The 41,882-nt window shown below is 65.0% G+C and carries 38 protein-coding genes and 3 pseudogenes; 28 read left to right on the top strand and 13 right to left on the bottom strand.

Features of this window, described 5'->3' with window-relative positions:
• The 3 genes from J1902_RS14020 to J1902_RS14030 form a co-directional block, all read left to right on the top strand.
• Positions 1 to 180: hypothetical protein (locus J1902_RS14020; RefSeq protein WP_207616935.1), on the top strand; the 180-nt coding region annotated here is incomplete at its 5' end.
• An 83-nt stretch (positions 181 to 263) separates the two neighbouring features.
• Entirely contained in the window at positions 264 to 1,568 is a 1,305-nt protein-coding gene (locus J1902_RS14025; RefSeq protein WP_207616936.1) for a M20/M25/M40 family metallo-hydrolase, read from the top strand.
• A gap of 13 nt (positions 1,569 to 1,581) precedes the next feature.
• On the top strand, positions 1,582 to 2,742 hold the full coding sequence (locus tag J1902_RS14030; protein ID WP_207616937.1) for an acyl-CoA dehydrogenase family protein: 1,161 nt from the start codon (positions 1,582 to 1,584) through the stop codon (positions 2,740 to 2,742).
• An 81-nt stretch (positions 2,743 to 2,823) separates the two neighbouring features.
• Here the strand turns inward: J1902_RS14030 and J1902_RS14035 are convergent, their stop codons facing one another.
• Positions 2,824 to 3,057 carry a DUF5703 family protein gene (locus tag J1902_RS14035; protein WP_207616938.1) on the bottom strand — a complete coding sequence of 78 codons (234 nt, stop codon included), beginning with the start codon at positions 3,055 to 3,057 and terminating at the stop codon, positions 2,824 to 2,826.
• A gap of 39 nt (positions 3,058 to 3,096) precedes the next feature.
• Between J1902_RS14035 and J1902_RS14040 the strand changes: the two genes are divergently transcribed.
• A complete protein-coding gene (locus tag J1902_RS14040; protein ID WP_207616939.1) occupies positions 3,097 to 3,372 on the top strand; it encodes a hypothetical protein in 276 nt (91 codons plus the stop codon).
• A gap of 1 nt (position 3,373) precedes the next feature.
• On the opposite strand, the gene J1902_RS14045 is transcribed toward J1902_RS14040, so the two are convergent.
• A complete protein-coding gene (locus J1902_RS14045) occupies positions 3,374 to 4,306 on the bottom strand; it encodes an aldo/keto reductase (protein WP_207616940.1) in 933 nt (310 codons plus the stop codon).
• Between the two features lie 52 nt (positions 4,307 to 4,358).
• On the opposite strand from J1902_RS14045, the gene J1902_RS14050 reads away from it, so the two are divergent.
• Positions 4,359 to 5,192: an undecaprenyl-diphosphate phosphatase gene (locus J1902_RS14050; RefSeq protein WP_207616941.1), complete on the top strand. Its 834-nt coding sequence runs from the start codon at positions 4,359 to 4,361 to the stop codon at positions 5,190 to 5,192.
• 15 nt (positions 5,193 to 5,207) lie between these two features.
• Positions 5,208 to 6,485: a cysteine--1-D-myo-inosityl 2-amino-2-deoxy-alpha-D-glucopyranoside ligase gene (gene mshC / locus J1902_RS14055; protein WP_207616942.1), complete on the top strand. Its 1,278-nt coding sequence runs from the start codon at positions 5,208 to 5,210 to the stop codon at positions 6,483 to 6,485.
• A gap of 55 nt (positions 6,486 to 6,540) precedes the next feature.
• On the opposite strand, the gene J1902_RS14060 is transcribed toward mshC, so the two are convergent.
• Positions 6,541 to 7,446 carry a PAC2 family protein gene (locus J1902_RS14060; RefSeq protein WP_207616943.1) on the bottom strand — a complete coding sequence of 302 codons (906 nt, stop codon included), beginning with the start codon at positions 7,444 to 7,446 and terminating at the stop codon, positions 6,541 to 6,543.
• A gap of 119 nt (positions 7,447 to 7,565) precedes the next feature.
• Between J1902_RS14060 and J1902_RS14065 the strand changes: the two genes are divergently transcribed.
• The 18 genes from J1902_RS14065 (at position 7,566) to J1902_RS14150 (ending at position 28,508) form a co-directional block, all read left to right on the top strand.
• Entirely contained in the window at positions 7,566 to 8,309 is a 744-nt protein-coding gene (locus J1902_RS14065; RefSeq protein WP_207616944.1) for an HAD family hydrolase, read from the top strand.
• A 60-nt stretch (positions 8,310 to 8,369) separates the two neighbouring features.
• On the top strand, positions 8,370 to 9,479 hold the full coding sequence (locus J1902_RS14070; RefSeq protein ID WP_207616968.1) for a site-2 protease family protein: 1,110 nt from the start codon (positions 8,370 to 8,372) through the stop codon (positions 9,477 to 9,479).
• Between the two features lie 112 nt (positions 9,480 to 9,591).
• Entirely contained in the window at positions 9,592 to 10,659 is a 1,068-nt protein-coding gene (locus J1902_RS14075) for a tRNA (adenine-N1)-methyltransferase (RefSeq protein ID WP_207616945.1), read from the top strand.
• A gap of 98 nt (positions 10,660 to 10,757) precedes the next feature.
• Positions 10,758 to 12,566, top strand: a complete 1,809-nt coding sequence (gene arc, locus J1902_RS14080) for a proteasome ATPase (RefSeq protein WP_207616946.1) — start codon at positions 10,758 to 10,760, stop codon at positions 12,564 to 12,566.
• A gap of 50 nt (positions 12,567 to 12,616) precedes the next feature.
• Complete coding sequence (gene dop, locus J1902_RS14085; protein WP_207616969.1) at positions 12,617 to 14,236, top strand: depupylase/deamidase Dop; 1,620 nt, start codon at positions 12,617 to 12,619, stop codon at positions 14,234 to 14,236.
• Between the two features lie 98 nt (positions 14,237 to 14,334).
• Entirely contained in the window at positions 14,335 to 14,538 is a 204-nt protein-coding gene (locus J1902_RS14090) for a ubiquitin-like protein Pup (RefSeq protein WP_207616947.1), read from the top strand.
• Between the two features lie 79 nt (positions 14,539 to 14,617).
• Positions 14,618 to 15,427, top strand: a complete 810-nt coding sequence (gene prcB, locus J1902_RS14095; RefSeq protein WP_207616948.1) for a proteasome subunit beta — start codon at positions 14,618 to 14,620, stop codon at positions 15,425 to 15,427.
• Position 15,428: 1 nt separating this feature from the next.
• Complete coding sequence (gene prcA / locus J1902_RS14100; RefSeq protein WP_207616949.1) at positions 15,429 to 16,136, top strand: proteasome subunit alpha; 708 nt, start codon at positions 15,429 to 15,431, stop codon at positions 16,134 to 16,136.
• A gap of 1 nt (position 16,137) precedes the next feature.
• Entirely contained in the window at positions 16,138 to 17,502 is a 1,365-nt protein-coding gene (pafA, locus tag J1902_RS14105) for a Pup--protein ligase (protein ID WP_207616950.1), read from the top strand.
• Positions 17,503 to 17,613: 111 nt separating this feature from the next.
• A complete protein-coding gene (locus tag J1902_RS14110) occupies positions 17,614 to 18,537 on the top strand; it encodes an FKBP-type peptidyl-prolyl cis-trans isomerase (RefSeq protein ID WP_207616951.1) in 924 nt (307 codons plus the stop codon).
• 49 nt (positions 18,538 to 18,586) lie between these two features.
• Positions 18,587 to 18,982 (top strand): FKBP-type peptidyl-prolyl cis-trans isomerase, encoded by a 396-nt coding sequence (locus tag J1902_RS14115; RefSeq protein ID WP_207616952.1) that lies wholly within the window; start codon positions 18,587 to 18,589, stop codon positions 18,980 to 18,982.
• A 120-nt stretch (positions 18,983 to 19,102) separates the two neighbouring features.
• Complete coding sequence (locus tag J1902_RS14120) at positions 19,103 to 21,088, top strand: helix-turn-helix transcriptional regulator (protein WP_207616953.1); 1,986 nt, start codon at positions 19,103 to 19,105, stop codon at positions 21,086 to 21,088.
• 25 nt (positions 21,089 to 21,113) lie between these two features.
• The gene (locus tag J1902_RS14125) at positions 21,114 to 21,464 is read left to right on the top strand and encodes a hypothetical protein (protein WP_207616954.1); all 351 of its coding nucleotides are present in this window, start codon (positions 21,114 to 21,116) and stop codon (positions 21,462 to 21,464) included.
• A 36-nt stretch (positions 21,465 to 21,500) separates the two neighbouring features.
• Complete coding sequence (gene tatA / locus J1902_RS14130; protein ID WP_207616955.1) at positions 21,501 to 21,761, top strand: Sec-independent protein translocase subunit TatA; 261 nt, start codon at positions 21,501 to 21,503, stop codon at positions 21,759 to 21,761.
• A gap of 48 nt (positions 21,762 to 21,809) precedes the next feature.
• Complete coding sequence (gene tatC, locus J1902_RS14135; protein ID WP_242702022.1) at positions 21,810 to 22,604, top strand: twin-arginine translocase subunit TatC; 795 nt, start codon at positions 21,810 to 21,812, stop codon at positions 22,602 to 22,604.
• A gap of 24 nt (positions 22,605 to 22,628) precedes the next feature.
• Entirely contained in the window at positions 22,629 to 25,589 is a 2,961-nt protein-coding gene (locus J1902_RS14140; protein ID WP_207616957.1) for a DEAD/DEAH box helicase, read from the top strand.
• Between the two features lie 37 nt (positions 25,590 to 25,626).
• Positions 25,627 to 27,294, top strand: a complete 1,668-nt coding sequence (locus tag J1902_RS14145; protein WP_207616958.1) for an amidohydrolase — start codon at positions 25,627 to 25,629, stop codon at positions 27,292 to 27,294.
• Positions 27,295 to 27,764: 470 nt separating this feature from the next.
• The gene (locus J1902_RS14150; RefSeq protein WP_207616959.1) at positions 27,765 to 28,508 is read left to right on the top strand and encodes a polyprenol monophosphomannose synthase; all 744 of its coding nucleotides are present in this window, start codon (positions 27,765 to 27,767) and stop codon (positions 28,506 to 28,508) included.
• A gap of 115 nt (positions 28,509 to 28,623) precedes the next feature.
• On the opposite strand, the gene J1902_RS14155 is transcribed toward J1902_RS14150, so the two are convergent.
• The 5 genes from J1902_RS14155 to J1902_RS14175 all read right to left on the bottom strand — a co-directional run bounded on the left by J1902_RS14155 (position 28,624) and on the right by J1902_RS14175 (position 32,450).
• Positions 28,624 to 28,971, bottom strand: coding sequence for an RNA polymerase-binding protein RbpA (locus tag J1902_RS14155; protein WP_207616960.1), 348 nt, complete (start codon positions 28,969 to 28,971; stop codon positions 28,624 to 28,626).
• 282 nt (positions 28,972 to 29,253) lie between these two features.
• Positions 29,254 to 30,216, bottom strand: a complete 963-nt coding sequence (locus J1902_RS14160; RefSeq protein WP_207616961.1) for an SPFH domain-containing protein — start codon at positions 30,214 to 30,216, stop codon at positions 29,254 to 29,256.
• 114 nt (positions 30,217 to 30,330) lie between these two features.
• The gene (locus J1902_RS14165) at positions 30,331 to 30,792 is read right to left on the bottom strand and encodes an NfeD family protein (protein WP_207616962.1); all 462 of its coding nucleotides are present in this window, start codon (positions 30,790 to 30,792) and stop codon (positions 30,331 to 30,333) included.
• A gap of 80 nt (positions 30,793 to 30,872) precedes the next feature.
• On the bottom strand, positions 30,873 to 31,727 hold the full coding sequence (locus tag J1902_RS14170; RefSeq protein WP_207616963.1) for a methyltransferase domain-containing protein: 855 nt from the start codon (positions 31,725 to 31,727) through the stop codon (positions 30,873 to 30,875).
• A gap of 45 nt (positions 31,728 to 31,772) precedes the next feature.
• The gene (locus J1902_RS14175; RefSeq protein WP_207616964.1) at positions 31,773 to 32,450 is read right to left on the bottom strand and encodes a peptide deformylase; all 678 of its coding nucleotides are present in this window, start codon (positions 32,448 to 32,450) and stop codon (positions 31,773 to 31,775) included.
• Positions 32,451 to 32,878: 428 nt separating this feature from the next.
• On the opposite strand from J1902_RS14175, the gene J1902_RS14180 reads away from it, so the two are divergent.
• Both J1902_RS14180 and J1902_RS14185 read left to right on the top strand, forming a co-directional pair.
• Positions 32,879 to 33,076 (top strand): hypothetical protein, encoded by a 198-nt coding sequence (locus J1902_RS14180; protein WP_242702023.1) that lies wholly within the window; start codon positions 32,879 to 32,881, stop codon positions 33,074 to 33,076.
• 647 nt (positions 33,077 to 33,723) lie between these two features.
• Complete coding sequence (locus tag J1902_RS14185) at positions 33,724 to 34,080, top strand: hypothetical protein (RefSeq protein WP_207616965.1); 357 nt, start codon at positions 33,724 to 33,726, stop codon at positions 34,078 to 34,080.
• Between the two features lie 642 nt (positions 34,081 to 34,722).
• Here J1902_RS14185 and istB read toward each other — a convergent pair.
• Together istB and istA are read right to left on the bottom strand one after the other, a co-directional pair.
• Positions 34,723 to 35,541, bottom strand: a pseudogene (gene istB, locus J1902_RS14190) (IS21-like element helper ATPase IstB).
• Positions 35,538 to 37,217, bottom strand: a pseudogene (gene istA / locus J1902_RS14195) (IS21 family transposase). Before istA ends, istB begins: the two co-directional pseudogenes overlap by 4 nt.
• Before the next feature lie 150 nt (positions 37,218 to 37,367).
• Between istA and J1902_RS19710 the strand changes: the two are divergent.
• Positions 37,368 to 37,565, top strand: coding sequence for a nuclear transport factor 2 family protein (locus J1902_RS19710; protein ID WP_307794457.1), 198 nt, complete (start codon positions 37,368 to 37,370; stop codon positions 37,563 to 37,565).
• A gap of 68 nt (positions 37,566 to 37,633) precedes the next feature.
• On the opposite strand, the gene J1902_RS14205 is transcribed toward J1902_RS19710, so the two are convergent.
• From J1902_RS14205 to J1902_RS14215, 3 genes are read right to left on the bottom strand one after another with little or no spacing between them, the layout of a single operon-like run.
• A complete protein-coding gene (locus J1902_RS14205; protein WP_207616966.1) occupies positions 37,634 to 38,770 on the bottom strand; it encodes an FAD-dependent oxidoreductase in 1,137 nt (378 codons plus the stop codon).
• Positions 38,763 to 39,479: a class I SAM-dependent methyltransferase gene (locus J1902_RS14210; RefSeq protein ID WP_207616970.1), complete on the bottom strand. Its 717-nt coding sequence runs from the start codon at positions 39,477 to 39,479 to the stop codon at positions 38,763 to 38,765. Before J1902_RS14210 ends, J1902_RS14205 begins: the two co-directional genes overlap by 8 nt.
• A complete protein-coding gene (locus tag J1902_RS14215) occupies positions 39,476 to 40,612 on the bottom strand; it encodes a type III polyketide synthase (RefSeq protein ID WP_207616967.1) in 1,137 nt (378 codons plus the stop codon). Before J1902_RS14215 ends, J1902_RS14210 begins: the two co-directional genes overlap by 4 nt.
• A 209-nt stretch (positions 40,613 to 40,821) precedes the next feature.
• Here J1902_RS14215 and J1902_RS14220 point away from each other — a divergent pair.
• A pseudogene (locus tag J1902_RS14220) lies at positions 40,822 to 41,882 on the top strand (hypothetical protein); the annotation flags it as partial.

Raw genomic sequence — 41,882 nt, forward strand, 5'->3', positions numbered from 1 at the left:
TGGTATTCGGAGCGTTCGCTCTGCGCCTTCCGGCGCTTCTCTTTCCTCCGAAGCAGCGAGAAAAACTCTAACACGGATTCCGGCCATGAAAAAATCGGTGCTGGTCAGGGCCCTGTTGCCCGTATTTCCGCGCCGGGAATCGCCGGAATCCAGTCCCTTGACCCGGCTGCCGGTGGGTAGGCTGAAGGGACGTGGGGCAGCCTGCGGGCGGGGAACCGTCCGGCGTCCCCGGACCAGTAGCCCAGCCAAGCAAGGAGAGTTCCATGTCTGCCATCCGCCCCGAGGACGAAGTAGTCCGGATCTGCCAGGAACTCATCCGGATCGATACCTCGAACTTCGGCGATGACTCAGGCCCGGGTGAGCGTGCTGCCGCCGAATACACGGCCGCGCTGATCAGCGAAGTCGGTCTTGACGTCGAAATCTTCGAATCTGCCCCCGGACGCGCCAGTGTGGTGAGCCGGCTGGCCGGCGAGGACCCCTCTGCTGATGCGCTGGTGGTCCATGGCCACCTGGACGTCGTGCCGGCGCTGAAGGACCAGTGGAGCGTCGATCCCTTTGCCGGTGAACTGAAGGACGGACTCATCTGGGGCCGCGGGGCCGTGGACATGAAGGACATGGACGCCATGATCCTCTCCGTCATGCGCGATTTCGCCCGGACCGGCCGCAAGCCCAAACGCGACATCATCTTTGCCTTCTTCGCCGACGAGGAAGCCGGCGGCACGTACGGCGCCCGTTACGCCATTGAACACCGCCGTGAACTGTTCGACGGCGCCACCGAGGCAATCTCCGAGGTCGGCGGCTTCTCGGCAACCATCGGCGGCCAGCGCACCTATCTTCTCCAGACTGCGGAGAAGGGCATCTCCTGGCTGCGTCTCATGGCCCACGGCCGTGCAGGCCACGGCTCCCAGATCAACACGGACAACGCCATCACCCGCCTGGCCGGAGCAGTGACGCGGATCGGCGAATTCCAGTGGCCCATTGAACTGACGCCCACCACCCGCCAGTTCTTGGACGGCGTGACCGAACTGACCGGCGTCGAGTTCGACGCCGACAATCCGGACATCCTGCTCAAGGAACTCGGCACCGTGGCCCGCTTTGTCGGCGCCACCCTGCAGAACACCTCCAACCCCACGCTGCTGCGCTCGGGATACAAGCACAACGTCATTCCGGAGTCGGCCGAGGCCCTGGTGGACTGCCGCACCCTGCCAGGGCAGCAGGAACTCGTGTTCGAAACCATCAAGCAACTGGCCGGGGAAGGCGTGGACGTCAGCTACGTCAACAAGGACGTGTCCCTGGAAGTCCCGTTCGCCGGCAACCTCGTGGACGCCATGATTGATGCACTGCACTCGGAGGACCCCGGGGCCAAGGTGCTGCCCTACACCTTGTCAGGTGGCACGGACAACAAATCGCTCAGCAAGATCGGAATCACCGGCTACGGCTTCGCGCCCCTCATGCTCCCCGACGACCTCGACTTCACGGGCATGTTCCACGGCGTGGACGAACGCGTCCCGGCGGACTCCCTGAAGTTCGGCAGCCGCGTGCTGAACACCTTGCTCAGCAACTACTAAGGGAAGCCGTAGGATGACCCCCGAGGAGATCCTGCCCGACGACCTCATGGAACGCATCCGCGGCCGCGCCGCGGGCTATGACCAGGACAATTCCTTCTTCCATGAGGATCTGGCCGAGCTTGCCGCCGCCGGGTACCTCAAGGTCTTTGTCCCCGTGCCCGACGGCGGGCTGGGCCTTGGGCTGGAGGCGGCGGCTGCGCTGCAGCGCAGACTGGCGACGGCGGCACCGGCCACGGCGCTCGCCGTCAACATGCACCTGGTGTGGACCGGCGTCGCGCATGTCCTTGCGGCGCGCGGCGACGACTCGCTGGGTTTCGTCCTCAAGGAGGCAGGGCAGGGGGAAGTGTTCGCCTTCGGCATCTCCGAAGCCGGCAACGACTCCATGCTCTTCGACTCCGGGACCACCGCCACGCCGGAGGGCGACGGAAGCTACAGCTTCACCGGCCGGAAGATCTTCACGAGCCTGTCCCTCGGCTGGACCCGGCTCGGGATTTTCGGCAAGGACGCCGCCGCGCGGAACGGCGACGGCGAGCTGGTCTTCGGTTTCATCGGGCGGGAGACCCCGGGCCATGAGACCCTCACCGACTGGAACACGCTGGGCATGCGGGCCAGCCAGTCCAACACCACGCTCCTGCAGGGGGCCGTGGTACCGCCGGAGCGGATCTTCCGGAAGCTGCCGGTGGGGCCCAACCAGGATCCTCTGGTCTTTGCCATTTTTGCCTGCTTCGAAACACTCCTGGCCGCCGTCTACACGGGCATCGGTGAACGTGCCTTCACCCTGGCCCTGGAGGCCGCCAAGCACAGGACCTCGGCCAAATACGGCGGCCGCAGCTACGCCCAGGACCCGGACATCCGCTGGAAGATTGCCGAGGCGGCCATGGCCATGGACGGAATCCAGCCGCAGCTCGCATCCGTCGCCCGTGATGTGGACGCGCTGGTGGACCACGGTCCGCAGTGGTTTCCCAAACTGGTGGGGCTCAAGGTCCGCGCCACGGAGAACGCCCGGGCCGTGGTGGATATTGCCGTCCGCGTCTCCGGAGGCTCCAGCTACTTCCGCGGTTCCGAGCTCGAACGGCTCTACCGCGACGTGCTGGCAGGGATCTTCCATCCATCGAACGAGGAATCGGCGCACAGCACGGTGGCCAACGCCTGGCTGGGACCGCTCGAGATGTGAACGGCAGCGCGGGCGGTGCAGGGTGCCTGGAGGGCTGCGCTGCACCGTAACGATGCACCGTAACGATGCACCGTAATGAAGCTAGACGGTGCGCTGCACCGTGATCACCTTGCGGCGCAGCCAGAAGCGACGTCCGCCGCCCACGTAGAGGATGCTGCGCTCCAGCTCCCACTTGCCGTACTCGGCGTGTTCCACGATCCTGCGGCGGGCATCCGGCAAGGAATCGTCAGGACTGACGGACACTACGAGGTACTCGTACTGCTTGGCATAGTCCCGTTGGCGCTCAACCGAGCTGCTCAGAAATTGTTCTCTCATCCCTCTCCATTTTCGTCTTTTTCGGGCTAACGTGAAGTCATGAGCATCGATCCGCGTGTCGCGCTTCAGTCCTTGACCGCAGCCCTGGAAGAACACCTGGTGGCCGCATCCGCCCGCAGAGGCGAGGGTGATCCTGCCGTGGAGGCAGCATTTTTCGCCGTCGCGGATGCCTTCGAGGTGTATGAAGACGCGCTGTACGAGGCTTACTCAGAAGTAACGCCGCTGCAGGTCTTCGACGATGAGGAAGACGACGGCGACGACGACGATGATGAACTGATCGACGAGGACGACCTCGAAATCGTCGACCAGCAGTAGCCTAATCCGCTGAAACGTCCTCGAGGGCGCGGGCGATCTCCGTCGGCAAAGGCGTCAGTTGCGAATCCATGAGTTCCTTGAGCTGGACCGTGTTGCGTGCCCCCACAATGGCCGTGGCAACACCCGGTCGTGACAACAGCCAGCTTAGGGATACATCCAAAGGCGTGCGTCCCAGGCCCCGTGCCGCCATGGCCACGGCCTCCACCACACGGGAGCCCCTGGCTTCCAGATACGGTTCAACGTAGGCCGACAAGCGCCCCTGCGCTGCGCGGGAATCACCGGGGATCTGGCCCCTGTACTTGCCGCTCAGCACGCCGCGGCCCAGCGGCGCCCACGCCATGAGTCCCAGCCCTGCGTCCTCAATGGCCGGAACAAGCTCCTCCTCGGGCTTGCGCTGCAGCAGCGAATACTCGGACTGGTTGGCCACGAGCGTAAAGCCGGCGACGGCGGCCGCCTTGGCCGTCTGCCAGCCGTTGTAGTTGGAAATCCCCACATAGCGGGCCCGGCCGCTGCGCTGCGCCAGTTCCAGCGCCGACAGCGTTTCGTCCAGCGGGACGTTGTCGTCCCAGGCATGGGCGAACCAGATATCCACGTAATCGGTTCCCAGCCGTGCAAGGCTCGCATCGAGCGAGGAGAGCATCGCCCCGCGCGAGGCATCGACGCTGCGCCGTGCGTCCGACGTCGAGACTCCCGCCTTCGTGGAGATCACCACTTCCGAGCGGGCCACCACGTCGCCCAGCATGGCGCCCAGCATGGCCTCGGCCTGGCCCTGCGCATACGAGGCCGCGGTGTCGATCAGGGTGCCGCCGGCGGCGATGAAAGTGTGGAGCAACTCGGCGGCTTCCTGCTCATCCGTTTCCTGCGCCCAGGACATGGTCCCCAGGGACACCGAAGAGACTCGAAAACCGCTGTTGCCGACGTAACGCTGCTGCATGACTGCAAGCTTACGGGCAGTTCCCGGACTTCATGACGTAGGGTCTATTCACGTGAACTGGATAGAAGCAGCCTTGCTTGGCCTGGTGCAGGGCCTCACCGAATTTCTCCCGATTTCCTCGAGTGCGCATCTGCGCATAGTCGGCTCGTTCCTTCCGACAGCGGCCGATCCGGGCGCCGCATTCACGGCCATCACGCAGCTGGGCACGGAAACCGCCGTCGTTGTCTTTTTCTGGCGTGATATCGTGCGGATTGTCCGGGCCTGGTTCGGCTCGCTCCGCGGCACCGTGGCCCGCAACCACCCTGACGCCCGCATGGGTTGGCTGGTGATTCTGGGAAGCCTGCCGATCATCGTCCTCGGCTTGTTGTTCCAGGACCAGATCGAATCCGTACTGCGAAGCATGTGGCTCGTAGCGACCATGCTGATCGTCTTTGGCATGATCCTCGCCGTGGCCGACGCCGTCGGCAGGCAGCAGCGCGAGCTCAGCGAACTGAGCTACAAGCACGGCATCCTCTTCGGCCTGGCTCAGGCCTTGGCCCTGATCCCCGGTGTTTCCCGTTCCGGCGGAACCATCACGGCCGGGCTGCTCATGGGCTACACCCGCGAGGCAGCCGCCCGGTACTCGTTCCTGCTGGCCATTCCCGCGGTCTTCGGCAGCGGGCTGTACCAGCTGTACAAAACGGTATCGAAAGAGGGAATCACCGGCCCTTATGGACTCCCGGAAACCGCCATGGCCACCGTTATCGCCTTCGTTGTGGGATACATCATCATCGGCTGGTTCCTGAAGTTCGTTTCCACCCGCAGCTACCGGCTTTTTGTCTGGTACCGGATACTCCTCGGCCTCGCCCTGTATGTACTGCTCGGTTTCAATGTCATCAGCGCCTAGCACTAAGGTTGAGCTGTGAAATCGTGGATCTCCCGCCCTGTGCCTGAACTGCCCGGCAGCATGCCGCAACTCCGACTCTTTGACACGGCCCTTGGCCGGATCACGGACGTCGAACGTCGCAACGAGCAGTCCATGTATGTCTGCGGCATCACCCCTTATGACGCCACCCACATGGGCCATGCGGCCAGCTACGTCGCATTTGACATCCTCAACCGCGTGTGGCGGGACGGCGGCCAGCGCGTCTTGTACGTCCAGAACGTCACCGACGTCGACGATCCCCTGCTGGAGCGCGCCACGGCCACCGGCGTGGACTGGCGTGAACTCGCTGAGAGCCAGATCGAGCTCTTCCACACGGACATGGATGCGCTGAACGTCCTGGCGCCCAACCACTACATCGGTGCCGTGGAAGCGATCCCGGGGATTGTTCCCGCCATTGAGAAACTCATCGAGGACGGGCTTGCGTACCGGGTCGCGGGCACCGGGGGAGAGCCCGACGGCGATGTGTACTATGACGTCGAGGCCGCCGGCAAGCAGTCCGATGCCCCTGACGCCTGGACGCTGGGTAACGTTTCCCACTTCAGCGAGGCAGAAATGCTGGAACTCTTCGCCGAACGCGGCGGTGACCCCGGCCGCGCCGGGAAGCGCCAGGCACTGGATCCGCTGCTGTGGCGGGTAGCCCGCGACGGCGAACCCAGCTGGCCCGGGAGCACGCTGGGCGACGGCCGTCCCGGCTGGCACATCGAATGTACCGTCATCGCCCAGAAGTACCTGCCCGCCCCGTTCACGGTGCAGGGCGGCGGCTCGGACCTGATCTTCCCGCACCACGAAATGGGTGCAGGCCACGCCTACTCCCTGGCTGGCGTCCCGCTGGCACGCCACTATGCGCACGCCGGGATGGTGGGCCTCGACGGCGAAAAGATGAGCAAGTCCAAGGGAAACCTGGTCCTCGTCTCCAAGCTGCGTGCGGCCGGCGAAGAACCGGCGGCCATCCGCCTGGCCATCCTGGCCAACCACTACCGTTCGGACTGGTCCTGGACCAGCGAAGGGTTCGACGCCGCCAAGGAGCGCCTCAGTACCTGGCGGGCCGCCCGCGACAACGCACCGGAAGGTTCGGCCGCGGAGCTGCTGGGCCTCATGCGCGGCGAACTGGCCAATGACCTCAACGCGCCCGGGGCACTCGCCGCCGTCGACGCCTGGGCCGCCCGGGCCGTGCACAATGAAACCCCGTACTCGGCCATGGACAGCGCCCTGGTGAGCGACGCCGTCAATGCCTTGCTCGGCGTCGAGCTCTAACAGCTCCTGACTCCTGAAGCCCGGCGCTGGCCGCACGGGCTTCAGGCACCTGCCGTCAGGGGCGTTCCTTGCCCCTGCGCTTGAGATAACGCTCGAACTCGCGCGCGATCGATTCGCCCGTGGCCTCGGGGAGGTCGGCGGTGTCCTTCGCTTCCTCGAGTTGCCGCACGTACGCCGCAATCTCGGGGTCTTCGGTGGCGAGCTCGTCCACGCCGCGTTCCCAGGCCTCCGATTCCTCGGCCAGGCTGTGCGTGTCCAGCGGCACCTGCAGGAGGTCCTCGACCTTGTGCAGGATGGCCAGCTGGGCCTTGGGCGAGGGCGGCTGGGCCACGTAGTGCGGCACCGCAGCCCACAGGGACACGGTGGGCAGGCCCGCAAGCAGCGCGAATTCGGCCAGGACGCCCACGATCCCCACTGGTCCTTCATATTGCGAGGATTCCACGTTCAGGCGCTCCCGCAGAGCACTGTCCTCGGTGGTGGTGCTGACCGGGATCGGGCGGCTGTGCGGCACATCGGCGAGCAGTGCCCCGATGAGCACCACGGCCTCCACGCCGAGCGCCTCGGCATGGACCAACAGTTCCGTGGTGTAGGCACGCCACCGGTAGGACGGTTCGCTGCCGAGGACAAAGACAACGTCCACATTGCTGTTGGGAACCGACGCCCGGTAGATCCTGGTGGACGGCCACTTCACCTTGCGTGCGCCGGTGGAGGTGCGGCGGACCGTGGGCCGGGTGAACTGGAAATCGTAGTAATCCTCGGCGTCCACCGTGGCGACCTTCTTGCCGTCCCAGAGCTTGTTCAGATAGTGCAGGGCATCACTGGCCGCCTCGCCCGCGTCATTCCAGCCTTCAAAGGCCGCCAGCATCACGGTGACGCGGCCGCCTTCCGGTCCGGCCTGGAGAAAACGCTCGGACTCCGGTGCGTTGTCCTGTCCCTCGGGGGTCCCGTCCACACTGTTCATCCACTCACCCTACGTCCAAGACCCGGTCGGATGCATGGCATTTCGGTCCGCGGTATGCCTTGACTGCCGGCATATCAGTGCGGCCAGCCGGCCCCCGGCTTCCACGTAGACTTGAGGCCATGCAATCCTCAGCCACCCAGCCCTTCCTCAAAGCCGCTCTCTGGGATATGGATGGCACGCTCGTGGACACGGAGCCGTACTGGATCGCGGCGGAGCACGCCCTCGTGGAGGCCCATGGCGGCCGCTGGTCGCACGAACAGGCCATGCAGCTCGTTGGCCAGTCGCTGCTGCACTCCGCGGGCATCCTGCAGCAGGCAGGCGTTCGCATGGAGGCCCGTGACATCATCGATCTCCTCAGCGCCGAAGTCATCCGGCAGGTCCGCACGGAAGTTCCGTGGCGCCCGGGTGCCCGCGAACTGCTCGATGACCTTCACGGCGCCGGCGTCCGCTGCGCCCTGGTCACCATGTCCGAAGGCCCGCTCGCGCGGGTCGTCGTGGAAAGCCTGCCCAAGCCGTATTTCGAATTCCTGGTCACCGGCGACACCGTGACGCAGGGCAAGCCCCACCCCGAGGCCTATCTCACCGCCGTCGCGCGCCTGCGGGCCAGCGATCCGGCAGTTACTGCCGACCGGTGCGTGGCCCTGGAGGACTCTGTCCCCGGCGTCGCCGCGGCCATTGCCTCGGGCGTGGTCACCGTGGGGATCCCGCACCAGATGCCGCTGCCCGACGACGCACGCCGCGCCACGTGGGACACGCTGCAGGGCCGGGGCGTCGCCGATCTTGAGGAACTGGTGGTCGCCAGGGTTGCCACTGCAAACCTTGGCCAAGCAGACCGTGCGGAGTTTCTCGAAGGGGCCAACTAAGTGAGCAGCACTGACACGCCGCAGCATGGTGCCCACAGCAGGAAGAAGGAAGGCATACCGATGGGCCGCATCGCCGGAATCCCGGTGTATCTGGCCTACTCCTGGTTTGTCATTGCGGGTTTCACCGTGATCGTCTACGGCCCGGCACTTCTCCTCAGGATGCCGGGACTGGGATTCGGCGCCTACTTGGTCGCCTTCGCCTACGCCCTGCTGCTGGCTTTGTCCGTGCTTGTCCACGAGCTCGCCCATGCGCTCAGTGCCAAGGCGTTCAACTGGCCCACAGAGAAGATTGTCCTGAACCTGTGGGGCGGGCACACGCAGTTTGAGAGCTTCACGGCCTCTCCTGGCCGGTCCGTGCTGGTGGCCCTTGCAGGTCCGGCCGCGAACTTCGTCCTGGCTGGCCTGACATGGGCGTTGCTGAGCTCCAATGCTGTCTCGGGTGTGGTGGAGATCCTCACCAACATCCTCATGTGGGCCAACCTCCTGATCGGCATCTTTAACGTCCTGCCCGGCCTGCCCCTGGACGGCGGACGACTGGTCGAATCCGCCGTCTGGAAGGCCACGGGAAGCCAGGAGAAGGGCACGGTGGCCGCTGGTTGGGCTGGCCGTGTGATCGTTGCAGGACTTGTCATCTGGTTCATCGGCCTCCCGCTGCTCAGCGGGACGCTGCCCGAGGTCAGCATCCTGCTCATCACGGTCCTCGTCTGCGGCTTCCTGTGGATGGGAGCGTCGGGTGCCATCCAGAACGGACGCTTCCGCAGCCGCCTTCACCTGGTGAGCGCCATCGCCCTGGCCGAACCCGCTGTCGGGATCCCCAATTCCGCCACCGTGGAAGACGTGCTGAGGATCGCGCCCGCCGGAACACCCGTCGTCGTGATCTGCGGCCCCGACGGCAAGCCGCAGGGGCTTGTCGATAGGGCGGCAACCGCAGCGGTACCGCGCGGGGCGGCCGCAGCGACGCCGGTCACCGCCGTCGCGCATGCACTTGCCGCCGGCGCGTACGTCCCCGAATGGTCCAAGGGACAGGAACTGATCCAGTACCTTTCACGGCTGGACGGCGGCGAATACGCCGTGGTGGACCACAACGGGACCGTGACCGGCCTGCTGCGGCAGCAAGCAGTAGTGACAGCGATTACAGGTAAAGAACCCCGCCGAAACGGGCGTCCGTGACGCCCCAGCCGGTAGAGTTACGTGCCGGCCGTGAAATATCCCGGACAGCTTTGACGCGCCACGAGGCAGCAACGATTGACGGCAACCGCCGCACAGGAGCGAGGAAACACCCATGAGCAGCGAAACCGCCGCCAACGACTTGGCCACCAACGATACGGCCACCGGCGCGGCCACCGCTGCCGTCCAACCGACCGGCGCTGTACGGCGCCGTGGACCCTTCCGGGTGGGCGAGCGGGTCCAGCTCACGGACGAACGCGGCCGCATGAACACCGTCACCCTGGAAGTAGGCGGCGCGTTCCACACCCACCGCGGTTTCCTGAACCACGATGAAATCATCGGCAAGGTCGACGGCTCCGTGGTCAGCAACAATGTGGGCCAGCAGTACCAGACCCTGCGTCCGCTGCTCTCCGACTTCGTGCTCTCCATGCCCCGCGGCGCGGCCGTGGTGTACCCGAAGGATGCCGGCCAGATCGTCACCATGGCGGACATCTTCCCGGGTGCACGGGTGGTGGAAGCAGGCGTCGGTTCCGGCGCGCTGTCCATCTCCCTGCTGCGCGCCGTCGGCGACGGCGGCTACCTGCACTCCTTCGAACGCCGGGAGGAATTCGCCGACATCGCCCGCGGCAACGTGGAAACCATCTTCGGCGGCCCGCACCCGGCCTGGAAGATCTCCCTGGGCGACTTCCAGGAGGAGGTGGTCCGCGCGGAAGCGCCCGGTTCCGTTGACCGCGTGGTGCTGGACATGCTGGCTCCCTGGGAGTGCCTCGACGCCGTGGCCACGGTGCTGGCCCCCGGCGGTGTGTGGATCAATTACGTCGCCACCGTCACCCAACTTTCCCGCACTGCCGAGGCCATCCGGGCCGACGGCCGCTTCACCGAGCCGGACGCCTGGGAGTCCATGGTCCGGGGCTGGCACCTTGAAGGCCTGGCCGTGCGTCCGGACCACCGCATGGTGGCCCACACCGGCTTCCTGCTGGTGACCCGCCGCCTGGCGGACGGCGTCACGGGCATTTCCGTCAAGCGCCGCCCGTCCAAGACCGAATTCAGCGAAGAGGACCTGAACGCCTGGACTCCCGGTGCCGTGGGGGAGCGCGCCGTCTCGGACAAGAAGCTGCGCCGCGCAGCCCGCGACGCCATCGCAGGCACCAACGTCCAGGATGATCCCGCAGTCACAATCTGAGCAAAGGTCACAAAGTAGTCCGCATTCCGGATGTCAGCGTCCACCCTGCGCTTTTCGGGTCTAAGGTCTTGTTAAGCGCAGGAAGGGGCTGATGAATCGTGGATACGTCGAACAACGACTTCGGACGGACAACTCCGGAGGAACCGACCGCAGCAGCGGAAGGGGTGACGGCCCGCGTACCGGCCGCCTTGCCGCCGTCCGATCCTGCCGGCGAGATGAGCGTGGCCGAGCGCCAGATCAACATCCTGCGCGACAAACTGCGCCACATTGACCGGCAGTTGGCCGCGGCTGCGCAGAACAACACCAAACTGGTGACGATGCTCGAGGCGGCCAAAGCCGAGATCCTCCGACTGAAGGGCGCACTGGAGCAGGAAGGCCAGCCGCCCTACAGTTTCGGAACCGTGGTCCAGATCAACCCGCGCCGGCTTCCCACCGCGGGCAGCTCCGGCCAGGCCGCCACGGAGGAATCCGTGGACATCTTCAACGCCGGCCGGAAGATGCGCGTCGGCATCAGCCCGCTGGTCAACGTCAACCAGCTCGCCGTAGGGCAGGAAGTCCTGCTCAACGAAGCCCTCCTGATTGTTGCGGGCCTCGGCTACGAACGGGCCGGCGAACTGGTTACCCTCAAGGAAATGCTGGGCAAGGACCGTGCCCTGGTGGTGGGCCGCGCCGACGAGGAACGCGTGGTGCGCCTCTCGGGCGCACTGCAGGGGCAGCACCTGAAAATTGGTGATGCCTTGTCGCTGGATTCGCGCACGGGTTATGCCCTGGAAAAGGTGCCCCGCGCCGAGGTGGAGAACCTGGTGCTCGAGGAAGTCCCGGACATCACGTATGAGGACATCGGCGGGCTGGGTCCCCAGATCGAACAGATCCGCGACGCCGTCGAGCTTCCCTTCCTGCATCCGGACCTGTACCGCGAGCACGGCCTCAAGGCCCCCAAAGGCATCCTGCTGTACGGTCCGCCTGGCTGCGGCAAGACCCTCATCGCCAAGGCCGTTGCCAACTCGCTGGCAGCACGCGCCGCCGAGCGTGCCGGCAACGTGGATCTCAAGAGCTACTTCCTGAACATCAAGGGTCCCGAGCTTCTCGACAAGTACGTGGGTGAGACCGAACGGCATATCCGCCAGATCTTTGCCCGTGCCCGGGAAAAGGCCTCGGACGGCAGCCCCGTGGTGGTGTTCTTCGACGAGATGGACTCCCTCTTCCGCACCCGCGGCACCGGCGTGTCCTCCGACGTTGAGACCACCATCGTGCCGCAGCTGCTGAGCGAGATCGACGGCGTGGAGCGGCTTGACAACGTGATCGTGATCGGTGCCTCCAACCGCGAAGACATGATCGACCCGGCGATCCTGCGGCCCGGTCGCCTTGACGTGAAGGTCAAGATCCAGCGCCCGGACGCCGAGGCCGCCGCCGACATCTTCAGCAAATACATCACCACGGACCTCCCCTTCCATGCCACGGACCTGGCCGAGTACGGCGGAGACGTCCAGGCCACGGTGGACGCCATGGTCCAGCGGACGGTGGAAGCCATGTACTCCACCGAGAAGTCCAACGAATACCTGGAAGTCACGTACGCCAACGGCGACACGGAGATGCTCTATTTCAAGGACTTCAATTCCGGCGCCGTGGTGCAGAACGTGGTGGACCGGGCCAAGAAGTACGCCATCAAGGACCTGCTGACCACCAACCAGAAGGGCCTGCGGATCGACCACCTGCTCCGAGCCGTGGTGGATGAGTTCCGTGAGCACGAGGACATGCCCAACACCACCAATCCGGATGACTGGGCACGCATCTCGGGCAAGAAGGGTGAGCGCATCACCTACATCCGCACCATCGTCCAGGGCAAGGCCGGTCAGGAGCCCGGGAAGTCGATTGAAACGACGCCCAACACGGGCCAGTACCTGTGACGGCGCGGCCAGAGGGCGTGCCGTCCGAGAAACTGCCGGTGGGCGGCGCCATGCGCGTCATGGGTTCGGAGACCGAGTACGGCATCCACGCGCCGTCGGCCCCGGGCGCGAACGCCACCATGATGTCGGCCCGGATCATCCAGGCGTACGCCAGCGTCACCCGCCAGCGTGCGGCGGGCGGTGCCGAAACCCGCTGGGACTACACGGATGAGGAGCCGCTGCATGATGCCCGCGGCTGGACCCTTGAGCGGGCTTCCGCCGATCCGAGCCAGCTGACGGACCAGCCGCCCGTGCTCGACGCCGAAGCCGTTGCCCTGGCGTATGGCCGGCAGGAGCTGGAAGCCGACGGCGCCGATGAATCCGGTTCGCTTCTCATGAACATGGTTCTGGGCAACGGGGCACGGCTGTACGTGGACCATGCCCACCCGGAATACTCGAGCCCCGAGGTCACCACTCCACGGGACGTTGTTGCCTGGGATGCCGCCGGAGACCTCGTGGCCCTCGCCACGGTGCGCAGGGTGGCCGCCGATCCGGATTTGCCGGCCATCAATCTCTACAAGAACAACACAGACAACAAGTCGGTGTCCTACGGCTCGCACGAGAACTACCTCATGCCCCGCTCCGTGCCGTTCGGTGACATCATCCGGGGCCTGACGCCGTTCTTCGTCTCGCGCCAGGTGGTGTGCGGCGCAGGCAGGGTCGGCCTGGGCCAGGACAGTTCCACGCCCGGCTACCAGATCAGCCAGCGGGCGGACTTCTTCGAGGCCGAGGTAGGTCTCGAGACCACCATCCGCCGGCCTATCATCAACACCCGCGATGAGCCCCATGCCACGGCGGACAAATACCGCCGGCTCCACGTGATCATCGGCGACGCGAACCTCAGCCAGGTCTCCAACTACCTGAAGTTCGGCACCACGGCCATGGTGCTGAGCCTCATCGAAGCAGGCCAGGCGCCGAAGATCGAAGTCCACGAACCGGTGCAGGCCCTGCAAACTGTCAGCCATGACACCTCACTCACCGCCACGGTCCGGCTCCTGGACGGGCGAAGGGTCACCGCATTGGACATCCAGTGGATGTACTACGAGGCCGCGGCCAAGCTCGCTCAGGAATCGGGAGTGTCCGATACGTTCACCGGTGACGGCCACACCCGCGAGGTCCTGGAGCGTTGGGAGGCCACACTGACCGCCCTCGGCGGAGACCTTGGCGCCGCGGCGTCCTCGGTGGAGTGGCTGGCCAAGATGTCCTTGCTTGACGGCTACCGCAACCGCGACGGCCTCGCCTGGAACGATGCCCGGCTGGGCCTGGTGGACCTGCAGTGGTCGGACATCCGTCCCGAAAAGGGCTTGTACTACCGTCTGCTGTCCCGGGACCGGATGCAGAGAATCGTCGACGACGGCGCCATCAGCCGCGCGGTGCTGGAGCCGCCGTCGGACACGCGGGCCTACTTCCGCGGAAAATGTGTGTCCAGCTTCGGCAAGGACGTCGTCGGGGCCAGCTGGGATTCGGTCATTTTCGATGTCCCGGGCATGGGCAAACTGCAGCGCGTGCCGACGCGGGAGCCGCTGCGCGGGACCGAATTCCTCACGGGGCCGCTGTTCCGGCGCCACAGTGATGCGGCATCGTTCTTGGCCGAGCTGCTGGGACAGAACACCGCTCCGCCACGGGCTTGACCGGCAGCCGCACAAAGCCGGGCGAAGCGGCGTCAGCCGTGGCAATATGGCATTAAAGGAAGTCCCCACAACCGGGGACGGACAGTAGGGAGAAGGAAATGGCAGCGCAGGAGCAGCAACAACCGCAGTCACGCGAGACTGAATCCGAGGTGGACGTCCCCGAGGCCCCGCCGGCAGCGCCGGAGGCCCAGGCCTCGGCAGCCACCCAGGGGGTGGATGATCTTCTGGATGAAATCGACGGCGTGCTGGAATCCAACGCCGAGGAGTTCGTCCGGGCCTTCGTCCAAAAGGGCGGCCAGTAGCCGCGGCGGAACGAGGTTGTACGGCCCGGCCGGTGTGAGACCGCCGGGCATCGGATGTGAGAGTCGAAGGAGCGCAGCAATGCAGGACCCATCAGCCCGCCACCTGGCCACCCAGGCAACGTCCTCGTTCACCGAGCATCTGCAACGCTCCAGGCCGGAGCTGCTTCCCTTCGGCCAGGCTCTTCCGGCTGGGACCGTCCCGCCTACGCCGCACGCCACCACCATCGTGGCGCTCTCCTATGCGGGGGGTGTGCTGATGGCGGGAGACAGGCGCGCCACCATGGGCAATGTGATTGCAAGCCGACATATCGAAAAAGTATTCCCGGCAGACCAGTTCTCCGTCCTCGGCATAGCCGGAACGGCAGGCCTGGCCATCGACATCACGCGGCTGTTCCAGGTCGAGCTGGAGCACTACGAGAAGATCGAGGGCACGCTGCTCAGCCTGGACGGCAAAGCCAACCGGCTCGGCGCGATGATCCGGGGAAACCTGCCCATGGCCATGCAGGGCCTTGCCGTGGTTCCGCTTTTCGCCGGGTTCGATACCGTCATGGGCGTAGGCCGGCTGTTCTCCTATGATGTGACCGGTGGCCGCTATGAGGAGCAGGAGCACCACTCGGTGGGTTCGGGCTCCGTGTTCGCGCGCGGCGCACTCAAGAAGCTGTGGCGGCCCAACCTCCCGGAGGAAGAAGCCATTGCCGTCGCCGTCGAAGCCCTCTACGATGCCGCCGACGACGACTCAGCCACCGGCGGCCCGGACGCGGTCCGGCAGCTCTGGCCGGTGGTCTACACCGTGAATCGGGCCGGAAACCGCCGGATCCCCGAACGGGACCTGGCAGCCATTGCCGAGGAAATTGTCGAATCGCGCACCGTCGCACGGCGGGAGGCCTGAGATGACCCAGCAGTTCTACGTATCGCCCGAGCAGCTGATGAAGGACCGTGCGGACTTCGCACGGAAGGGCATCGCCCGGGGACGCTCCGTCGTGGTGGTCAGCTGTGCCGACGGAATCGCTTTTGTGGCCGAAAACCCCTCGCCCTCGCTGCACAAAATCGGCGAGATCTACGACAAGATCGGCTTCGCCGCCGTCGGCAAGTACAACGAGTTCGAAAGCCTCCGGCAAGCGGGCGTCCGCTACGCCGACGTACGTGGCTATTCCTATGACCGGGAGGATGTCACCGCACGTGGACTGGCCAGCGTCTACGCACAGAGCCTGGGGGCCGTGTTCACGGCCGAGCAGAAGCCCTTTGAGGTTGAGCTGGCAGTGGCCGAAGTCGGGCTGAGCCAGGCGGACGACCACCTGTACCGGCTCACCTTTGACGGCTCCATCGCCGACGAGAACGGCTTTGTGGTGATGGGTGGCCTCGCGGAGCAGGTGGCAGACGTGGTCAGGGCCGGGTGGGAATCCGAGCTGGACCTGGCCGCCGCAATGCGCCTCGCTGTCAAGGCCCTGGCGACGGACAAAGAGGTGGACGCCCTGCCGCCCACCGCCGTCGAGGTCGCCGTGCTGGACCGCGGATCGGAAAGCAGCAGGGGATCGCGCAGGGCCTTCCGCCGGCTGGGGGCCGAAGACATCACACAGTTGCTGGCTGAGGAGGCCTGAGATGGACAAGAGGATTTTCGGCATCGAGACTGAGTTTGGCATCTCGTATTCGAGCCCGGACTCACGTCCGCTGGCCCCTGAGGAAGTCGCCCGTTACCTGTTCCGCAAAGTGGTCAGCTGGGGACGTTCCTCCAATGTGTTCCTGACCAACGGATCACGGCTTTACCTCGACGTCGGATCCCATCCCGAATACGCGACGGCCGAATGCGACGACCTCGCCCAGCTCATCGCGCATGACCGAGCCGGCGAGCTCATCCTTGACGACCTGGTGGACGAAGCACAGATGCGTCTGTCCGCCGAGGGCTTCAATGGCACCGTGTACCTATTCAAGAACAACACAGACTCCGCGGGAAACTCCTACGGAAGCCACGAAAACTACCTCATCCCGCGCAGGGGTGAATTCTCGCGGCTGGCGGAAATCCTCATCCCGTTCCTCGTTACCCGCCAGCTGATTGCCGGTGCCGGCAAGGTGCTGAAGACCCCGCACGGAGCCACCTTTGCGTTCTCGCAGCGGGCTGACCACATCTGGGAGGGTGTGTCCTCCGCCACCACCCGGTCCCGGCCCATCATCAATACCCGCGATGAGCCGCACGCCGACGCGGAGTTCTTCCGGCGCCTGCACGTAATCGTGGGCGATTCCAATATGTCGGAGACCTCGGCCCTGCTCAAGGTGGGCACGGTGGACCTCATCCTGCGCATGATCGAGGCCGGAGTCATCATGCGCGACATGCGCATGGAGAACCCCATCCGCAGCATCCGGGAGATCTCCCACGACCTCACCGGCCGCGCACTCGTGCGGCTGGCGAACGGCCGTCAGTTGTCGGCACTGGAGATCCAGCGCGAGTACTTTGCCAAGGTCACTGAATTCGTCGCCGCCAATGGCGCCCACAACACACACGTGCCGCTCATCCTGGACCTGTGGGGACGGACCCTGGATGCGATCGAAAGCGGAGACACCAGCAGGATCGATACCGAAGTCGACTGGGCCATCAAGAAGAAACTCATGGACAGCTACATGCAGCGGCATGGCATCGGCCTGGATTCGGCCCGTATCGCACAGCTGGACCTGACGTACCACGACATCTCCCGCCAGCGCGGTCTGTACTACCTGCTGCAGTCCCGGGGCGCCGTCCGGCGGGTCGTCACGGAAACCGAGGTCAAGGACGCCGTGGACGCGCCGCCCCAGACCACGCGTGCGAAACTCCGTGGAGACTTCGTCCGCAGGGCCCAGGAGCTTGGCCGGGACTACACGGTTGACTGGGTCCATCTGAAGTTGAACGACCGCGCCCACCAGACCATTCTGTGCAAGGACCCCTTCCGCAGTGTTGATGAGCGGGTCGACGCACTCCTTGATTCGATGAGCTGACTCCCAGCTTCGCGGGTTACTCTGGATGGTGGCCTCTACGAAGCCACCCAGTGCTTGACCGTGCCAAGTGCGCGGCCAAGCCCTCCTTGTGCCCCGACGAAAGTTCATTCTGTGCGCCGACTCCTAGCAATTCTCATTCCAGGCCTGCTGCTGCTCACCGCATGCGGAGGCAGCCCTGCAGCCCCGGAACCCACCAGCCAGTCCGCTGGCGACGTCAGCAAGCTGGATTCCCTCAAAGTCTCCGATAACGGTGACAAGAAGGCTCCCGGTGTTGACTTTGCCAAGCCGTTGACTGTGACCGAACCCACCATCAAGGTGGTCGTCGAGGGCAGCGGTGCTTCCATCAAGGCGGGCCAGATCGCAGAAATGGTCTACATCGCCGTAGACGGCACTGACGGAAAGACCCTCGAGGACACCTACGAGGCTGGCGTTCAGCCCCTTCCGGTCAACGATGAGCTAAAGACTGGAAGCCCTATCCTCTACAACGCCATTGTTGGCGCAAAGATCGGCAGCCACGTGGCTTTCGCTGATCCTGGCAACGCCACGGGCACCGGCGCGGCTTCGACACAACTGGTCGTTTTTAAGCTGGTCGGGGCCAAGGACGCACCCAAGGTCCTGGACAAGCCCGAGGGCGAAACCGTGACTCCGCCTGCCGGTCTGCCCACCGTCAAGGTCAACGACAAGGGCATCCCGGAGATTTCCGTAGAGGGCGTCAGCGCCCCCACCCAGCTCATCGCCCAGGACCTCATCAAGGGCTCGGGTCCGGAGGTCACGGCCAGCAACACCCTGACCGTCAACTACGTCGGCGTCAACCTGGTGGGCGGCGTGAAGTTCGATTCCAGCTTCGACCGCGGCCAGCCCGCCAGCTTCCCGCTGACCGGTGTCATCAAGGGCTGGACCCAGGGACTTACCGGCAAGACCGTCGGCTCGCGCGTCCTTTTGGTCATCCCGAAGGACCTCGCCTACGGTGAGGCAGGGCAGGGCGAAGCCAAGGGCGACCTCGTGTTCGTCGTCGACATCCTGGGCGCCAAGTAGCCCTTAAGCTAGTTCCACACACTTGTCAGCATCTAAGCAAGGAGCAACCATGTCATTTGGTCAGCGTGATCTCGACCGCACGAAGCCGGAAATCGACTTCCCGGAAGGCGACGTTCCCACGGAACTCGTCATCACTGACATCATCGAAGGCAGCGGCGCAGAGGCCAAGGCCGGCGACACCGTTTCCACCCACTACGTGGGCGTCGCCTGGTCCACCGGCGAAGAATTCGACGCGTCCTGGGGCCGCGGCGCACCGCTGGACTTCCGCGTCGGCGTCGGCCAGGTCATCCAGGGCTGGGACCAGGGCCTGCTGGGCATGAAGGTCGGCGGCCGCCGCCGCCTGGAGATCCCCTCCGAGCTTGCCTACGGCTCCCGCGGTGCCGGCGGAGCGATCAAGCCCAATGAAGCACTGATCTTCGTTGTGGACCTCGTCGCCGTCCGCTAAGCAAGGACGCCACGCAACACCGGCTTCGGATCGAAGCACGAAGGCGCGTCATCTTCCGGTCAACGTCCGGCAGGTGACGCGCCTTCACGTTTTGCGAGGGGACTTTAGTAACGTGGCAGGGTGTCCGCATCACGTACTGAACGCCTCCTCAATCTGCTCCTGGCCCTGCTGAACACGGAGCTCGGACTTTCACGTGCAGTCCTGCGTGAGAAGGTCTACCGCGATGACGCCGGGAACGACGTCGCCTTCGGGCGCATGTTCGAACGGGACAAGGTGGACTTGCGCCAGTTCGGGTTCGAGATCGAGACAATCACGGACCGCGGTTTCGGCGAGGACGACCCCGCGTCCACGCGCTACCGCATCGGCAAGGAGGCCAACCGTCTGCCGGAAGTGAAGCTGACTTCTGCCGAGTGCACCGTGCTGATGCTCGCCGCACAGTTGTGGGAGCGGGCCGCGCTGGGTTCCGCGGCCGTCAACGCCATGCGGAAACTGCAGGCGGGCGGCGGGTTCGCCGACGTCGAGCTTCCCTCGGGCCTGCAGCCCCGCATTAAACCCGCCGGGCAGGCGTTCGACGACGTCGTGGCGGCGATGCACGGCCAGCATCCCGTTAGCTTCGGCTACTTAGCAGGCAGCACCGGGCGGGAAGAATACCGGGTGGTCGAGCCCTGGGGCCTCGGCAGCCGCTTCGGGCAGTGGTACCTGGTGGGGCTGGACCGCTCGCGGGCGGCCAAGCGATTCTTCCGCCTGTCCCGGATGACAACGGCAGTCACTGCCGACACCAGCGGCAGCTTCGAGCCGCCGGTCCGGTTCGACGCCCGCGCCGAACTGGACACCCTCAACGAGCTTCCCCTCCAGCAGGCGGTCCTTGACGTCGTTCCGGGCCGTCTCCTCGGTCTCCGGAAACGGGCGGAGGCAGTTCCCGACGGCGGCGCGTGGCCCGAAGGCCGTGACAGGCTCAGCCTCACATTCCGCGATCCAGAGCAGCTGGCTGAGGAACTCGCGTCCTACGGGCCCAACGTCCACGTTGCTGCCCCGGCGGAATTACGGACAGCAGTGCTGCGCCGGTTGAAGGCTGCAGCGGCTTTCACTGCCGAGTCTCCCGTTCCGCTGGACTTCCCGGAAGCAGGACCAGTCCCGCGAGCCAGGAAGCGGACGTCGGAGGAGCAGCTCACACGCATGCTCCAGCTGGTTCCATTCCTGGTGCACCATCAGGGCCTGCACATCCAGGACGTGGCGGACCGTTTCGGTGTCACACGCAAGGAACTGATCGAGGACCTCAAGATCCTCATTTGTTCCGGGTTGCCCGAAGGCTATCCGGACGAGCTGCTGGACATCCAGTGGGAAAACGACCATGTCTACATCAGCGAGCATCTGGACCTGAATCGGCCCGTGCGCTTCAGCGAAGATGAAGCCGGCGCCCTCCTGACGGGCCTGGCCATGCTCGGCGAGCTGCCGGCGCTGGCGGGCATGTCAGGGGACGTGCTTGAGTCGGTAACGCTCAAACTGACAGGCGCAGCAGGCGGCGCCGGCCGCCTGGCGGGATCACTGGCCGGGCAATCCGTGGCACCTGAGGACTCGAGGGCCTTCGAAACCATCACGCGGGCCATCCGCGACGGCCAGCAGTTGCGTCTGCGCTACTTCTCCCTCCAACGGGACTCCGTCTCCGAACGCGACGTCGACCCCCTGCGCCTGTACTCCCTGGACAGGACCTGGTACTTCGAGGCCTACTGCCACAGCAAACAGGGACTCCGGAACTTCCGGCTTGACCGCGTGGACGCGCTCGAACCCAACGGCGGGCCCGTGTCCGGTCTTGCGGTGGCAGAGGAAGGCTATCCGGCGAAACTTTTCACGCCCAGCGATGACGACACCCTGGTGGTGCTGCAGCTGAGCCGGCAGGGAGCCGGCCTGGCCGACGACTACTATGCCGAACGGTCGGTACTGCTGCCCGACGGCGGGATGCTGGCCGAGGTCCGCTTCGGCAGCACCGACTGGCTGCCCATGTTCGTGGCACAGCACGGTGGAGCGGTCCGCGTTCTGGAGCCGCGCACGGTTGGCCAGGCCACTGCGGACTGGCTCTCCGCAGCGCTGGCCCAGTACGCAGACTGACGGTCTGGCTCGCTAGACTACTCAAATGCCTTGGTGGTCATGGATCCTGCTGTGGATCGCTCTCGTAGCACTGTCCCTGCTCTTCCACATCTTGCTGGGCATCCGTTTATTCCGTCAGTTTATGACAACAGTTCACGAATTATCTGCCGCAGGGAAACGTTTCAGCCACCTCGATCCTTTCGCAGAAACCTCCGACGTAGAACCCTCTGTTCCTGCGACGCCGGCCGGCTCGGCTGTTTTTGCCTCGCCCGAGCAGATGCGGCATGATTACGTGACGGCCAAAGCCTCCCGCCAGGAAGTCCGCCGGAAGAGGCGTGTATTGCGCAAGGCAGAACGGGGCCAGCCCCAATCCCTGCACGACATAGAATTCAGTTAGCCGTAGGATGTATCCAAAAGGAAAGGACCTCCCAACATGAGGCTCGAAGGCTGGCATCTCATCATCATCATCGTTCTCGCTCTGGTGCTCTTTGCCGCACCGAAGCTGCCGTCCATGGCGCGCAGCATTGGGCAGTCGATGCGCATTTTCAAGTCTGAAGTCCGCGAAATGAAGAAGGACGGCTCCCCGGAGGCCAAAGACGGTTCCGACGCCGTCGAAGGCAAAGTAGTGGAGCACCCGGACTCCAAGACCAAGAGCGGCGACGACACCGACGTACCGCCGTCCAACCGCGCCTAAGCGGAAGTGGTACAGACGAAGGGGCGCAAAGCCAATCCTGAAGCCCGGATGGCATTGCTTGATCATCTCAAGGAGCTGAAGAATCGGCTGTTCAAGGCAGCCATCGCGGTTATTCTTGGCACCGTAATCGGTTTCATCGCGTACCAGCCCCTGCTTGAAGCGCTGATCAAACCGATCAAGGACCTGAACGAAAAAGAGGGCCGGCTGGCCACGCTGAACTTCGACGGCGTGGCAAGTTCGTTCGACCTCATGGTGCAGGTCTCGGTGTTTCTCGGTCTGATCGCAGCCAGCCCGGTCTGGATCTACCAGCTCTGGGCGTTCATCGTTCCGGGCCTGCACAAGAAGGAGCGCCGTCTGGCCCTTTCCTTTGTGGCTGCTGCGGTGCCCTTGTTCGTGGGCGGCGTCCTGCTGGCGTGGTTGGTCCTGCCAAACGCCGTCCGTGTTCTGACGGACTTCACCCCGGTCGGCGGCTCCAACTTCATCAGCGCCGAAATCTATCTGGCCTTCGTACTCAGGCTCCTCCTGGCGTTCGGCATTGCCTTCCTGGTTCCCGTGGTCCTCGTGGGGTTGAACCTGGCCGGCATCATCAAGGGCAAGCAACTGGTGAAGAGCTGGCGCATCACGATCTTCCTGGTGTGCCTGTTTGCGGCCATGGCAGCTCCCGGCGCTGACGCCATGAGCATGTTCTACCTGGCAGCCCCCATGCTTCTGCTCTTTTTTGCCGCGATTGGCGTGTGCCTGCTCAACGACCGCCGCCGCGAGCGTCGTATTGCCAAGCGCGCTGCTGAGACCGAAGCCACGGCCGATACCGGTACCTCAGCCGCCGATCTGGAGAATCTCTAGACACACGGCCACTAGGCTTGAAGCATGTCCTCCATTTCCGGGTCTCCCTCACCATCAGACAGCTTCCAGGCGGCCGCGCAGCGGACCGCCGAGGCAAAGAGTCATCTTGGCGCCTTTGCCCGGACGCTGGAGTTCGAGCTGGACGATTTTCAGCGGGAGGCCTGCCGTTCCCTCCAGGAAGGCCGCGGCGTTTTGGTGGCGGCACCTACGGGCGCAGGCAAGACCATCGTCGGTGAATTCGCCATCTATCTGGCTCTGGAACGAGGGCTCAAGGCCTTTTACACCACACCCATCAAGGCCCTTAGCAACCAGAAGTTCTTCGAGCTGTCTGCAAAGTACGGTGCCGCCAACGTGGGCCTTCTTACGGGGGACACCACCATCAACGGCGAGGCACCCGTCGTCGTGATGACCACCGAGGTCCTTCGGAACATGCTGTACGCCGATTCGGCGACCCTGGGTGACCTGGGGTACGTGGTCATGGATGAGGTCCACTACCTCGCGGACCGCTTCCGCGGGGCCGTGTGGGAGGAAGTCATCATCCACCTGCCGAGCGAGGTGCAGGTGGCCTCGCTCAGCGCCACCGTCTCCAACGCGGAGGAATTCGGTGCATGGCTTGACACTGTCCGGGGCCACACAGACGTGATCGTCTCCGAGCATCGTCCGGTTCCCCTGTGGCAGCACGTCATGGTGGGCAAGGAAATCGTCGACCTCTTCGCCGGAGATACCAGTTTTGACGAGATCGCACCCGACGTGGCAGATTTCGGCGAAGCCGACGGCGCGCCCGTCGTGGCAGCAGCTGCCCGGGCGGCAGCCGCCAGGGCAGCGGATCGCGGCGCGGGCAAGGGAACGGCAACGCGCGTTGGGCAGGCGCCATCCCTTAGCCCGGAATTCGAAGTGAACCCCGAACTCCTGTCGATGGCCCGTGCCGAAAGCCGGATGAACTTCAACGGACGGTTCGGCCACGGCGGCCGCGGCCAGCGCCGCCAGCGCGAGGAACGGAGTTCCAGCGAGCAGCGGAGCCCCGTGCGGAAGGCGAGCAGGCCACAGGTCATCGCCAGCCTCCACCGCCAGGACCTGCTGCCCGCCATCACCTTCATTTTTTCCCGCGCGGGCTGTGACGCCGCTGTGGCGCAATGTGCCGCAGCCGGGCTGTGGCTGACCACCGAACGCGAACAGCAGATCATCGCGCTCCGTGTGGACGAGGCCAGCCACGAGATTCCCGCCGACGACCTCGACGTCCTCGGTTTCTGGAGCTGGCGCGACGGCCTCCTGCGCGGGCTGGCAGCCCACCACGCCGGGATGCTGCCTACGTTCAAGGAAGTCGTCGAGAAACTGTTCGCCGACGGGCTCGTCAAGGCAGTCTTTGCCACCGAAACCCTCGCACTGGGGGTCAACATGCCCGCCCGTTCGGTGGTGCTGGAAAAGCTCGACAAGTTCAACGGTGAAGCGCACGTCAACATCACTGCGGGGGAGTATACGCAGCTCACCGGACGTGCCGGGAGGCGCGGCATCGACGTCGAAGGCCACGCCTTGGTCCTGTGGCAGCCCGGCACGGATCCGGCGGCCGTGGCCGGCCTGGCATCCCGACGGACCTACCCGCTCAACTCCAGCTTCCGGCCCACGTACAACATGAGCATTAACCTGATAGCCCAGTTCGGCCGGGGGCGTGCCCGCGAAATCCTGGAATCCTCCTTTGCCCAGTTCCAGGCCGACCGTTCCGTGGTGGGCCTTGCCCGCCAGGTGCGCAGCAGGGAAGAGTCCCTGGCCGGCTACGCCGAGTCAATGAAGTGCCACTTGGGTGACTTCACGGCGTACGCCAGGCTGCGGCGCGAACTCAGCGACGCCGAGCAGTTCGCCGCCCGCAAGCAGCAGCGGGCCCGCAGGTCGCACGTGGCAGACTCGTTGACCAGTCTCATCCCCGGCGACATCATCAACATGTCCAGCGGCCGGACGCCGGGCTACGCCGTCGTTCTCAACTCTGACCTCAACGCGCGCGAGCCGCGGCCGGTTGTGCTGACTGCGGACAACCAGCTTCGCAGGATCGGCGTCCATGACGTCGACGGTCCCGTCTCGCCGGTTGTCCGGATCCGCATTCCGAAATCGTTCGACGCCAAGCTGCCCAAGCCGCGGCGCGATCTGGCTGCCTCCGTACGCGACGCCGTCCGCGAGGACGACGCCAAGGCCCGCCGCAGCAGCCGCAACGAAGGCTTCGGCCTCGGATCGCGCATGCCGGACCAGGAGAAGAAGATCGCGGACCTGCGCCGTGCCCTGCGCGCCCACCCATGCCATGGCTGCAGCGAACGCGAAGACCACGCCCGCTGGTCGGAGCGCTGGTGGAAGCTGCGACAGGAAACTGACGGCCTCGTCCGGCAGATCCAGGGCAGGACCAACACCATCGCCAAGACCTTTGACCGCGTGTGCGACGTGCTGTCCAGCTACGGATATCTGGAATCGTCCGACGGCGGCCAGGTCGCCATCAGCGCGGACGGCCAGCGCCTGCGCCGGATCTACGGCGAAAAGGACCTGCTGATTTCCCAGTCCATCCGACAGGGGGCCATCAGTGACCTCGACGCCGCAGAGATGGCGGCTCTGGCGAGCACCCTGGTGTACCAGGCCAAGCGCGAAGACCGCGGGCTGCGGCCCAGAATGCCTTCCGTTTCCCTCGAGTCGGCCGTGGATATCGTGGTCCGCGAATGGTCCCTACTCGAAGACACTGAAGAGCAGAACAAGCTTCCCCTGACGGGCGAGCCGGAGCTGGGCCTCATGTGGCCCATCTTCAAGTGGGCCAAGGGCCGGCACCTGCAGGAGGTCCTCAGCGGAACCGACATGGCGGCCGGCGACTTTGTCCGGTGGGCCAAGCAGGTTGTGGACCTGCTTGACCAGTTGGCCCAGATCCCCGGACTCGACCGCCGCCTGGCCAGGATCTGCCGTGAATCGATCGATCTCATCAGGCGCGGCGTCGTGGCGTACTCCACGGTCGGCTAAGCAATTCCGGTTTCCAGAAATTCAAGGAGCATTCAGCATGAACCAGCCCGGCACGCCCGACGGCAGCACCCAGCCGCGCAAGGTGACGATGTACCGCAACGGCTCGGTTTATACCGCTGCCGATCCCTTCGCCACGGCCATGGTGGTTGACGGCGACACAGTCGCCTGGGTTGGCTCGGAGCAGGCAGCTTCCTCGATCGCGGATTCGTCCATGGACGTCATCGACCTTCGTGGGGCCCTGCTGGCGCCTGGCTTCGTCGACTCGCATGTCCACCTCACTGAAACCGGTCTGGCCCTTGCGGGGCTACAGCTGGCCGGTGTCCGCTCGTCACGCGAACTGCTCGACGCCGTCGCCGCGTCCACCACGGACGGAACTGTGTCCACCGACGGAACCGTCCTGGGCCACGGCTGGGACGAGACCGCCTGGCATGACAGGACTTTGCCGACGCCGGAGGAGCTCGGGCGCGCCGCGGGTGGCCGGCCCGTCTACCTGTCCAGGATCGACGTCCACTCCGCACTCGTCTCTCCGTCCCTCGTGGCAGCGGCCGGTCTGCAGGGTATGGACGGCTTCGACGGCGGAACGCGGGTGGTGCGGGCGGCGCACACGGCTGCCCGGCTTGCTGCGCGGCAGTTCCCCGACGCCGACCGCCGCAGCTACCAGGGCACGGCCCTCTGTGAGGCCGCCGCCAACGGTTACGTGGCGGTCGCCGAAATGTCCGCTCCCCACCTGTGCAGCGCGGAGGACCTGCGCATGGCAGCGTCCTGGAACGATGACGGCGCAATGCCCGAAGTCCTGCCCTACTGGGGCCAACTGGCCACCTCTGCAGAACATGCACAGAGCATCCTGGATGGCCTGGGCACCCCTGTCCGGGGACTCGCCGGAGACTTGAACATCGACGGTTCCATCGGCTCCAGGACCGCGGCACTCCAGGAGGACTACAGCGACGCCGCGGGCCAGCGGGGCAGCCTGTACCTCTCGGTGGATGACGCCGCCAAACACCTGGCAGCCTGCTCTCTTCTGGGGATCCAGGCAGGCTTCCACGTCATCGGTGATGCCGGTCTGGAGGCAGCCCTGGATGCGCTCGACCTCGCTGCCGTCGAGGCCGGCGAGCAACGCGTCCGTGCTGCCGGCCACCGCTTCGAGCACGTCGAGATGGCCAGTCCCTCGGCGCTTGAGCGCCTGGCGAAGTACTCCGTCACGGTCAGCGCCCAACCGGCCTTCGATGCCGCGTGGGGCAGCCCCGGTGGGCTGTATGAGCAGCGGCTGGGGGAGCGTAGCCGGGAGATGAACCCGTTCGCCGCCTTCTACTCGAAGGGTGTCCCGGTGGCCTTCGGCAGCGACAGCCCCGTCACTCCCCTTCGTCCCTGGTCCAGCGTCCGTGCATGCCTGGAGCACAACAACCCGGAGCAGCGCATTTCCGCCCGGGCCGCCTTCCTGGGACACACCCGGGCGGGCTGGCGTGCCAGCAAGTACCGGAATCCGCTCATGGGCCAGCTGGTGCCCGGAGCGCCGGCCAGCTTTGCGGTATGGGAGGTGGAAGAGCTGATGGTCCAAGTGGCTGACAACCGGGTGCAGTCCTGGAGTACCGATCCCCGGGCGCGTACGCCCCTGCTCCCGGCCCTCGACACCGGCAAGGACCCTGCCTGCCTGCAGACCGTCCGTGAAGGCAGGGAGCTTTTCGCCAGCCCGGGGCTGCGCGGCTGAACTGCTACAAGGCGATTTCCCCTAAAAGCAACTTCCGCCACGACAAGGGCCCTGAGCTGGGACGACATGCGTTGCCCCAGCTCACCGGCCGGTTGACAGCTCCCGTGTAGTCAGTAGCATTGAGGCTCTACGGATGGTCCCGGCTTGAACGTCTGGGCATTCGGCCGCCGCCGGATCCGCCGGCCACATGTGCCGGCGGATCCTCGATTCCATGGCTGCGGCATGCAGTGTGGGCAGGTTCATAAGGTCTCAGAAAACAGTTCTTCCGGAACGCCGCACGTCCAGACGGAACTGGTCCTGGGCTTGTGGACCTGCCCGCAGAATGCTGGCCCATTGTGGCTTGCCCTGTGTCGGGCACCACAGCCAGCGGGAGGCCACCTTCCTTCGTCCTATAATTGGGAGTTGCGCCAGAATGCCAGCCTTGTGGCTGCTCCGGCACACTGACCGCTCCATCAAGGAAAGGCCTCTTCTTGCGTGTCCTGACGATCATTCCCACCTACAACGAGCTGGAATCCCTGCCGATAACCCTCGGAAGGCTGCGTGCTTCCGTGCCTGCCTCGGACGTCCTGGTGGTTGATGACAACAGCCCCGACGGAACCGGCCGCCTAGCCTACAGCATCGCCGCTGAGGACAGCCAGGTCCACGTCCTGCACCGGAAGGGCAAGGAAGGCCTTGGTGCCGCGTACATCGCAGGATTCAAGTGGGGCCTCGCCGCCGGCTACGACGTCCTTGTCGAAATGGACGCCGACGGTTCGCACAAGCCGGAACAGCTGCCGCTGCTGCTGGATGCCATCAACGACGGCGCCGACCTCGCCATGGGCTCCCGCTGGGTGTCCGGCGGCAGTGTGGTCAACTGGCCCCTGTACCGCCAGGCAATTTCGCGTATCGGCAGCACCTATGCCCGGATCATGCTGGGCGTGAAAATCAAGGACGTTACGGGCGGGTACCGTGCGTTCCGTCGCAGCACCCTTGAAGCACTCAAGCTGGATGATGTTGAGTCTGTTGGCTACGGCTTCCAGGTGGACCTGGCCTGGCGTGTCGCCAAGCTCGGCCTGAAGATCGAAGAGCGTCCCATCACGTTCGTGGAGCGTGAACTGGGTGCGTCCAAGATGAGCGGAAACATTGTGGTCGAGGCCATGATCAACGTCACGAAGTGGGGCCTCGCCGCACGCTGGGCAAAGCTGACCGGGCGCAAGACGCCGGTAGCCAAGTAGCCGGAAACGGGCCAGCACACGCCAGACAAACAAAGGCCGGGTCCGGTCACTGTGGGAATCCCAGTGACCGGACCCGGCCTTGTTGTTCATGAGCCGTTTCGGGGCGGCTGCGGCCTTAGGCCGAGCGGCGTTCCCCACGGCGTTCGCGGAGGATGTTCAGACGGTCTTCCAGGATGGTCTCCAGCTCCGGGAGGCTGCGGCGTTCAAGCAACATGTCCCAGTGGGTGCGGACAGCCTTCTCGTTGGCGTCAACCGGACGTTCGCCGTCCACCAGGAGGGCTTCCTTGCCGGTCTTGGAAACCCAGACAGGGGGGATTTCGGCTTCGGCGGAGAAGGTGACGAAGACCTGCTCGCCGTCCTCGCAGCGGTATTCGACCCGCTGGCGCGGCGCCGGCTCAACGCCGGATTCGGTTTCCATGCTCTGGGCGCCAAGGCGCATACCCCGCAGGCTGCGATCGCTCATGATTACTCCTCTGTCTGTTCGCGGAGCCGTACCCCGCGCTAGCCGGATGCCGATTGCGCGGCTTCCGGACTACTGTCTGCACTCGTTGCATCACTAGATGAAACGCCTGACCAAGCCTTAATGTTCCGTTCGGAATGATCCGGCCGGACAAATATCCTATTATACGCGGATTCCGGCCGGTAGGACAAAGCAGCAGGCCGGCCCGTGCAGGAATCGGAGAACGGCAACGGCCGGCCAGAACCTGGCCGGCCGTTGCCGTTGATCATCGGTTGCCCGCTGGGGCTATTCAGCGGAGCTCTTGGCCTCGCTGCTCTCGCTGCCGCTTCCGTTCGCAAACAGCCCTGCGCCGGGGGACTTCGTGTTGGTTCCGCCCAGCGCACTGCCGATGCCCTTCAAGGCCTCGCCGATTTCGCTGGGAACGATCCAGAGCTTGTTCGAGGAACCTTCCGCGATCTTGGGAAGCGTCTGAAGGTACTGGTAGGCCAGCAGCTTCTGGTCAGGGTTGCCCTTGTGGATTGCGTCGAAGACCTTCTGGATGGCCTGGGCTTCACCGTCGGCGCGCAGGATGGCCGCCTTGGCGTCACCTTCGGCCGCGAGGATTGCAGCCTGGCGCTGGCCCTCGGCAGTCAGGATCTGTGACTGCTTGGTGCCTTCGGCGGTCAGGATGGCTGCGCGACGGTCACGCTCGGCGCGCATCTGCTTTTCCATCGAGTCTTGGATGGAATGGGGCGGGTCGATGGCCTTGAGCTCCACGCGGGAAACACGGATGCCCCAGCGCCCGGTGGCTTCGTCCAGTACGCCACGGAGCTGGCCGTTGATCTGGTCGCGTGAGGTCAGCGCTTCTTCAAGGTTGAGCCCACCCACCACGTTGCGGAGCGTGGTGGTGGTCAGCTGTTCCACTGCCTGGATGTAGTTGGCGATCTCGTAGGTGGCGGCCCGGGGGTCCGTCACCTGGAAGTACACCACGGTGTCGATGGAGACGACCAGGTTGTCCTCGGTGATGACCGGCTGCGGCGGGAAGGACACCACTTGTTCGCGGAGGTCGAGAAGCGGCAGCAGCCGGTCGACAAACGGAATCAGGATGGTGAGCCCCGGGTTGAGCGTGCGCTGGTACTTGCCGAGGCGTTCAACGACGCCGGCACGTGCCTGCGGGATGATCCGGACCGAGCGGACCAGCACGATGATTACAAAAATGACGAGAACAATCAGCACTATCGCGGCTGCTGTTCCTCCCAAGCCATCCATACATCTCCTTCATTCCCCAGTTGCGTGGTTTGATGCGGTGTACCCCGCGGCAGTGCCATGGAACGCTGTCTGCCGCGGACGTTCTTGTGCTCGCTGCGCTGGCTCGCCGACCGCCTAGCGCGGGCTGTTGTCGGAGGTCGAGGCGACCACCGCCGTCGCACCATCGATCTTGGTGACCTCCACAGTTTCCCCGGCCTCAATCAAGCCTCCGGTGCTGCGCGCACTCCAGACGTCGCCGCCGATCTTGACGAGGCCGCCGGTACCGCTGACGGCTTCCATGACGAGGGCGGACTGGCCGATGAGCCGGTCAACATTGGTGCGCTGCTCCGCCGGACCCTTGCGCAGGTGTTTGAGCGCGACCGGACGGACGAAAGCGATCATCAGGAGGGAGACGACCGAGAAGACCACGATCTGCAGCCAGAAATCGGCGCCGGCGAAGTCTGCGATCAGCCCCGCGAGGGCTCCGCCGCCGAGCATGATGAAGAAGAGATCGAGAGTCAGCATCTCCACCACGGCAAACGCCAGGAAGACTGTGAGCCACAGTGCCCACCAGTTCTCGCCAAGCCATTCGAACATCGTTCCCCCTTGTTCCCGGATCCGCGTAAGCGAAATCACAGTCGCTGTTTTTCCATCCTAGCCCCGCGTGCGCATTCGCGTCAGGAAGTGGAGACTGCGGTGGTGAAAACGCTGATGCCAAACCTTGCAGTGGCCGTGACGGCCTCGTCCGCACGCACCGATCGGGCCAGGGCCGCACGGTCCAGATGGTGTCCCGCCGGTCCCATGAAGGCAAGATCGGCCAGCTCGGTTCCGGTCAGCTGAAGCGGGATGTCCAGCTCCATGGTGGTTCCGGGCGCGAAGTGCTCCTGCATGCTCTCAGCCAGCCTCTCGGCCTTGCCGTCTTCGATGCCAAGCATGCCGGTGCGTGCCGCGATTTCCGCCAGATGCCCGGGGCGCGGCGTCACCACGATGAGCGCACCACCCGGCCGCAGCACGCGGGCGAACTCGGCGGGGTTGCGCGGCGCAAACACCACCAGGACGACGTCGACGGCGGCATCGGCGACCGGCAGCGGGCGCCAGATGTCCCAGACCAAGTTGACGGCTTCCGGGTTCAGGCGGGCCGCCCGGCGCAGGGCGAACTTGGAGATGTCCAGTCCGATGGCGGCAGCGGGCGAACGGTCCAGGACGGACCGGAGGTAGTGTCCGGTGCCCGTGCCGGCGTCGAGCACCAGGGCATTGGGCGGGGCCAGCGCAGGCGCGGCCAGTTCCGCAACTGCTGCCGCCATGGCAGCGTAGTGACCAGCGGCCAGGAAGCTGTGGCGGGCCGCCACCATGTCCGCCGAATCGGCCTCGAAGGGCGTTCCCTTGCCCGTCAGGAGGTTGTAATAGCCCTGCTTGGCGGCGTCAAAGCTGTGCCGGCTGCCGCACACGAGGGCCGCCCGGGGACCCGTGGTTCGGCGGAGGGCGTCCTGGCAGATGGGACAGCGCAAGGAGGCAACGGCGTCGGGAGGCATGGTCTCCATCCTACGGTGGGCGGACGCGCCTGTTGCCGCTGCCGGCTAGTCGACGAGGAAACCCAGAGCACTGCGGGCCGCGTCGATACCGGGTGTTGCCCAGTTGGCCGAGTATTCGGAGTTGTTGGACAGGGACCTCAGCTCGGCCCGGTCGAGGTAGAGGGCTCCGTGCAAGTGGTCGGTTTCGTGCTGGACGATCCGGGCCTGCCAGCCAGTGAAATCGGCGACAGCGCCGTTGCCGTCCGGACGCAGGTAGTCGAGGCGCACGTCCCGGTGCCTGGTGACCACCGCCTGCAGCCCGGTGACCGACAAACAGCCCTCGAAGAACGAGGCAGATTCCGTGCCCAGCGGCTCATAGCGGGGGTTGAGCATTGCGAAGAACTCCAGCGGTTCGCGTCCGCGCAACGCCGCCGCGGCAGGATCTATGTCGTACTGGTCCTCAAGGACTGCGAGCTGCAGCGGAATCCCGAGCTGCGGCGCTGCCAGCCCGACGCCTGGGGCCGCGTGCATCACGTCGCGCATCCGGCGGATCAGCAGCTGGAGTTCGGCGTCGTCCAGCTGGCCGTCGTACGGAGCCGAGTGCTGCCGCAGTACCGGATGTCCGGCCTGCACAATGGGCGGCAGTGCCTCAAGGTCCAAGAGTTGCAGGACTGTGTCCCTGATCCGGGAGGCGCTGAACGTGGTCCCTGGGCTCGCGGCGATGGGTCGGGGCTGGTGGCTCATGCTTCGAGCCTATCGTCCGGTGCATGCAGCCGTGACGAAGTCCAGGATGTCGCCGCGCAGCGCCGCGGGAGCAGCCACCTTGACCGTCCCGCTGCTTCCGCTACCGGTGAGCGAAACGTGGAACGGGATGAGCGTGCCGCCTTGCCGCCAGCACCTGAGCTGGAGTCCGATGATATGGGTGGCGTAGTTGACTGGGAGATCTGTCCAATCAGTCCTGGAACGGGTTGAGTGGTGCCCCGTTGACGGCGCACCAGTGCCGCCGGACGCGCACGAAGCGAGAAGGACTGCCGCGGGCACCATCAGGACAATGCAGTGCCCGACGGCGGCCGCGCGCCGTCGTCGTCCGCCCACCGGCTGAGTCCAGGCACCCTCGAGTGCAGTCCAGAAGGTTGCGGGAAGGCCTGCAGGGGCCTGCCCTAGCTCGTCGGATGAGCGAAACGACCCCCGTGGAATGCGTGCTTGGATTCGTCCGTGCCGTGGAGGCCGGCGGCGGTGCCGGGCAGCTGCGGCCCTATCTGGCCGAGGACTTCCAGCTCACGGAGTGGCCGAATGTCCTGGCGAAATCCGGGGCGACGCGCAATCTGGAAGAGACGCTTTCCGGGGCCGATCAGAGTAGTGGCATCTGAGTATGTCAATCATTCTTGGCCCCGGTTTGACGGGCATTTTCGGCCCCACGTCATGGCCTGTGGGCCGGTGCAGCTCTGGCTGCACTTGTGCGAATCGCATTATTGGGCGCCCAGCGGCGCTCTGATATACGCGTTGACATCTTTTGCTGCCACTTGCAGAATCAGAGCACGTCTTTGTGCACTCCCGAATGGTTGCCCGCTTTAGGGGTCTTGGGAGGGCCTTCGATGTGGCCGATTTTCCGTTTGGGGGCTGGATTTTCGAAGCACATCACGCCTTTTTGCGGTGGTTGGTCTTTCGACGCATGGTCAAGATCAGACTGGGGAAGGATTGTTGTGAAGAAAAAGGTCTCTCAACGAGCAAGGATCCTGTCATTGTCAATGGCAGTCGCCCTTGTTTTCAGTGCACTGTTGGGCGTGGGAGGTGCAAACGCGGCGCCCTCGCCGGCTGATCCGGGGAGCTACACGCCCGCTCCTTCGCTTCCGATTGAGGCGTCCTCACCGAAAGTCAAGGCAGATTTCGACGCTCACTTGGCCAAGGTGAAGGAAGAAGTCCGTGCCAACGGTGGCCGGATCGTTGGTGAACAGAAGGTTGCCTATGAACCTGCCCCGGGGAAAGCCTCAGCAAAGAAGGGGAGACGGTAACACCCATGTCCTTTCCCAGCGGGTGTGGCCTCTATGTGATTACCTACTTCAACTACCGCCAGAACACCTACAGCGACGTGGTACATTCAGCGCTCACCTCGTGCACCTTCAGCGTCTACTACATCGGCATGGAATCCGTCCTGAACAAGTACGACACATACTGGGGCTGGTGGAACACTGTCGACTATGGCTCCGCTGGACTCTACAACACCAGTTCCCTGACCTCGGCCGCTTACTTCACGTGCACGACTGGAAACCTCAGCGGTTTCTCAGGAAGCACCAGCGGAGAGTTGTACCGCGGAGGGACCCGGTACACGGCTGCGGCGTACGACGGAACGTATTTCTGGGACTGCGGAAACTAACTTCCGGGGCCGGCGGCGGGGCTCTTGGACCCGCCGCCGGCCCCCGGCATCTGAATCAGCCGATCATAGGTCCTGCAAAGGAATGGCTCGGCAGCCTGGACCCGGTCGGCAGCTATTTGAAACATGTCAATGTAATGCCCACCCGGAACCTGAACCCTGGGCAGCCTTCCTGGTTCAACGATCCAGAACGCACCAGGAAATGCTGCCAAGACGGTATCCGCGTAGTACACGGCAACATCGCGTGAAAACTCATCAACGTCGCCCGCAGGGTATGACCGGCTTCTGATTGCCTCGTCCAGCCGTGCCAAGCCTTCCCGCGAACACGCAACGTTATTCCCTTCACGCGGAAGAAGCGGTTCCAACGTCGGATACCAGCGCAAGAGCCCGCTAAAGCGTTCTGTAGACCGTGCCTCATCTTCCCGCACATAGGCCGCGTACCAGCGGCTGGGAGGATGCGACAGAGCGAATTTCACCGCAGCCCGCGTACGCTCAAGGCTCTCCCCATCTATTTCGGACACACCAACCGACCCCCTAAGGACAGAGCCCAATGCAGTTTGGCACCGGGTCCGCAGCCCGGTCGTGCAGTGAATCTACGCCGCAACGTCTCCTGCGGCAACGGCTATATCCGGCCCACCGCCCGGCTTAGCCGGCGGCCTGTTGGGCGAGGGTGTGGGCGAGGCGGTAGGAGTCGGTACCGGTTTCGATGATGGTGCCGTTGAAGGTCAGCCGGTCCACGATCGCGGCGCACAACCTGGGGTCGGCGAAGGTTTTCGTCCACCCGGAGAAGGATTCGTTGGAGGCGATCGCGATGGAGTTCTTCTCTTCGCGTTCGGTCAGGACCTGGAAGAGGAGTTCGGCGCCACGGCGGTCCAGTTCCATGTAACCCAGCTCGTCAATGCAAAGCAGGTCCACCCGCCCGTAGCGGGCGATGGTCTTGGCCAGGACCTTCTCATCGGCAGCCTCCACAAGCTAGTTCACCAAGCGCGTGGCAAGGGTGTATTTGACCCGGTATCCCTTCTCCGCCGCGGCGGTGCCGAGCCCGATGAGCAGGTGGGACTTACCGGTACCGGAGTCCCCGATCAGGCACAGAGGTGCGCCCTTGCGGATCCAGTCCCCGGCCGCCAGGGTGTGGATGGTGGCGGCGTTGATGTTCGGATTCGCATCGAAGTCGAAATCCCCGAGCCATTTGTCCCGGGGAAAGTTCGCGGCCTTGACCCGGCGGATCGAGGAACGCCGGTCCCGGTCATCACACTCGGCCAGCAACAGTTCGGCCAGGAACCCTTGGTAGCTCAGTTGTTCCTTCCCGGCGACGACCAGGGCTTCGTCCAGGACCGCCCGGACCGTGGGCAGGCGCAGCCGGCGGCAGGCCTGGTCCACGGCGGCGAGGGCGGCTTGTTCGGTCAGGCCGCGGCGCCGGCGCAGGACCGGGGTGATCGTGGCGGCAGGGGCGGTGGGACTCATGAGATGTTCTCCTTCGACACGGTTCCTGCAGGGGCGGGTTGGATGCGTTTGGCCAGCAGCTCGTCATAGGCACTGACCGAGGGCAGCGGCCGGGTATCGGCCGGGAGCCCTGCGATGACCGCGGCGGGGTCCATGAGCCGGCGCTGGGTCAGGCTGACAACCCGCTGCACTTTCACGTCAGCGTGAGCACCGGAATGACGGTCCGAACCGGACCCACCCGCCGGAATGTTTGCGGCGTGCCTGCGGGCTTCGACCGCGACCACGTCGGCACTGACAGCACCCACCCCCAGGGCCGCGGTGATCCCTGCCTGGATGTCGGCGGCGTCCATGGACAGGTGGAGCAGCAGCACGTCGATGAGTTCACGGGTGCCGTCGGCGTCGCCGTTGACCCGCCGGGAGGCAGCCCAGAACGCCTCATGGGCGCTGCTGAACGCACCGGACTCCCGCGCCCGGGCCAGGGCGGTGGAACCGGGCAGGGCGCCGGGCTTGGTCTTCAGGACCTCGAGGTAGTGGTCCAACTGCACCGAGCACCCGGACCGGGCCGCGACCCGCTGATGCCTGGCGGCCACGGTGCGGCCGTCGAACACCACGACCTCGGACGCCCGCAAGGACACCCGGACCTTCCTGCCGATGAACCGTGCCGGGACGGAATACTTCACCATCCGCACCGTGACCATCGACGACCTGTCCACCCTGGGGTTCAGCACCAGGCCCGGATCAAATTGCCCCGCCGGCAAGGGTGCCAGGAAGGGCCGCTCGGCGGCGAAGTCCTGCCCGATGGTGCGGATCCTGTCACCGATCCGGCGGGCATCGTCCTGGGCTTCCCATTCCCGGATGCGGTCGTTGAGCTCATCCAGGGATCCGGCGACCGGCATCGGGGAGAGCCTGTTGCGCCGGAACCAACCCACCTCCCCTTCGACCCCGCCCTTCTCATGCGCCCCGGCAATGCCGGGCTGGCAATAGAAGGCATCGAAATTGTAGAACGAACGGAACAACACCCACCGGTCATTCTCCTGGCGCTGCCGGCCCTGCCCGAACACCACAGCGGTGACAGCGCTGGTCAGGTTGTCGTACCGGATGTGCCTGACCGGCACGCCGCCGATCTCGGTGAACGCCTCGATATGGCCCTCCAGGAACGCTTCCTGGGCCTGGGTCGGGTAAATCCGGTGGATGGCCTTGCCCGAGCGGGACAGCCGGAAGACGAACATGTGGCACTTCGTCTTCACACCGTCCAGGACCCCCCAGACCTCACCGAAATCCACCTCCGCCTCCGCGCCCGGCGCATGCTCCTGCGGCACGAACACCTCCACCCGGCGGCCGGCCTCCACATCGATCTGAGCCCGGCGGACCCGCACGTAATCCCGCACGGTGGAGTACGACAGCTGCTCCGCGCCGTGCTCCTCGATGAGCCGGGCGAGGATCCTGCGGGCAGTATGGCGCTGCTTCCGCGGCGCCGTCGTGTCCTCGACCAGCATGGCATCGATCGCGGCCTTGAACGGCTCCAGCCGTCAGGACACCCCTTCCCTCGGTTTGCGTTCCGGAGGGGCAGCGGATTCCAGAGCCTGCCTCACCGTTCTCCGGTGGACCCCGTGCCGGGCCGCCAACGCACGCACAGACAGGCCCTCGACCCGGGCGTCCCTTCGGATCCGTGCGAACAACTCCACTCTCGACTCCATCCAGACCAGCCTTCCGCCGCATCCATCCATTGATGAATCCAACGTTGAAGGTGGGGCCATGTATAACCGTCACAAGGTGCCCGGCGAGTTACGAAGTGGGGCCAGAGATAACCGTCTTACCGGGGCCATCCAAACCTGTCACAGTCAGGCATCGTTTCCGGGCAGCGATTCGAGCTCGTCCGAAGTACCTGTGACGGCGACCGTGTGGTGCTGGAAATGAATTGGTCCGCGACCCTTCTGATTGACCTCCCGCATTGGGATGCCGGTGACACCATCCGCGCGCGCAGCACGGCAGTCTTCGAACTGCGTGAAGGGAGGATCATCAGCCAGGACAGCTATGACTGCTAGTACACGCAGATACTACACGCAGACCGGCTGACTGCCTGTCGCTCAGCCTTGCCGCGGTCTGGCGTGTGTCAGTGCATGGTGAAGCGCCGGGCCACAAGGTCTGCGACGGCGGGCATCGCGATGCCGCGGCCAAACATCCGGTTTCTGGCGGCGAGTAGCTGCGGCGGCAGCGGCCGCCCGAGGACCATGTTCAGGCCGGCCTGGCGGACGGCTCGCAAGGCAGCACGGTAGCGGCTCTGTTCGTAGTCCTGAAGTTCCCGGCCGACCGGTTCGCCCGCCAGAGCCCTACCGACAATCGGGGCAAGGGCTGCGGCGTCAAGCCAGCCCAGGTTCATGCCCTGGCCACCGATCGGGCTGATCTCATGTGCGGCATCGCCCAACAGCGCCACCCGTCCGTGGATGGTCCGCCGGGCAAGCCTCGAGCGCACCTCGAAAGCGCTGAGCATCGAATTGCTTTCCACATCGAGGTGCGTGGCCGTGCGGACACGTACCAGCTGCGCAAGAAGTTGCGCAGTCGGCTCGGTGCACGGTTCGCCCAACCTGACCACCCAGCGGCGGATGCCGCCCGGCAGGGGGAAGCACTCCACGATGCCCTGAGGCTCCAGAAACAATACGGCGTCGTGTCCATTCGGAGTATTGTCGCCGAAGTCGCCCATGATGTAGCAGTCCGGATAGTGGCGCACCTTTTCTTGCTGCCCTAGCTGGCTGCGGATCCGGGAACGGGCGCCATCTGCGGCAATCACCAGTCTGGCCGTCAACTCCAGCACCTCAGTGCGGCAGCGGGCGGCCCGGACAAGGACGCTGCCGCCGTCGTCGAACACGTCCAGGACTTCGACGCCGCGGCAAAGGGCATCCGGATCCAATGTCCGGACGGTGTCCTCGAGCACCTGTCCGGTGATTGCCTGCGGCACGGAGAGAATGAAGGGAAACGCCGATGACGTCCCGCTGAAGTCCAGGCCGGCTACTTTGCGGCCCCGGCTGTAGGCGGTACCGTGGGCGATCCGGATGCCCTGGTCGGCTAAGGTTGATGCTGCCTCGACCGTGTCGAGCACGGCCAGCGCGGGCGGGTGGATGCCGATGGCCCTGCTTTGTTCGCCACGGGTGCCGCGCTGTTCCAGAATTGAGACGTCCAGGCCCTGCCGGAGCAGGAGGGCTCCCATGAACAGGCCCACGGGGCCCGCGCCGACGATGATGACATCATGCACCGGCGCGCTCTTCCTGCCTATACGTCAGCAGGTTGTGCCACGGCCCGTGCCGTTCCACCTGCCATTCCTGCGGCACAGCCATCCGCAGCTCTTCCGGAGTGTAGCTCCGCCGGATGGACGTGAGTCCGTCCCCGCAAATGTAGGAACCGAGACCGAGTGGCCAGAAGCCGGCAAGGAAGAGATAGTAGGCGGCCGCACTGCGGCGCAGATCATTGTGGAAGGCCCATCCGCTGCAGAGTTGCTCGGAATCGCCCAGGACACCGGCCAACTGGCCAGGCGTGAGGTGGTGGAGGATGTGGTTGGAGATCACGACGTCGAAACGGCAGCCTTCAGCCACAAGCTCGCCGCTGAAGCACCTCCTGTATGTCACCGCGTCATTGGGCACCGCCCGACTGGCAAAGCGGAAGGCACGGTCGTCAGGGTCTATGCCGGTCACCTCCAGCTTCAGGCCATCGCGGAGCGCCCAGCCGGCCAGGGCCCGGGCAACATCGCCGCCCCCGCAACCGATGTCCAGGAGCGTGGCGCTCCCCTGCGCAAGCAGCAGCGGCCTGATCCGCTCCCGGTAGATGCCGTGCCAGCCTGACAGCAGACGGTTGACCACCGGGAAACGAGCATAGCTGCGGTTGAGGCGGCGGAGATCGCAGTCGGGCTTGTCCATGTCCTCAACCGCGTCCAGGGCACGCTCGCGGAGCAACCCGGCCGGCATCAGGGCCCCGGAGAGATGAGGGTAAACAGGCCCGTCTCCACGGTGAGTCCCGGGCCGAACGCCATGGAGCAAATTCTCTCCTCGCGTCCGGCAGGGGCCTGTTCCAGGATGTATTTGAGGACGAACAATACGGTGGCGCTGCTCATGTTGCCGAAGTTGCGCAGGGTTTCGCGTGACGGCACCAGCTGTTTTTCTGTGAGCTCAAGCTTGGACTCCACCTTGTCCAGGATGCTGCGGCCGCCCGGATGGATCGCCCAGTGTGTGATGTCCCTGTAAGGGAGCCCTTTCAGCACCGGTTCCCGGGCAAGGAGCGGCTCAAGGGCCCCGGTGATGTGCTCTTCGATGATGTGCGGAACATACGTGCCGAGCACCATCTCAAAGCCTTCGTCGCCGATGTTCCATGCCATGGTTTCCTCGCCGACCGGCGTCAGGACCGTCTCGAAATGGTCCAGCCTGATGGCCGGGTCCGGGCCCTGCGGTTCGCGGGTGGTCACGACGGCGGCGGCGGCCCCGTCAGCGAAGATCGCCGAGCCCATGATGGTGTCCGGATCATTGGACGTGCGCACATGCAGGGAGCAGAGTTCGGCGCAGATCACCAGGACAACGGCTGCCGGATCGGCCTCGCAGAACTGCCGGGCGGCCCTGAGCGCGGGAAAGGCCGCATAGCAGCCCATGAAGCCCAGGTGGTAGCGCTGCACGGCCGGACTGAGCCCGAGCGCACGGACCACTTTGTAGTCCGGCCCCGGGTTGTAGAAACCGGTGCAGGAAACGGTGATGACGTGGGTTATTTCAGCCAGGTCAATGTCCGGGACAGCGGAAACCGCGGCTTTCGCAGCTTCTATGAACAGTTTGGTGGCCTCCGTGGCAAAGAGTTCATTCCTGACCTTGGTGCTTGGACTCAGGACTTCGTTGGTTGCCGGGTTGAAAAACGCCGGTTTATCAGGGCGTGCGCCCAGGCTCAATTCCGCAACCGCAGTGTAACGGGTGTCTATGGCCGCAGAATCAAAGCATGTCGTGACAAGCCTGGACCCGAGCCGCGTCAGACCTGCCTGGGCCGCAAAGACCTCGCGGGCCTGCGTTTGGACCAGAACGGTAGGAGGAACGGCGGTTTCCAAAGACCTCACGTATACCGGCATGCTTCATTCTTAGCGAGGAACGGGTGGATGACAATGGTGCAGGGCCGCACCCTGCCGGTGCCTGCCCGGCGTCGGTCTCATGGGGGACGGCGCTGCCTGAGGCCGGCTGGCGGCAGGCACGGGCCGTCGGGAAGCTGTGGTGGCGCACGGTAGGGGCGTGGCCAACTAGTGTTTGGTGAAGTCAGATCAACAAACATGCAGGAGTTCCGGTGCGTCCGAAGCCGTATCATTTCAGGTCGATCCCGACGTTGTGGGTGGATTACGTGTCGGGGCGGGGGGTGTTTTCGAATGGGCAGGCTGTCCGTCCGAAGATTGGTGAGCGCCGGAAGAATCCGAATCTGCTCGATATGCTGGACACCGCTGCGGAGGTGGGGGCCGAACGGATCATGTTCACGGGCACTGTTCCTGTGAACGACCGCGAAGTGCGCCACTGGCTTCTGGTGCAGACGCCTGGCTGGAATGCCGGATGGATTGACCAGGCAGGGCAGATGGTGGGTCACTGGCTCGGCACCCCCGTGACCGGCCGTTTCGAACGTGTTGCCACTGGGCAGCGGGTTGAGGTGAGGACCGCCGCCGAATGGTTTGGCAGCACTCCACTGAACCCGGAGCAGGCACGCCAGGCGTGGGACGCTACGGCGTTTCTGGTGGGGGAGGCGTTCCGGGGCCAGCATTTGGGCAAGACTCCGGCCGCGACGGGCACGAATCTTTGGGCAGTGTCGTTGCCTGCGGGTTTGGATCTTGAGCAGGTCACGGATGATATCGCCCAGGAGCTCCACCGGACGTCGGGCCAGCATCATCTCGAACACTTGGTAGGGGGCCTGTCGTTCGCTGCGCATGAGGATTGTGTTCCGTTGGTGGATCCTGTTGTGCTGCCCAGGCTGGAGACGTTCGCGTATGTTGATGGCCGTTTCATGTATGCCTCGTTGTGTCGTGAGTTGGGGGTAGGGCCCGGGGTACGCCTTAACCGTGCGGACACGGTCGATCTTTTGGATCGGGACCCGTATGCGAGGGCCAGGGTTTTGGTGCGGTTCAAGGTCCCGGATACGTGGAACCATGCGGGGATTCTTGGGGTGCGGCACGCGAGGGCCGAGGAGGGTTGGTATTATCCGAACCGTCCGGGCGCGGTCGGGGAGACCTGGGCGGACACGGCCGAGTTGCATGTTGCCCGGAAGGCCGGATGGTTGATCGATCCGATCGAGTCCGTCGCGTTCACGAAGACCACCACCAGCGAGGGTGGGCGTGTTGTGGTGCGGCCGTTGGATACCTTCGC

It is taken from the genome of Arthrobacter cavernae, from assembly GCF_017368795.1.
Lineage (GTDB): Bacteria > Actinomycetota > Actinomycetes > Actinomycetales > Micrococcaceae > Arthrobacter > Arthrobacter cavernae.

Bases quoted from the DNA above. Each gene is read 5' to 3' on its own strand.
- J1902_RS14070 (WP_207616968.1), top strand. From the start codon at position 8,370: ATGGGCCGCATCGCCGGAATCCCGGTGTATCTGGCCTACTCCTGGTTT.
- J1902_RS14165 (WP_207616962.1), bottom strand. From the start codon at position 30,792: ATGTTCGAATGGCTTGGCGAGAACTGGTGGGCACTGTGGCTCACAGTC.
- J1902_RS14185 (WP_207616965.1), top strand. From the start codon at position 33,724: ATGTCCTTTCCCAGCGGGTGTGGCCTCTATGTGATTACCTACTTCAAC.
- J1902_RS14035 (WP_207616938.1), bottom strand. From the start codon at position 3,057: ATGAGAGAACAATTTCTGAGCAGCTCGGTTGAGCGCCAACGGGACTAT.
- J1902_RS14170 (WP_207616963.1), bottom strand. From the start codon at position 31,727: ATGCCTCCCGACGCCGTTGCCTCCTTGCGCTGTCCCATCTGCCAGGAC.
- J1902_RS14215 (WP_207616967.1), bottom strand. From the start codon at position 40,612: ATGCCGGTATACGTGAGGTCTTTGGAAACCGCCGTTCCTCCTACCGTT.
- tatA (WP_207616955.1), top strand. From the start codon at position 21,501: ATGAGGCTCGAAGGCTGGCATCTCATCATCATCATCGTTCTCGCTCTG.
- J1902_RS14090 (WP_207616947.1), top strand. From the start codon at position 14,335: ATGGCAGCGCAGGAGCAGCAACAACCGCAGTCACGCGAGACTGAATCC.
- J1902_RS14065 (WP_207616944.1), top strand. From the start codon at position 7,566: ATGCAATCCTCAGCCACCCAGCCCTTCCTCAAAGCCGCTCTCTGGGAT.
- prcA (WP_207616949.1), top strand. From the start codon at position 15,429: ATGACCCAGCAGTTCTACGTATCGCCCGAGCAGCTGATGAAGGACCGT.
- J1902_RS14045 (WP_207616940.1), bottom strand. From the start codon at position 4,306: ATGCAGCAGCGTTACGTCGGCAACAGCGGTTTTCGAGTCTCTTCGGTG.
- J1902_RS14155 (WP_207616960.1), bottom strand. From the start codon at position 28,971: ATGAGCGATCGCAGCCTGCGGGGTATGCGCCTTGGCGCCCAGAGCATG.
- J1902_RS14180 (WP_242702023.1), top strand. From the start codon at position 32,879: ATGAGCGAAACGACCCCCGTGGAATGCGTGCTTGGATTCGTCCGTGCC.
- J1902_RS14030 (WP_207616937.1), top strand. From the start codon at position 1,582: ATGACCCCCGAGGAGATCCTGCCCGACGACCTCATGGAACGCATCCGC.
- dop (WP_207616969.1), top strand. From the start codon at position 12,617: ATGCGCGTCATGGGTTCGGAGACCGAGTACGGCATCCACGCGCCGTCG.
- J1902_RS14075 (WP_207616945.1), top strand. From the start codon at position 9,592: ATGAGCAGCGAAACCGCCGCCAACGACTTGGCCACCAACGATACGGCC.
- J1902_RS14125 (WP_207616954.1), top strand. From the start codon at position 21,114: ATGCCTTGGTGGTCATGGATCCTGCTGTGGATCGCTCTCGTAGCACTG.
- J1902_RS14060 (WP_207616943.1), bottom strand. From the start codon at position 7,446: ATGAACAGTGTGGACGGGACCCCCGAGGGACAGGACAACGCACCGGAG.
- J1902_RS14115 (WP_207616952.1), top strand. From the start codon at position 18,587: ATGTCATTTGGTCAGCGTGATCTCGACCGCACGAAGCCGGAAATCGAC.
- J1902_RS14140 (WP_207616957.1), top strand. From the start codon at position 22,629: ATGTCCTCCATTTCCGGGTCTCCCTCACCATCAGACAGCTTCCAGGCG.
- J1902_RS14040 (WP_207616939.1), top strand. From the start codon at position 3,097: ATGAGCATCGATCCGCGTGTCGCGCTTCAGTCCTTGACCGCAGCCCTG.
- pafA (WP_207616950.1), top strand. From the start codon at position 16,138: ATGGACAAGAGGATTTTCGGCATCGAGACTGAGTTTGGCATCTCGTAT.
- J1902_RS14025 (WP_207616936.1), top strand. From the start codon at position 264: ATGTCTGCCATCCGCCCCGAGGACGAAGTAGTCCGGATCTGCCAGGAA.
- J1902_RS14175 (WP_207616964.1), bottom strand. From the start codon at position 32,450: ATGAGCCACCAGCCCCGACCCATCGCCGCGAGCCCAGGGACCACGTTC.
- tatC (WP_242702022.1), top strand. From the start codon at position 21,810: ATGGCATTGCTTGATCATCTCAAGGAGCTGAAGAATCGGCTGTTCAAG.
- J1902_RS14145 (WP_207616958.1), top strand. From the start codon at position 25,627: ATGAACCAGCCCGGCACGCCCGACGGCAGCACCCAGCCGCGCAAGGTG.
- prcB (WP_207616948.1), top strand. From the start codon at position 14,618: ATGCAGGACCCATCAGCCCGCCACCTGGCCACCCAGGCAACGTCCTCG.
- J1902_RS14160 (WP_207616961.1), bottom strand. From the start codon at position 30,216: ATGGATGGCTTGGGAGGAACAGCAGCCGCGATAGTGCTGATTGTTCTC.